This window comes from Clostridium fessum, assembly GCF_027698965.1.
Taxonomy (GTDB): Bacteria; Bacillota; Clostridia; order Lachnospirales; family Lachnospiraceae; genus Otoolea; species Otoolea fessa.
On sequence record NZ_JAQEQF010000002.1, the window covers coordinates 173014 to 230684 of the forward strand.

The window sequence follows — 57671 nt, forward strand, 5'->3', positions numbered from 1 at the left end:
ATACTTAATCGCTTTCACAATACGAAGCATCGGATGATCGGTCTCGCGGATCTCTTTCACCCATTTCTCACGCTTTTCCTCAAATTCTTCCATGGATATATCCATAAATTTGCCATCCTTAATGTCAGTGATGATATCCGGATACTTCTTGCTTCCCCAGATATCCAGATATGAGCAGCGGGCTTCTACCGGAGTGAACAGCACCTCCAGCAGATACTCCAAATCGGGATCCGAGTCCACTCTTGAACCGAGCCCCAACCCGATATCATAGCTTTCTTTGGAGATCAGTTCTTCCAATGTGTCGTGCAAATCAAACATCTCATGAGTGTCCGGATAAACATAATTTTCCATCATATGAATTTCTCCTTTCTTCCAAAACAACGGTTTTTCTTCCGTCTTCGTTGTTACGGTTTCGTTTTCCAGTTCAATTTTTTCGTTGCAACTATATCATCATCGAATTCGAATTTCCAATTAGCGGTTTCTGCGGATAACGTTTTGAGTCAAATTTTCGCTCAGACGTTCCTGCCTGAAATCATAAAGCGCTTTATCATAATTCCGGTACCGGTATTCCGTTCATTTCAGCATTCGCCAAACCGTTGCCGCCACTATATCATCAAGTTTTTTAAATTGCAAGAGGGTATTTTTCAGATAATCAGATGTTTCAGAAGTAAAAAGAAACTACATATATTTAAGATATAAAGGGAAAAATTGACTTGGCGTCGTCCTTATTTAAGATATAACGGGAAACGTGCTTTCCGGTTTCATACCTCTTATTTAAGGTATGACAGAAAACACGTTTTTCATTTTTAACACTCTTATTTAAGATATAAAGGGAAAATAACAAAAATCTATTACAATTCCTCCACATTCTCAACTACTTTTCCGTCTCTCCAGATGCGCTCCAGATCATAAAACAGTCTGTCATCGCGGGAGAAAATGTGTACGATCAGATCGCCGTAATCCATCAGGATCCATCCGGCAGTCTGATAGCCCTCGATCTGACGGCACTCATGACCGGCTTTGCCGAGTTCTTCCTCTACATTATCTGCCATTGCCTTTACCTGGCTGGCGTTGCTTCCGTCTGCGATGACAAAGTAATCAGCCAGTACAGATACTCCATGAATATCAATGACGCGAATATCTTCGCCTTTTTTATCTTCCAGCGCCTTTACGGCAAGTTTGGTCAGCTCTTTTGCTTCCACGGGGATTATCCTCCTCATTATTTTATTTAAATCCTGTTAATGTGTCTATTGATGAACATGACGTTCATGATAGTATTCCCAGGTCTGTTCGGTTGTATCATCCTCTGCCGTGCCCGTTTCCTTTAAATAATTGCGGGTGCTGTCCAGAATCTGATACAGCGCTTCGTCCAGATCTTCAAATGCAAGACGGCGGAGCTTCGGCAGATTTGGCGCCTTATCACGGCGCGGTTCGATGTAATCGGCTACGTACAGGATCTTGTCTAACAGGGACATCGCCGGTTTTCCGGTCGTATGGCAGGCGATTGCAGATAAGACCTCTGGATCGGTAATACCATACTTGTGTTCTGCCATCCATGCGCCTAATTTTGCATGAATCACAGCCGGAGCCCGCAGTTCACCTTCAGTCAGTTCAATGCCATGCTCCTGGCATTTGCAGATGATAGTCGCATCATCATAGCGCTTTGCACAGTCATGGAGAAGTCCAGCCATCTCCGCCTGATCCAGATTGGCACTGTAACGCATTGCCAGAGCCATACATGTGTATGAAACACCCAGCGTATGTTCATAGCGCATCGGGTTCAATTTCTTTTTCAAATGCTTCCGTATCTCTGTAATTCTTTCGTCCATTACACATTTACCTCCTGATACAAGCCGTGCTGTTCGATATATTGACAGACTTCCTTCGGCACCAGGGAACGAACGTCTGCTGCGTGTCCTGCCCGGAAAGCCGCGCGGATCTCCGCCGAAGCGACATCCATTTCACGGCAGTGAAGACGCAGAATATGCGCCTGATATTTCTGGTTTAAATAGGAAATCTGCTCATCCAGCGAACGATCTGCCTCCTCATGCTCTCTTGCTGCCGCCAAAAATGTGACGGCTGGAAGAACATATTCGGGATGATACCATTTTTCAATGTCCATAATTGAGTCTGCGCCCGCGATAAAGAAAAATTCAACATCCGGATATTCTTCTTTCAATAAGCGAAGCGTGTCTGCTGTGTAGGTATTTCCGCCGATTCTGCGAAGTTCAAAATCAGACAGCTTAAAATAAGGATACGGCGCGATCGCAGCTGCAGTCATTGCCAAACGGTCCTTTGCCGCTGTGATCGTATGATCCTTTTTATGCGGCGGGATCCTGGAGGGCATATACCAGATGCAGTCAAGATCATATTCTTCATACGCCTGTCTTCCCAACATGATATGTCCATTATGGATCGGGTCAAATGTTCCCCCCATAATACCGATCTTTTTCATCGTCATCCGTATCCTTTCTGTCAGAGATTCATTCGCAGAATGCAGCCCCTTTATTTTGGCAGAACGATCTTACGTTTCTTCTCGTCCTTTGCCTCTTTATAAAGAACAATTTTCTTGCCGATTACCTGTACTACCTGTGCGTGGGTACGCTCAGCCAGAACGGCTGCCAGCTCATTGCCGTCATCGACGCAGTTCTTCAGAATATTCAGTTTAATTAACTCGCGGGCCTCCAGCGCCTCTGCCACAGCAGCGGTCAGTTCTGGCGTCAGGCTGGATTTGCCGATCTGGAAGATCGGATCCATGGTCATCGCGAGACCTTTTAAATAAGCTCTCTGTTTGCTTGTCATAAAATCTATCTCCTGTTAAAATTCAAACTCAGATCCAGTGTGGATTTCTGAGTTTGAAATATTGTAAATGTCAATTATTTATAGTAATCAAATTCAAGACCATACATACGAACTGTATCGCCCTCTTCGATGCCAGCCTCTTCCAGCTCAGCCAGAATACCGCTGTCCTTTAAGAATTTCTGGAAGAACTGGAAGCCCTTCTCAGAATCAAGGTTTGTGTAACCAAGCATCTTCTCGATCTTCGGTCCTTCTACCACATAAATACCATCTTCATTGCGTTCCACGGTATACGGAAGATTCTCGCCCTGATACTGGTACTCAAATTCTTTTTCGAAAATAACTGGCTTGCGGTCAACCGTTTTCAGCAGATCATTTACATGGTAAAGGAGCTCTTTTACACCCTGTCCGGTAACTGCAGAAATGGCAAATACCTGGATGCCTTCCGGCTCAAATTCGCGTTTTAAGCGCTCTACCGGGTCTTCCCAGTCCTCTTCTCCGGTATTGTAAATCGAATCTACCTTGTTGGCAGCAATCACCTGCGGACGCTCTAAAAGCGACGGATTATATGCTTTTAACTCCGCATTGATGGTACGGATATCTTCAACCGGATCACGTCCCTCGACGGATGCCGCATCCACAACATGAACGAGAACCTTGGTTCTCTCGATATGGCGCAGGAAATCATGTCCCAGACCGATTCCCTGGGAAGCACCCTCGATAAGCCCCGGAATATCTGCCATGACAAAGCCTTGTCCATCCTGCAGATCAACCACTCCAAGATGCGGGTTCAGCGTCGTGAAATGATAATTGGCAATCTTCGGACGTGCATTGGAAACGCGTGAAAGCAAGGTCGATTTACCGACGTTCGGGAAACCAACCAGACCAACATCTGCGATTACCTTTAATTCCAGCTGTACCCAGAGTTCCTGTGCCGGCTGTCCCGGCTGTGCATATTTCGGAACCTGCATCGTCGAGGTCGCAAAGTGCATATTTCCAAGACCGCCCTTGCCACCTTTTAAAATCACTTCTCGGCGGTTCTCGCCGGACATATCCGCGATTACCTTACCGGATTCAAAATCCTTGATAACGGTTCCTTCTGGAACCTTGACAATCAGATCCTCGCCGTCTGCTCCGTGACAGCGGCGCTTTCCGCCCTGCTCTCCGTCGCCAGCCACATATTTGCGGACATGACGGAAATCGGTCAGGGTATTCAGTCCGTCGTCCACTTCAAAAATGACATCGCCGCCGCGACCGCCATCGCCGCCGTCCGGACCGCCAGCAGCTACGAAAAGTTCCCGGCGGAAGCTGACATGACCATCGCCGCCTTTTCCGGATCTGATATAAATTTTTGCACTGTCGGCAAACATAAATACCTCCTTCTGATCTGAAAGAAGCTCCATACAATCCGTATGGAGCTTCTTTATAATTATTCGTTAATTGTTCTCGGGTAAACAGAAACCTGCTTTTTGTCTCTGCCCTTTCTTTCAAACTTTACGACGCCGTCAACCATAGCGAATAATGTATCATCTCCACCGCGTCCTACGTTCACACCTGGATGAATCTTGGTTCCGCGCTGTCTGTAAAGAATGTTGCCAGCTAATACGAACTGTCCGTCTGCTCTCTTCGCACCAAGTCTCTTAGACTCAGAATCACGACCGTTCTTTGTGGAACCAACACCTTTTTTATGAGCGAATAACTGAAGGTTCATTTTAAACATGCGTTACACCTCCCTGAATCGAATTTTAATGTATTTATCTCCATAACTCTCCGCGATATCGGTAAGTCCAAGTATCAGCGAATCCATCAGGAGTTTTGATTCCGCACTTACAGTACCGGTAAAATGAAAAATAAACTGACCTGTCTTTTCATCCACACTGCCCTTAAAACCGTCATCGGTAAATTTTTCCACCGAATTAGCCATATTGACAGTCAGAACGGATACAGCCGCACAGACAATATCTTTGCCGTACTCATCATATCCAGCATGTCCCTTTACTTCCACTCCCGTGGTACATCCTTTGGAATCGGAGTATACGTCTACTTGAATCATTTCAATTAAGCGTTGATCTTTTCGATCTTAACTTCTGTAAAGAGCTGTCTGTGACCATTTTTCTTATGGTAGCCAGTTTTTCTCTTATACTTGTAAACGATAACTTTTTTGCCTTTGCCTTCTTTAACAACTGTTGCGGATACAGTAGCACCCTCTACAGTCGGGCATCCGATCTTCATCTCACCGTTGTTAACAGCCAGAACCTGATCGAAAGTAACAGCTTCACCTGCAGCAGCACCGAGTCTCTCAACTTTGATTACATCGCCCTCGGCAACCTTATACTGCTTACCACCTGTTGCAATAATCGCGTACATCTGATGGCACCTCCTATTATCATTACTCGCCAGCTATGGCGGCTTGCGCACTTTTAGCCTCGCTGTGCGGCACACTTAGATATTCTAGCATCGGAATATGGATCTGTCAATGGTTTTTTCTTGAATTTGGGAGAAAATTTCAAACCAGTGTTACGGATAAAGCTGCTTTTTCCAAGTCCTCATAAGTACCACCAAATTGTTCAAGGGCTTGTTCCTTTGTTAGTATGCCTTTTTCAATCAGGTTTAAAAGTATTTTAGCCTCACCAACCTTCTCCCCTTCTGCAAACTCCGCCTTCCGTATCAATTCCGTTTCCCTCTTCTCGTCATACTCAAAAATACACACCTCTATCGCCTCCGCTCGATTCTTCCTCAGAAACTCTGCCAATATATTTTCATCGATACATTCCGTCACAGCCTTTTCAACCGCTTGATTGATATCTTTGTATTCAATCGCATACTGCCGTATTTTATGAACCAACAGCATATATTCTTTCAATAACCGGCAGGTTTCCAGGATCTCCAGATTTTTATCCAAATTGATATTTAAAACCTTCACAAGCAATTCCAGCTCAGGATGTTCTGTCTTCTGCATGAACGAATGTGACAATTTAAGCAGTCCCTCCGCCTCCCGCTCTTTTTCTCCATTGTAGAATACTACAAAATGCGGTGTCGGCAGTTCCACCAATGCCGATGCGTACAAGGTCTGGTTCCGGACCAGCATCTGGTACTCTTTTGCCACATAGAACAGAAAACGCAGTGGCATATTCGGATTCCATGTCGATTGATGTTCATATAAGTTTAACTGCATATCCAGCAAAAATGCCTGATCGTTTTTCATATTCATATATACAGCATTTTTCAGCGTCACAATCTCCAATTCTTTCGGATCTGTATAATGCGAATGATTCACTGCATTGTACAGACTCAGCAGATTCTCCCTTGTGCTGAACAGCATCCGGAACAGCGTGTCCTTGTGATTTCTCCGCACCCTCATTAAATTCCCCATAATTCTCCCCTTTCTGACAGGAGAATCTGGCTTTTCTGAGAATCTCCTGCCCTTTCGTATTGCCAAGTTGGATAAGCATAAGATTTCTCAGATTAATAATTAGAATATAAGATTGCTTGAATTGCAGATAAAGAAATATATATGCTTGATGAGTTAAATGTAACATATCTGGTTCGGATATGCAAGTAAGAATTTTGCAACCATTTATTCTGTAAATACGCACAAACATATAACGGGTGTATTTCCTGTATGTGAAATGATACATACAATATGGCTAAAAGCGATTCTATATATTTGTGCAAAAATATAGAACCACATAGTACAAAAAGAGCAGAGGGATATATTTTTATATTTTACAACACATAAAACCATATCGCTCTGCCCTCATTATAAAAATTTATAACATGTTTGGATTCAATCTCTTTATATCCAACTACTCTCTCAACCCATACAAAATTTCTCCAATCACATTCTTATTCTGCTCATAGATCGCAGGAAGCTGACTCATTTCCAGAGGATTTGTACCTCTGCCTACCTCTATTGTCAGGCTGGGAATGTTTTTCTTCTGGATCGCCCAGTCTTTATATCCGGCGGGATCGAGTTTGGTGTAGTCCGCATCTAATGGATATCCTGTGACGGCGGATGCCGACTCCGCAAACGCCTTGCTTTCGTTCAACAAATCGCCGGTCTGTGCGAAATACCAATAGATTACTTCGCCCTGTGTATGATAGCTTACCGTTCGTTTGAAAGGGTACTGCTCAGTCAGTTTTATCAGCGCCTTTGCTTCTTCCGTAGATGCCGGAGACGTCCCCTTATAGTGATCGGAGGAAGGATGTCCCAGATGATCGTTGTAAGAATCCCACATTGCATCAAAATTTCGATTCAGATCCACACCTTGTGCATTTGATTTCCAGATTCTCAGATAGCTTCCTATTTCAACCGCTTGATCCAATTCGTAAATTTTGTAAATTTCCTGTCGGACCGTGGCGCTTCGGATTCCATCCATGCCAAACTGGCTGATGGAGACACCATCCGGATTTATCATTGGAACAATGTGAATTGCGATATTCTTCATTAAATCCTGATAGGAACATCCGCGATAGGATGCTGTCTGATCCGACAGGTTCTGCAGCAATGCTGCCGTCTGTCTCATAAGCAACGGCGTTGTGATATATTCCCGCGCATGAATGGAAGCAAACAGAAGAATCTGTTTCTCTGCATTTTCATTTCCGATTACCAAATGGTACAGATAACGCCCGTCGGGCGTCTTCCCGAGACTGTCGCCATGTAAAAGAGAAGGATATTTTATAATCAAGGTATGAATATCGTGCTCCATTGATTCATATGAATAAAGCGCGCTTTGCTCACATGATAAAGAGGCTGTGTCCGACGCACAGGTATGGAGCCTGTGTCCGGCGGATAAGGTTAAAAGCAGAGAAAACAAACACAGCCATTTGATTTTCCAGCATAAAGTTCGTTTTATCATCGCATTAATAACTCAGATAAGATGCCAGAGCGTACCCCGTTTTTCCGAGATATGTAATCTTATAGAACCCATTTGATGCAGATTCAATATAGGAAACAGTTGCACCCAGCGGAATCTGGCAGATTTCTGTTGCTTTTGTCGATGGGCTGGTGCGAAGCGTAATGCTCTCGTTGCAGTTCACAACCCACATCGTTGTATAGGTGTTCGTTTTCGGCGGAGCTGGCTGGTAAGACAAATATGAAGCCAATGCATAACCCGTATCACCATGGTAAGAAACTTTATAAAACCCATTCTCGGAGGTTCCGATATAGCTGACTGCCTCCCCGTACGGGATCTGACGGACAGCGGCGGCACTTGTGGACGGGCTGGTACGGAGCGAAATGCTTTCATTACAGTTCACCACATACATTGTTTCATATGTCTGAGAAGAAAGCGCCTCTGGTGTAGGTGCTGCAGCGGCAGCGGTTGTTTCATACGCCTGTGTGACGAATGCTTCTGTTTCCTCTGCTGCCTCGGTTGCTTCTACCGGACGTTCTTCTTCCGTCTCGTCTTCCCAGTTATCCCAGAGATCGCCACTCTCCTGTGTCTCTTCCGGCACCTGCTCCGCTTTCTTGCTTCCCAGGATAAACGCTACACCGCAAGCGGCTAACAGCAAGATAACTCCTGCGAGTACAGCGATAATCGGAAATCCCTTTTTAGGAGGTTTCGGCGTAGGTGCTGTTGCAGGCTTTTGCATTTTTGAGGGAGCCGATGCTTGTTCCGGCTGTCCCGCCGAAAGCATGGAAGCCCCACATTTCGGGCAGAATTTTGTTTGCTCACTGATTTGATTTCCACATTTTGGACAAAACATTTCTTTGATTCTCCTTTTATATTTTTATACTGGGCATCCGGTTCAGCCCGAAAGCCCTCCTTCTTCATGCCAGGCAGCGCCATCCTCGATCAATGCTTTTAAGAAGAAATTAATTTCTACATTGCTGGTAATTGCCTCTGGCGCAACTCGGCGGATGACTTTTCCGTTCTGGATGTAATACTGATAGTGTTTTCCATCTGCGATCAGATAAATATAAATCGGCTCTGAATAGCTATTAGGTGCCGCCGATGGATCATAAAAATATGCGATAGTAGCATTTTGATACCCCGCTTTACGGAATGCCGCATCTAAATTCAGACGCTCATCTGTAAATGGCTTGTACGTCTGTTCGTATAAACGATCCGTTTCAATACAGCGGATTTTTTCAAGGCATTTTGCAAGAGATACTCTTTCTCCGTCAACTGCAAATGCATTGGAATTAATAATATTCTGAACTGTTGCATTGATCCCGGCAACCGCCTGATCGCCGTTTGGCTCGGATAGAACGATGGAGCCGGCTGACTGGGAAGAAGCTTCTGCTGATGCCTGCTGTTCTGCTTCCTGAGCCTGAACCTCTTCAAGCGCCTCCTGAAGGACGGAAGAGAATAATTCGGCATCTGTCTTATACCCGGTGCTTTTTCCACTTCCAGATACATATTCATCTAAGTTTTGTTCAGTTATGTCTACCATTGTGTCTAGGTCCATCTGGTTGGCGCCGGTAGTCTGATCGATTTCCTGCATTACTTGTTTGATTTCTGCACTTGTATTAGATTCAAGACGATCTTGTACAGACCACTCTCCAATTTTACTTAGTTGTTTTCCGTCAAATTGGTATGTACAAAGATCCGTTTCTCCTGTATGAATACAGAAAGCACCTACTTTACCAGTAGAAAAATCATAAATATTATATGGTTCATTAAGCTCCTCTTCATGAAGTGCTCCATCTGAATACCAGATAATTAGGGAAGGCGCCAAATACGAGGCATCTGGTAAATTTGCTGCAGTTGCTGACATTTCCCAAATTCCGTCTCCATTAATATCGAGAATAGAAAATGCACCTAATCCCCCTTCGTTTGCAGCCAAATCCTTTTTACTCAACAGATAATTCCGATATTCCGCAATCGCCTTCCTGTTGATCTCGTCCACATTTTCCCCAAGATCCGCCGCATTCGTTTCTTCTACCAGAGTTGCATCTTCACCAGACACCTCATCGGATGTATCAGAAGCCTTCCCTGCCTCTAAAATCGCATCCACCGACGCATCGTTTTTATTTCCCGCGTTTAAGTAATATCCAGCTCCTGCTGCCCCACCAACGGCTGCCACGCCCAGAATACCCAGTGCGATTTTGACACCCAGCATAGAAGATTTTACAGTGGTTCCCGTCTGAACCGTTTTTTCTGCGGCATGAATTGAGGCAGTCGGCTTCTTGTCAGATGCTTTTACCTTATTAGCTGTTTGGGTAGGCTTCTGTACTGGTTTCGGCTCTGGCTTTTTAGCCGTGGCACTGTTTAAAGCAGCGCCGCAGCCCGGACAAAACTTAGGAGTTCCTTTTAGTTCTTTTCCACATTTTGGGCAAAACATCTTAAATTCTTCCTTCCTAAATTTATACTTAAAACAGACTTTTTATGATATTCCAAGTTGAGCTTCTCTTTGTGCTAAATAATCCGCGGTTACTTCCATGATATGGTTTCCGTTCGCATCATCTAAATAATATGCATCTCTTCCAATACCATTGTAGGCGCCATTGGTCCAGCTTGATCCATATACAAATTCAGCTTCACCCTGGGCGTTAAGGCGATAGCAATCCGTACTCTCACCAGAAGAATGCCCGGATGTATAGCTTACAAATAAATTTCCTTTTCGCTCTTGATAACTTCCAGAGAGTGGCAGATTCACTTCCGTTGCTGTATTATTTTTCCATACCCATACACGAATTACTCCATGAGTATTCCAGCTTTCTTCAATACAAAGTTCTGGCACTCCGTCTCCATTTAAATCCACTATATTCCAATCTTCAAATTCATAAAGATCGTCCGCTGCCGCTTCTTTCTGGAGTCTCTGAACAACCTGCTCATACTGTCGCTGAATGGCTGTTTCATTTACTTCAGGAATCCATGCACCATCTGCACCTACCAGATAACCGTCCGGTGTGCGTGTGTTTGCCAGCATGGCTCCGTCAGACCCTACATAATAATTGCCAATCCATATGTTAGATGCCATATAGCCATTTCCATAAAAATAATACCATTTTCCATTGAGCATCTTCCATGTATTAACCGGGTAAGTGCCATTGTCTTCCTGCCACCACCAGCCGATGTTATCTTTTTTCCAATCTGCCGCATATGCCTGCGTAAATGCAGCAAGTGACAATACGCCCGCTGTTATAAGTGTAATCATTTTTTTCGTTGTTTTTTTCATTTGTCCATACCGTCCTCTTTCTTTCATTTTATTTTTTAGGAAATTATTACCACACAAAATTTTTCATTTCTTCCATATCGCGTTCATTAAACTCGTAGGATTGATACCAAAATGGAGAAATGGTTCTCAAAACTTCCCCGATCTGCTCTTTATATACATAACTTTGAAGTTCTGGATTTGGATACAGAGAACTGCGAACAAATTCTCCATATATTAATCCACGCGGAAAATCATGTACCACTTTATCTGGTCCGATGCAGCGGATCACTTCCGCGTCTTTCAGATAAACACGGTATTCATTTCCAGCTTTATCATACGCAAATGCAAAAATTGCAGTTGTTTCTGGCTGAATATAATCTGTAGAAGCGCTACGTCCTAATGCCGGATTTAAGTGGTAAATTTCGACCGTCATAGTATCTAACCGTGCGATCTGTTTTACCAGGGTTCCGCTCTGTGTATAATAAAATATATTGCTTCCATCGGTGCTGTAACCATTAAAAAGGTCTGTTGGCTGACTTTTAGCCTGATACTCCCCTATGTGGGCATTTGTATATGCATAAGTACTACGAATAAAGTTGATCTCATCAGACAATGTTTTTGTCTGAACCACTCCATTCACGACCCATGCGCCGTCTCCGTTGACCTGGTAACCATCTGGTGTAATGACATTCATCAGCGGGTGACTGTTTTTGTCAAAATAATAGCATTCGTAAATACCATCATTGTTGCCATCCAGCCATTTCCAGATATTTGTGGTAGAAACTTCTCCATACCAATACCATTTGTTCTGTTCGTCTAGTTTCCATTTTCCAGCGAATGCGGGCATGGATGCCATTATGGAAAGCATGGCTGAGACGCCTGCAATTTTTAAAAATGTACTTTTTTTCATATCGTTTCCTCCTTTTTGTATGTGAATATTTTATGGTTCCGTTGCAGCATTTTCTTCATCCATATATTTTTTTGCTTCATACCAGCTCTCTTTTAGTGGTGCCAATATATCTTCATTCAAGTGCTCCATTTTTCCGTTTCCTGTTGCAATACCATCAGAGGATAAATATTTTTTCAAGTTTTCTTCTGTCAGCGATACAAAGTTTCCCGTATACCCAGCATCATTTCCAGATACGCGTATTGCGTCGTTGATTGTTTCTAATAACTCGCTTTCTGTCATTTGCCATGGACTGTCTATGAGAGACCATTCTCCAAGTTCTGTTAAGGCATTCCCTGAATACTGGTATGTATTCACAAAAAGTCCTTGCTTGGAATACCAGGATATAATCTTTGAGGTTTTCGGATCATATATTAAAAACGGTAGAAGTCCTTCTTCTTTTATTGAATTGTTTTGATAATACAAAAAATTCATGTATTGTCCTGCAGAGCAGGACTCTGTGTTGAGATTATCTGCAAATAATTCAAATACACCATCCTGATTTAAATCTACCAAACAAAACTCCCCAATTCTCCCTTCTTCACCAGGTTCTGGGTTATCAGGTAAATACATTCTATCGGATAAGTATTTCCGGTATGCAGCAACTGCCTGTTGATTCGTCTCCTTAATTCGAACACTTTCTGGATTTTCTGTTGACTCGGCAATTATTTCTTCTGTTTGCTGAATTTCCGCTGTTTCGCCTGTCACCTCCGTTGTAGTTTCCGCCAGCATATTTTCTTCAAGCGTTTCCGTGGTTTCCGTGCTATCTTCTGTAGCAACGATTGTTCCTGTAGAATTTCGTCGATGCGCCATATGCGATCCGAACATTGCTGAGCCAGCTATCAGACAAATTGCGGTAGCACCAATGCCGATCTTTGTAGGGATTCCTAATGTTACTGTTTTGGCAGAGCCTATACGTGCTGAAGATTCTGTTCTACTGTGGGAAGAATGTCTCTGATGCTGTGTTTCTTCAAATGCATCTTTATCAGTTTCTTCCACAATCGGAGTACCACAGTAAGTACAAAATTTTGGAGTACCTTTTAATTCTTTTCCACACTTCGGACAAAACATAGATATCCCTCCTTTCTTTAATTCATCCGCGTTCCGCACTTACGGCAGAACCGCGACGGCTGTTCGTACACCTGACCACAGTTCGGGCAGATGAGCACCGGATTTTCCGGCATTGACGGATTGTTGTACACCGGTGCCGCAGGCTGTGCGGTTTCGCCGAGAATCTGCTTTTCCTGTTCCAGAAGTGCTGCTTCGGCGCGCTTCTGTTCGGCAATCTGTACCTCTTTTTCACGAATCAGGTTCAGTTTTTCTTCCATTGCTTCGGAAACAGGCGTTTCCGAAGCCGCCCAGTTCTGATATAATTCTCCGCCCAGCTCCATTTTCAGGGTGTCGATTTCCGTCTGAAGCGTGGTAATATACGTTTTGATCTTATTGATTTCCAAAAAATTTGCAGTTTTTACGTTTAAAATGGTAAGCCCCTTTGAAAATGTATTCTTGATGTCTGCCATATCTCATTCTCCTTTTTATCAATCAATATAGTAATAATTATCTTCGAGAATCCGAACATCCTCGTCCAGTTTTTCGGTTTTTCCATTCTTCCATAGATACAGGTCTCCTTCATACCGGCGGTCACTGTAATCCTGAAGAAGTGCCATCCGTCCATCGCTTAATGGAAAATATTCGTGAATGTCAGAACCGTATTCAGTCACTTTTGTACCAGAGATTTCCCAGAGATCGGTATCCTTTCCCATCTCAGCTCCAACTCCCCGCGCAAACAGGCGGTTATTGTTTTTCTCTAAATATCCTACATCATCCAAAAGTTCGGTTCCATCGCAGCGAAGGCTTCCGCGATAACGATCGTAGTTGTAATCTGTAATATAGTAGAGGTGGGAATCATCTACATAAAATGCGTATGAGCGATCACCGTTACTATCACTGAATGCACCATCATAATCATCATCGATGACAACAGCCTCTTTAAGACCATTTTGCGTGTAGGGAATTTTTTCAAGGCGTTCAACCTGGTAGGAGGAGGAACCATCCTTTGTCCGTTCTTCCAACACATCCCGGTAAATAACATGATTGACAGTGTCAATATGATAGTTATATTTACTTCCATATATAACATCCAACGAAGCACCCGGTGTCACGATGCGTGCAGGAACTTCTCCGTTGTAAAAATTGCTATGCAATTTGAAAAATTCCGCAGTTACCGATGAATCGCGTGAAACCTGTGAAAATGAGATGCGCGGCAACTGGTCATAGATAGCAGACACAGCTATATACGCTTTTTCCTGGGTTCTGCTGCTTTCTTCATCGATATAAATACAAGGATCGACGCGGTAAACATAATCGACATTGTCCATAATCCGCTTGCTTTCTTTTCCATCAAACAAGTATAGCTCATAGGTTTCCAGCGGGCTTGCGTTATTCAAGTCTTCTCTCTGCTGCTCTGCCCAGTAATCGTAGTATGATACGCTGTCATCAATCACAAAGTCTCTTATCTCGTAGCTTTTTCCTTTTACCGTGTAATAAACGCATTTGTTCTGACTGCATGGAAATACTTCTTCTACATCGGAATCAACACGCTTTGTCTCCATGCCTGTCGCACAGTACAGGTCGGTGTCACTCGTTTTGTAGTAAACCGTGTTTAAATCATCCGTTGTGGATAAAATGTCCGTCACATCGGAATCCAGCTTTTCTTTTTCCCCTTTTCCGCCAATTGCGCTGCGGTAAAGGCGCTGTTCATCGTCCAGCCAGAGAAGGGAAGTTCCATCTTTGCTGACATAGTAGCTGGAAGCACCGGAACATAATTTTTCACTGTCTTCCTTTGTACATAAATATATATCCGACTGATACCCGTTGGAAACGGAATATCCCTTGGTATAGATAATATTATCTCCATATAGCCCTACATGAGTAACGTCGCTGGCGATCTTCTCTTCGGTATCATTCTTTTCGCTGTCCTTTTTCAGGTCTCTGCGATAAAGAGTCCCCTCACTTCCTGAACCATACTTACCCGTGTAAAAAACATATCTTCCATCCGATGAATATGCAATCTGGGAAGTCGGATAAGTGCTGGAACTGTCGCTTCGGATCCGATCGGTCAGTTCTAATGTTTTCTTTCCGTCGGTATAGTACAGTACATTGTCTTTTTCATAGGTAAAACCCTTTTGTGGGCTGCCACCGGAAGTACTGCCGCCCAATATTTTGGGAACCGCAAAAGCTGCGCCTGCCACTATCACGACGGCTGCCCCCGCTGCAATCCATTTTCCGGTGCCGCCGGAGCTTTTTCGCGGATTCTTTCCGTCAGAGACGGGAGCTTTTCCTGGCGCGTTTGTATGAACCGGTGCCTGTCCGTTCAAAGGCGCGCCGCATTCCTGACAAAACTGGTCATCCCCTGCGTTTTTGGCACCACATTCCGGGCAGAACACTGCTTCCACTGTATTGCCTGCTGATTCTGCTGCCTGTTTCATCCCTACCGCCATTCCACACTCCGGACAATGCGCTGCATCATCCGGGAGTGGAGAACCGCAATTTTCACAAAATGCCATATATCTTCTCCCCTTTATCTGTTTTAGTAAGACCGAATCATATCAAAATTGCGATCCAGTTCACGTTCCATGTCAGTCCAGTCATCCTCATCTGCATCCAGAATATCAATCTGTTTTCCCTTTGGAATTTCCACCTTCTCAGAGAGTGGTTTCAGGAACATGCTGAAACTATCCTGATCGTTCAGCCACGTTTCAGTCCATCCTGTGTTCAGCCGCGCTGTATCGACCGCGATTTCGATCGATTTGCCCTTGCTGTAATCAAGAATTTCTCCCCCTAACTCCAGTTTCGCATCATCTATATTTGCTTCCAGCTGAAATTCATCGTCTCTCTTATCATGTTCCAGGGTTAGCGATATACGTGTATCCGACGAATCCTCCGATAAGATAATATCCCAGTCTGACTGCCAGAGCTCCTTTGTATTTTTTTCTGCCTTATCTAATTTAAGGCCAAGACGGCTGGATCCGGAATCAGCGGTTATCGTACCATTCATCTCACGGGTTGGAATGGAACCGCCTTCAAAATCAAAAGCAGCTTCAACATCATAGAGATTACCCATATCAATACTGGTTGTAACTTCCAGATGCGCGGCATTTCCTTTTTTATCGACATACAGGATCATGTCAAGATCATCTACGTTGTCGTCAAAGAACGCTTCGATTTCATCGCTACCGGACTGGATTGCATCTTTTAATTTATCCATCTGCTCCTCGGCCTGGGAATCCGCTGAATCATAATGATTTCCTTCGAGCATACGGATAATTGTTAATACATCCTTGAGCCGAGCCATCTCGTTATTCTGAAGTTCATCATCGGATACCAGATATTTTCCGGCAGTTTTAACAAAATCAGCCAGATCCTTATGGGAAACAACCACGTGATAGCCCCGGCATTTCTGTGATTTTCCGTCTACGGTAAAACGTTTGGAATCTAATTTTTCAACTTCCATCGCATTTTTCAGTGTGTCAGCTGCTTTGGTTGTCTCTTTATAACGGTCATACAATTCGCTGAAATCAAAATACCGTTTTTTCCCCATAACTGCATCATGGAAGATTCCAGTTACTTCTGCTGCATATTTGAAATCCTCAGACTCGATATTCAGCTGTTCCCCCATAAAGGAAGATTCGACGCGCTTGTCTGGGCGGTTTTGATAGTCTAATGTGAGAACCGGTGAGATAAGCTCCGGGGCAGCAGCGGCTAACATCTGGTTATCCGCATACAGGGAAAATGTCCCCAGATCCATACCGCCCGCTTTCACAGCTGCATTCAGAAGAGCGGCATCCTTTTTGGTATTTTTCGACAGATTCACATCGACGGCGAGGGAATCTGGAAGACCAAGGCGTGAAAGTCCGTCGAAATCGAGAGAAACACCCATCGTAGAATCTCCGCCCGCTGCCAGCTCCTGCAAATCTTTCAGTCCAAACGTCTGCTCCAGGTATCCGTCATCCATCGTCTCCACGATTCCGGTCAGGGCATCAGAGACAATATCTTTTTTGTTTTTCATCAGATGTCCGCCGCCAGCGATGGCAGTGCCGCCCGCTGCCAGCACAATAATTCCAGCGCCTGCGGCCGCCAGTGTCTTGCCGTGCATAAAACCTTTTCCGGCTGCACCTGCTACGCATGCAGCACCTCTGCCGATCGGAAGCCCTGTGTCTGGATCAAAGCGATCGGGGGCAACAGAACCGATCGGAAGACCCGTGTCCGGGTCGAAACGGTCCGGGCTGGCTGCGCCCTGTCCAAGGGGAAGCCCTGTGTCCGGATCGAAGAGATCCGGGGCAGCGTCCGTTGGCTGACTCTGTCCGAGCGGAAGTCCCGTCTCCGGATCAAAGCGATCGGGAATTGCGTTGCTTGGTGAAGCTTGTCCAACTGGAAGCCCCGTCTCCGGATCGAAAAGATCCGGTGCGGCATCGGTTGGCTGATTGTTCCCAAGTGGACGACCTGTCTCCGGGTCAAAACGCGGTGCGTCCTCTGGTTGTGGGTAAATCGGTTCACCCGTTTCCGGGTCATATAAGAAGTTTTCGTTTTGTTCGTTTTTCATACCATTCTCCTTTTATTTTCTGCCTCCTACCACGTACTTCCCGTTATCTCAGCACTATACAACTGCCGTTTTTCATCCAGCGTCAGACTTCCGGCATACTCCGAAAACTTCCACTTGCCATCGTTTCCTTTTCGAAGGATATACTCCGGCTTCTGGTTGACTTTCGCCCATGCGCGCACGGTGGTGGAATCGTCCAGATTGGAATAGCCGCGTGCATTCAGGTAGCTGATGATATCGGCTGCCATCGTCCGCTGGCTCTTTCTAAGATCTCCCAGCACCTCATCGTAAACTACGTCATAGTTTTCGTTTGCTTTTAAATGAATCGTATTTTCATCTTCCACCGTCACACTGGTTACCTCATAGTCCATCAGCGTCTCTTCGGCTACGTTGGAAAATCCGCCGGTTACCTGTTTCTTCATCTGCCACTGGATTGACCATGTGTTGTCGGCTGCTACTGTATTGTCTACATATTGTTCGAGCTGCTCATAGTGATGATTGTTCATATCTGTGATATAGCTTCTCAGATAACTTCCGAGCAGCGACTCGAAAAATTCATCGCCTGCTTTAATGTTCATCTCGCTTTCGCCGCCCTTGCTGCCGTCCTGTACATAGACGGAGACATCCCGGGTGTCAAGAATCGTTTTTGAGTCGTCCACTTCATACTCTACGACGTAGTACTCTTTGATCTGACGGTAAATCTGGCTGTAAAATGCGTTCATATCTGCATTGAACTGCGCCATGTTTTTAAAGCTTCCGCCGGATGCCTCGGCAATCTGGCGGAGTTCTGCGTCTGCGCCGGAGGTGGATGTATCACCGATTCGCACGATGAAGACCGGAATCCGGTATCTCGATACGACGTTTACGACATCCTGTGCCGTATTGTAGCTGTGTTCATCTATTCCGTCGGTAAATGCAATGACGCATTTTGCCCCTTCCTGACCGGAAACATCCTGTACGCCATAGATGATCGCATCATAGAGCTTCGTTCCTCCGTCTGCCACGTAGCTGCTGATCTCAGAATTTAACTGTCCGGCATCGGAGGTGAAATAGCGAGTTTTATCGATATCACTGTTAAACGGCGTCAGTTTGACGCGGTCGCCTGCGCCAAACTGTACGGTGTCGATGAAGTGATGCATGACATCCTTCGCTGCTTCCATATTTCCATTCTGCATACTTCCGCTGGTGTCCGCGAGAAGATCCATGTTTAAGCCTTCGTTCTCGTTCATCAGAACGGCTTTCTCCACGGAACGGCGCAGGAAATCGCCTGTGGCTGCATCGCGCTCCGATACATAAAACATATTCGGAGCCAGATTTTTAACACTTTCTCCGCTGCCTGAATCGCGGACATCCAGATACAGGCGGATCTTTGGAAATTCCGAAAAATCGTACTGAACGACAGATACATCCAATCCCGTTTTCTTTGCTGCTGCCTGTGCGGCGTATTCCTTCCACTCAGCTGCAAGAGCTTCGAATTGTTTGTATTTTCCATTCTGAATCAATTCTTTTGCCTGTTCTGAATACTGCGACATCTGGGAAAGCTGTTCATCCGTCGCATAGCCCGGGTCCTGTGCGGTCAGCTCCTCCAGTTTTGATGTCTCTTCGCTGTCCAGCCGGGTCTTGACGGCTGCCTCAAAATCTGCCATCTGCTGGACAAATGCGATCTGTCCCTTATAGTCGGATTCCTGCATCTGTTTTCCCTGATCCAGAAATGCATTCAGTTTTTCTTTTTCTTCCTCCGTCAGCGGGCATTCCTGAAGGACGGCTTTTTGTTCGGACAGCCATCCATAGAGTCCGCCGCTGGCTTCCACCAGACTTGCCAGTTCTTTCTGCTGGCGGACAATGGTTGTATGATGCTGATACCAGGCAAATCCGCCGCCCGCACCCGCCAGGACGAGGACAGCTGCGGCTGCCGCCCAGATTTTCTTTTTAAAGGATGAGGATTTTCTCCGTCTGTGGGGAAGATTTCTTGATTCTCTGTCATAGGCTTCCTCGTCTTCATAGTCGCCGCCTGTATCTTCGCTATCTGGACTGAGATGTTCCATCTGTTCCTCGTCCGAAATAAAACCGAGCTTCTTTTCTATCTCCGCCAGGGCAAGGGCGCTGATGTATTCCGGATATTCCGTATTTTCATAGAGTGCCAGAAGCCCCCGCTGAATCGTCGCTGTATTTAGGATTTCCGGAAATGTCTGTTCTGGAACACTGCTTCTAAGCCGCGTCAGAAGTCCCTTTTGTGCATAATAAAGCCGTGTCTCGACAGTCTGGCGCTGGCATCCAAAACAGTCTGCCAGTTCATCGAACGACAATCCGTCCATATAGAAGCCCCAGACTGCCGTCTTCTGAAGCGGCGGCAGCTGATTCAATGCTTCCGCCAATACCGGGATCAGGCTGTCATCGAGGATCGCGCTTTTATCTTCCTCCGGAAGGGTCGGGGCATTGCCTGCATGAACCGAAGATACCGTTCCCTGTCTGGCTGCCAGAAGCTTTTGTCCTTCTTTCAGAATCCAGCTGGCAAGCCATCCATCAACCTTTTCTTCCGATGTGGGTATTGCCTGTGCTTTATATAAATCCGTATAAAATGTCTCAACAAATTTCCATGCTTCTTCGTCCTGCCGGACCATCGTCCGGGCATGAAAAAAGGCGAATTTACCGGTCAACCGATAAAGCTCTTCCAAAGCCTTCTGGTCTCCCGCGTAAAATCGCCTTAATAATCCCGTAATCTGCTGCTCGTCCATCCCTTTGTCCTCCGTAAAACAAGTAGAAAAAGAGCTGGGAGTCCTGATCAACTTCCAGCTCTTCCCCTGTCGGATATACAAAAAGCAAGGTGTCCCGCGCATCACGTCACACCTTGCCTAAATGTACAGCAAATAAACCACAGCCCGTTTTTTGTCTTGCCTAAATGCCTTGCTTGCATTATAATAGACTACGAGCGTAGTAGGGTAGCTTCCTTGTGATCTGTGTTCGCCAAAACACTTATCACACCTGTCAGTGTGTTCCCGCACATTGACAGGTGCTATGCTTTTTATTTTTCCTATATATAATCTTATCACACACTGATTGTTTCTTCAACATTTTTCAGTATTTAACGGAAAAAATGGTTAGATTCTCCTACTACTATTTATTCCAATCGGCCAGGGCTGCAAACCGCTTTCCAATCTCCACTAATATCTCCGCCGTCTTCTGAAGCGAATCCACCGGAATAAATTCATATTTTCCATGATAGTTATACCCGCCGGTGCAGAGGTTCGGGCACGGGAGCCCCATGTAGGAGAGGCGGGCGCCATCGGTGCCGCCGCGGATCGGAACGACCTCCGGCTCGATGCCGCAGGCTGTCATCGCCTCTTTGGCGATATCGATCAGGTACATACACGGCTCAATTTTTTCTTTCATGTTGTAGTAGCTGTCCGTTACTTCGGCGATCACGGTGCCCTTACCGTATTTGCGGCTCAGAAAATCGGCGGCTTCGGCGAAAAATTGCTTTTTCTGTTCAAATTTTTCATGGTCGTGATCGCGGATGATGTAATTTAACTGCGCCTCTTCTACATTTCCGCTCATTTCATCCAGGTGATAGAATCCCTCGTAACCTTCTGTGTACATCGGATTTTCGAAGACCGGCAGCAGGCTCTGAAATTCCATGCCGATGAGAAGGGCATTTTTCATCTTGAGCTTCGCATCACCCGGATGGATGCTGGCTCCCTGAATCCGGACTTTGCCGGAAGCGGCGTTGAAATTTTCATATTCGATCTCGCCGATCGGACCGCCGTCTACCGTATAAGCAACCGCTGCACCGAAGTCTTTCACATCGAAACGATCCGCGCCGCGTCCGATCTCCTCGTCCGGCGTAAATCCAATGCAGATCTCGCCGTGCGGGATCTCCGGGTGGCTCAGGAAATATTCTGCCATCGTCATGATCTCCGCCACGCCTGCCTTATCGTCGGCGCCCAGAAGCGTGGTTCCGTCGGTTACGATCAGATCCTGACCTTTTAAGTCGGCTAAAAACGGAAATTCTGAAACTTTCATGACAATTTGTTTTTCTGCATTTAATATGATATCTTTGCCGTCATATGCCTGGACGATGCGCGGCTTTACGTTTGTTCCGGTTAAGGACGGCGCGGTGTCCATGTGGGAAATGAAGCCAAGTGCCGGGATGGTGTTTTTTTGTCCAACGCCGGATGCACCGTGAGCAGACGCAGTGCTGAAAGAAGCTTCCGCTTCTTGCGGTGCAGAGGTACTGCCTGTATTATCCGGAATGCGTGCAAACAGGTATCCGTACTCGCTCATCCGCACATCGGATGCACCCATTTCTTCCAGCTCGCGTTTCAGCTCATTGGCTAACAGAAGCTGTTTTTCCGTGCTCGGGCAGGTGTCATATGCCTCGTCTGACTGCGTATCATATGATACATATTTCAAAAAACGTTCTACAGCTGTTGTCATGAAAAATCATCCTCTCTTTCTCCTAAATCCCGGCTCAGCGGTTCCAGATAATGGACTAATATATCCCGGTGGCTTTTGATGCGCCACGTTTTATCCATTTCCTCATATGTAAAACTCTTCCGTCCGCCCTGCTGCATCCGCTCCCAGTATGCGTCCAGATGGAAAAATGGCAGGTAGTAAAGTTCATCCCTCTGTGAAAAATATATAATTAAGAAAGCAATCCCGCCCTGCTCTTCAAATTCCCGCATAAATGCGACCTGATGCGGATGGACGTTCTGCAGTGGAAATGTATCTGCCGCGCATTCTTTCGCATCAAAGCAGACCGGGACGCCCTGAATCGCGCCGATGTAATCGACGGTACTCTTCTGGTCGAAATACGCCAGCGTGATATGGCGGCTGGTTTTATCGATCGAGACGGGCGTGATCGGCGTCGGGATTTTCTGGATCAATGCCAGCTTTTTCTCACGGTAAAGATCGTTTGTGTGGTTTATCATATCCTCCAGGGTTGAACCACGAAGTCCCCGGCTGTTCCAAGTCCCCATGTTGTTGCTCCTCCACTTATTTTTTTGATTTTTCGCACAATTTAAAATTTACAGGCGATGATTGGCTGGGCGTTTTGGAGCTGATTTCATCATCTCTTCCATCCGCTTCATCTCCGCTGGCATAGGCGCGGTAAATTCTTTGCCCGCCAGATATGAAAGCGGCTCGGAGATCGTTTCCGGCATTACCAGCCGCCACGCATGAAGCATCTGTGAGCGGACGCCGAAGCGTTTCTTCACTTCCTCATTGACCCGGGGATCGCCGTACTTTGGATCCCCGGCGATCGGGTGTCCGATGGAAGCCAGGTGGGCGCGGATCTGGTGGGATCGTCCGGTGATCAGATGAACCTCCAGAAGGGTATATCCATTTCCAGATACCAGCGGTCTGTATGCAGTCCGGATCGGCAGACTTCCAGGGGTCTCCTCTTTTCGGATCGACACCTGATTCGTCTTTTCATTTTTCGTCAGCCATCCCTCGATGCGGGCTTCGCCTTTTACGATTCCCCGCACGACGCAGACATAATATTTTCCCAGACTCCGGTCCTTGATGACCTCGGACATGATCTGCAGTCCCGGCAGGGAACGTCCAGCTGCCACGATGCCGCTTGTGTTGCGGTCGAGGCGGTTGCAGACGGACGGACGGAAGCACGCCAGGTCCTCTTTCTTTAATTTGCCGGAATCCAGCAGATAGTCAATCAGGTATTCAACCAACGATTCATCCGTCTCTTTCGCTTTCTGGGACAGCATTCCAGATGGCTTATTGATCAGTAAAATATGTTCGTCCTCGTAGACAATATCGAGTTTTTTCTTTTGTACTTTCTGAATCTTCACTTCCGAAAACTTCTCAATCGTCTCTTCTGCCAGAAACAGCTTGATCTCATCGCCCTCGGTCAGATGTTCGGAACCGTCGCATTTTTTTCCGTTCAGGGTAATATTTTTCTTCCGCATCATTTTATAAATGAAGCTTTTTCCCGCCAGATTCAGATATTTTGCCAGCAGCTTGTCCAGGCGCTGCCCCGCCTCATTTTTAGATACTGTCAGCATCCGCATGGCTGCCGCCTCCCTTTTTTACATCGATAATCCTTTTATTACGCGCACACCGTACTCTACAGTTCCATCGTCCTCATACTCTGACGCCGGTTTCAGGCTGTGAATCCGCTTGTCAAAGGTGCTGCGTGAGGTCACGATTTTCAGGTTCGGATCCAGTTTGTTAGCCTTTAACAGTTCATTTAAACCTGCCTCCGCGCGCTTTACATTCAGCTTTGGATTAATGCAGTACACATAGATGCCGGTCGGGTGAACGACGGTCACATCGGACGGAATCACATCTTCCGGTGTCGTCAGAACCAGATCATAGAGAACTTCAAATTTTTCCTCATACGGCATATATGCCTCATGAAACGCCTGCTCCGGTGTATGGTATTTGAAAATGGCAATCAGCGGGGAAGCGAGATTCGCCGCCGGAAGTACCGTGACGATCGCCATGACCGTCAGAATTTTTTTGATGGAATCATTGTCTGTAAAAGATCGCCCAACCAGCTGTGCGATGATAAATAACGCCAGAAGTGCGATGATAAAAAGCTGTTTCCGCTTGAAATGATTGCGGTAGCCGTAATCGCCTTTTTTTATCTTTTTCACGGTGTAAAAATCCTTTCTATCATGTTTTTATTGAATGATACTAGCTTTTTGTCTGATTTAATGGTTTAACGCCTGCATCGCGCGCAGAATCCACTCATGCGGAACTATCTTGCAGAGCACAAAGAATGCCTTCATCCATACGCCGTAAATCGACACGCTTTTTCCCGCCATACAGTCGCGGATGGCAAGTTTTACAACTTTGTGCGGATCTGCCATCACCAGACGCTTATAAAGAGGAATCTCCCCGGTTGTCTCGGCAATGTCGAAAAATTCGGTTTTGACCGGTCCGGGGCAGACCGCCGTCACGCCGATTCTGCGCGGGCGGAGTTCTTCCCGCAGGGCGCGGCTGTAGCTTAAGACAAATGCCTTGGTTGCCGCATAGATGGCAAATCCCGGCTGCGGCAGAAAGGAGGCTGCTGACGCGAACTGGAGAATCCGGCTGTTTTCGCTCATATAGGGAAGCACCATATGCGTGACCGCGCACAGCGCCTCGCAGTTGAGCTCTACCATTCCCGTTTCATCGTCAAGCGGCAGGTTCCCGACCGTTCCGATTTTACCAAAGCCGGAAGCATTTACCAAAAGCTTTACGTTGGGCTTGCGCGCCGCCAGCTCGTTTTCCAGCGTCTCCCGCTGGGATGCATCCGTCAGATCGATGGCGAAACACCGCGCCGGGATGGGCAGCGTCCGTTCCAGCTCCTGCATCCGGTCCATCCGGCGGGCAATCAGCCAGACTTCCTGAAGTCCCGAAAAGCGATCCGCCAGCTGTCTGGCTGCCTCGCGCCCCATGCCGGAAGAGGCACCTGTAATTATCGCAATTTTCATGAGAAATTCCTCCCGTCTCAAGTATGTACGCTCGGAGTCGTTCCTGCATTCCGAGCGTACATACGTTTTATTTCTTCTTGTGCACGTTCCGGATGGTTTTTTTCTTTCCGCTTCCGCTGCTCTTTCCACCTACAGCGCCGCCAAATCCCCCCGCATTTCGTCCATTTTCATTTACGCCGGTCTGTTTGTGCCCGGTCATACCGCCCACAGCCGGTCTTTTGGCGTCTTTTGCACGATTGGCAGCAGCCGGTTTTGTCGTCTGGCTGCCATGATGCGTCCCTTTATATCCGCCAGCCGCGAAATCGCGTCCTTTGATCTGCCGCGGACGGATCAGGCATTTCTTATCAAAACCGATCAGATCCGTTCTGCCTGCCAGACGGAGTGCTTCCAGCACCAGATCATAGTTTTTCGGGTTGCGGTACTGGATCAGCGCACGCTGCATCGCTTTCTCATGCGGGTTGGTCGGCACGTACACCTTTTCCATCGTGCGCGGATCATATCCCGTGTAATACATACACGTAGACAGTGTGGATGGTGTCGGATAGAAATCCTGCACCTGCTCCGGCATGTAGCCGAGGTCCCGCAGATATTCTGCCAGTTCGATCGCCTCCTTGAGCGTGGAACCCGGATGGGAGGACATCAGGTACGGAACAAGGTACTGCTTCATTCCCAGCGAGTCATTCATTGCAGTATATTCCTTCATGAACTGGCGGTAGACCTTATTCTCCGGTTTTCCCATCCGTTTTAATACATTATCCGATATATGTTCCGGCGCTACCTTGAGCTGTCCACTGACATGGTACCGACAAAGTTCCCGCAAAAATGCCCGGTTTTTCTCCGCCAGCAGATAATCGAAACGGATGCCCGAACGGATAAAAACTTTCTTCACCTTCGGAATCGCCCGCAGTTTCTTTAACAGGGAAATATAATCGCTGTGATCGGCATTCATATTTTTGCACGGCTGCGGGAACAGGCACTGTTTGTGCGGACAGGCGCCGTAGGTCATCTGTTTTTCGCATGCCGGGTGACGGAAGTTTGCCGTCGGACCGCCGACATCGTGGATATACCCCTTGAAATCTGGTTCCTGGGTCAAAAGTTCTGCTTCCTGAATAATTGATTCATGGCTGCGGGTCTGCACGATGCGTCCCTGATGGAAGGTCAGCGCACAGAAGCTGCATCCGCCGAAACATCCACGGTTGCTGATCAGGCTGAATTTTACTTCCGTAATCGCCGGAATACCACCCGCTGCATCGTAACACGGATGCCAGGTTCTCATGTATGGAAGTGCGTAGACATCGTCCATCTCTTCCTGCGTCAACGGCTTCGCCGCCGGATTCTGGACCACATAGAGGCGGTCGCTGTACGGCTCAACGAGACGTTTTCCTGAAAATGGATCCGTATTGCTGTACTGGGTGTAAAAACTTTCCGCATACGTCTTTTTATCAGAGGAAACCTCGCGGTAAGACGGCAGACGGATTTCATCGTAAACGGAATTCAGATTGTCTGCCTTATAAACGGTTCCTTCAATGAAGGTGATATCCTTCGCCTCGATGCCGCTCGCCAGTGCATCCGCGATCTCCACGATCGAGCGCTCACCCATTCCGTAGGAAATCAGATCTGCCTGGGAATCCAGCAGAATGGACCGTTTCATTTTTCCGGACCAGTAATCATAATGTGCCAGACGCCGCAGGCTGGCTTCGATACCGCCGAGAATGATCGGCTTTTTCGACCAGGTGCGGATCAGGTTAGAATAGACTATCGTCGCATAATCCGGACGTTTTCCCATCTCGCCGCCCGGTGTGTAGGAATCCTTTGCGCGGCGCTTTTTGGAAACAGAGTAATGATTCACCATCGAATCCATATTTCCGGCACTGACCAGCCATCCTAGACGCGGCTCACCCAAAATCTGGATGGATTTCTGATTCTTCCAGTCCGGCTGGGCGATGATGCCTACTTTATAGCCGTGCGCTTCGAGCATACGGCTGATGATCGCGTGGCCGAATGACGGGTGATCGACATACGCATCCCCGCACACGTAGACAAAATCGCAGCTCTCCCAGCCGCGCTTGTCCATATCCGCCCGGCAGATCGGTAAAAAATCATGTATCATTTTATCTTGCCCCCTGTATCACTTCCCGGTAGTCCCGGATATAAAAATCAGCTAATTCTTTCTTTTCTTCGGTCATGGAAAGTGAAAATACGTCCTCGACCGCGCCAACGCGCATACCAGCCCGTTTTCCAGCCAGAATCCCCGCCGGGACGTCCTCAAATACCAGACATTTTTCCGGCTGTACGCCCAGATCCGCCGCTACTTTCAGATAGATATCCGGCGCCGGTTTTCCTGCTGCCACCTCACAGGCAGTTGCCACCACACCGAAATAGGAACGGATATCCAGAGAATCCAGCACGGCTGCTACCATATCCTGTGCATTGCTCGTTGCAATTCCCATGCGGATTCCTTTTTTCTTTAAAAATGAAAGAAATTCCGCAACACCTGATTTCAGCGGTACCTCATGGCGGTATTTATCGATCGACATTTCAATCCAGATCGCCTTGATCTCATCCAGGGTCATCGGCAGCTGGAAGCGATCTTTAAAATAGATTGCTGTCTCGGAAAAGCTCATGCCCTCGATCACCTTCTCAAGATCTTCCGGACAGTCATAGCCGTAACGCTTTAAAAAATCCACATCGATCGCTTTCCACATCCACATGGAATCGACCAGGGTGCCGTCGAGATCGAAGAGGACGGCGTCTACTGTGTTCCAGTTGATTTCAGGAGGTGTGTTATTTTGGGTGTCTGACAAATTTTCGTCATTCGATACACAATTTTGTGAGGTTAGCATTCTTTCTTTTAACGCTCTAATTTCATCTTCCGTCAGCGCCCGGTACTCTCCCGTCGCCAGTGCCTCATCCAGGGCAAGCAGTCCCATCGAAAGGCGTTTCAGGTAAATGACTTCGCCGCCCTCTGCCTCAAACATCCGCTTTACCTGATGAAATTTTCCTTCATGGATGGTCAGGCGCGCCTCGCAGAGGTCTTCTCCTGCGTCGTTCCATTTTTTCTCGATCACAAGCTCTGCCGGCCGTACCGGTGTGCCATCCTTCAGCGTCAGTCCTGCCTGAAAGCGCGCTTCGATTCCTTCTTTCAGTGTTCCCTTTACGCGTGCAAAATAGACCTTATCCACGTGTTTTTTCGGTGCCAGAAGCTCATGCGCCAGCGCACCGTCGTTTGTGATGAGAAGCAGTCCTTCCGTATCAATATCGAGGCGTCCGACCGGGAAGAGGTCTTTTCGCTTTGCTTCATCAATAAGGTCAATGACAGTCTGATAGCGCCCGTCTTCCGTTGCGGAAACGACGCCCTGCGGTTTATTTAACATATAATATTCCGTGTCTGCCCAGCCAACCGGCTGTCCATCCAGTGTAACCCGGGTTTCGTCCGGGAATATTTTTCGGTCAGACTCGCGGCAGACGGTTCCATCGACCAGAACCCGCCCTTTGCGGATCATCTCTTTTACCTGACTGCGTGTTCCCTGCTTCATCTCTGCCAGGAAACGGTCTAAACGTATACTTTTACCTTGTCCCATCACTGCCACCTCCATCCGGGATTGTATTTATTTTTAAGCTGACCGCCCCGTTTCTGCGCCCAGCCAAGCGGAAATCCATCCACACAGATTAGTACAAGACCATCTGCCGCCTCTTCCTCTGCGGCTGTCAATGTCTCGCCCTTTAAATAGCGGATCGTGCGCTCATCCGAGGCATTAAAATTTAAGTAATTTACAAATTCCTGCATCCGCAGGTTCATTGCCAGCGCCTGGGATGGTTCAAACCGCCCTTTTTTCAGTTCTCCGAGCAGAAGTCCGGTACGCAGACAGCGGAGCGGCTTAAAATAACGTGTATTGTCGCCTGCCAGCGCTGCCGGGAGGTAATAGATGCGCTCGCCGTCACGGTAGAATTGCTCCGGATTCCAGGTTCTTACCGGAAGCTGGCGCAGAAGCTCAAACAGGGGGGAAAAATCCTCGGCGGTCTGGTTTTGCGCCACGTTTTTTCCCTTTCCAAACATTTTCCCTTTCGCTTTTCCGGAAGCCATCTGTCTGGACTTACCGTCTTCCGCCACACGGCACAACCGCGCTTCTATTTTCTCTACCAAAAGTGGATCGCTCAATGCTTTCTCACCGGCATTTTCCAAATTCTTGACATTTGCGTCTGGTTTCTCCGCCCGCTTCTCCAACAGCGCAACAAAATGTCCTTCGCCCTCCAGACGGTGCGGAAACAATCTCAGACAGCCCTCAATGCCACGGCTTCCCTCAAAGCCATATTCCGGTTTCTGCGGCACGACCGCCATCTGCGGATATTTCTCCAGAATATACTCGATCGTTCCCTCGTCCTCGTCCCTGTCAAAGGTACAGGTCGAATAAACCAGTTTCCCGCCCGGCGCAAGCATCTGCACGGCACAGTCGAGAATCTGGCGCTGCAGCGGCGCATAATAATCGGGACCTTTTTCGTTCCAGCTCTTTACCATCGACGGATCGCGGCGGAACATACCTTCGCCGGAGCACGGCGCATCGACCAGAATCTTATCAAAAAACTCCGGCAGGATGCCAGCCATTTTTTCCGGTGCCTCGCTCGTTACACAGATATTTCCCGCTCCGAACATTTCCAGATTTTTAAGAAGCGCTTTTGCGCGCGAATTGCTGATATCATTGGAAAACAGGACACCTGTACCGGCTAATTTCGCCGCCAGTTCCGTACTTTTACCGCCCGGTGCCGCGCACAAATCCAGAACCCGGTCGCCCGGCTTGATCGGCAGCCATGCCGCTGGTGACATCGCACTCGGTTCCTGCAAATAGTAGAGTCCCGCGTAGTACCACGGATGCCTGGATGGGCGTTCGCCCTGATAATAAAAACCGTTCTTCGTCCACGGCACTGGTTTCAAATTCCAGTCCGCCGTCTGTGCCATCTCTAAAAACTGTTCCGGTGTCAGCCTGCCCGTGTTGACGCGCAGCCCTGAACGCGGCTCTTCCTCATACGAAGCCAGATACTCCGGGTATTCCTCCCCCAGAAATTGTTTCATTTTTTCAAGAAATTCTTCCGGCAGTTCTCGGTAATCCAATCGTTTTCCTCCTGTTTTTGTCTATTGCTCTGTATATCCATTTATAATCGTGATTCTAAAGACTTTTTCTTCGCGCTCATTCGTTCTTTCTTTGTTCGGTATGCCGGTTTTCAGGCTTCCAAAAGGAATGAGCCATTTTCTGTCTACATATATATAATCTATCTTTATATTACTTTTTAATGATAGAAAGGCGCTCCCATGCCATATATAAAAAAAATATTATCCGCCCTGTTCCCAGCACTTATCCTGTCGCTTCTGCTCTCGCATCCGCGTCTCTCTGCGGATGGGGCACAGAAAGGACTTCTTTTATGGTTCAATACGGTCTTTCCGACGTTATTTCCCTTTATGCTCTTCTCAAAGCTTTTAGCTGAACACGGCGGCGTCCGGCTGCTTCTAGCGCCATTTCACCCGGTTTTGAAACATCTTGGGATGTCTGTCTACAGCGGCTATGCCCTGCTTGCCGGGCTGCTCTGCGGTTACCCGATGGGAATGAAAACTGCCGCCGATTTTAACCGGAAATCGCTGCTTTCGGCACATGAAAAACGGCTTCTGACCGCCATCAGCGCTTCGCCAAGCCCCATGTTTATCGCCGGATATGCTGCACCTAGGCTGAACCCGGCAGTTCCGTCAAACTATCTGGTTCTGGCACTATATACGCCGCTTTTATTGGTTGGAAGTCTCCTATGCATTTATAATAAAGTAACTTCTTTTAGCCTTCAAAACCGATTTTTTTCGAAAGAAACCGGCTCTGTCAAGCCTGCCCGCACAAAATCCACATCTGTCTCCGTTCCCGCTTCCTTCGACACCATCCTGATGGACTGCATCGAACTGCAGGTCCGCATCGGCGGTTTGATCATGCTGTATTCGATCCTCGCTGCCTTTGTCGACGCCTTCTGTTCCGGCACGCTGCGTCTGGTTCTGATCGGGACGGCTGAAATGACAACCGGCATCGATGCGATCGCCCGTTCTGGTGCCATATTCAGTATCCCGGTTCAATCCGGCGCGATGGCGGCATGTGCTGCGTTCGGCGGGTTATCCGGGATCGCCCAGACAAATTCAGTCATACGGGACAGCCGAAAAGACAGAGAAAAAAATGCCGGACTTTCCATCCGGCATTATGTACTGTGGAAACTGGTTCACGCCAGTCTCTCGTTCGTTCTCTTTATTCTGCTGCTTCGCCGGATGCCGCCTGTGTAGCGGCCGCTGCTGCCTCGGCGCCTGTGTTCTCCTCCGGCTCGGTCACGACACTGCCAGCCAGCTCATTACGGTTGGAAGATACGACATCGTAGCTGGACTGCATCGAACTCATGTAAGACTCGAAACGGCTCTGCGCGCCCTCCATCGAATGCTTGATGATGGTCTGCAGGCTGCGGAGCATGTCGTCCGTGTACTGAACGGAACCCTGGCGGATATTGTTTGCCTCTGTGACAGCGTTGTCTACGATCTGCTGTGCCTGTGCATTTGCCTGCTCAATAATGCTGTTTGCTTCTGCATATGCACGCTGCATGATCTCATGCTCATTAACCAGCTCATTGGTCTGGGCGGTCGCCTCGGCTACCATCGCGTCTGCCTGGGAACGTGCCTCCTGCAGAATCGCATCCTGGTTGCTGATGATCTTCTGATATTTCTTGATCTCCTCCGGAATGCGAAGACGCAGTTCCACGAGCAGTTCTTCAATCTCTTCTTTATTTACTAAAATCTTCGTGTTGGACAGCGGCTGAAACTTGCAGCTGTCGATATAATCTTCAATTTCTGTGATGATCTGTTCAATTCTGCTCATAGCTTTTCTCCTTACTTACATTCCCTGTCTTCCTGAAGCGCCTGGTATTTCTCCTGTACTTGTTTTGCAATGACCGGATCGAGAAATTCGGAAATGTCTCCGCCGTACATCGCAACCTCTTTTGCCATACTGGAACTTAAATACGCGTATTTAAGGTTCGTTGTCAGAAACAGGGTATCTATTTCGGGTGCAATCACCCGGTTCATCTGCGCGAGCTGCAGCTCATATTCGAAATCCGTGATCGCACGCAGACCACGCACGATGACCTTTGCGTGATTCTGGCGCATGAAATCGACCAGAAGTCCGTCAAACGACTGCACCTCCACGTTAGGAATGTCTTTTGTCACTTCCTCTAACATCTTAACACGTTCTTCGACAGAAAACAACGGAGATTTTGCGTTATTACACAAAACTCCCACGATGACCTGATCAAAAATTTCGGAGGATCGCTTTATAATATCAAAATGTCCGAGCGTCACCGGATCAAAGCTGCCCGGATAAATGGCTGTTTTCATCTTTTTTTCTCCTTTGGTATTCAAGCTTTTCGGATAAACAGATGTTTATTCGTCTTATATATCTTCTCTTTTTCGAGATGGTATCCCAGTTCTGAAAGGTAGCCGCACCCGGTCTCTTTCGATGCCTCTGTGATGATCATCGTATGTTCATCTGCCAGGGACGAATGCGCCAGATAAGTAAGCACTTCTTTCTCCCAGAGATGGTTGTACGGAGGATCCATAAAAATGAAATCAAACGCACTCTTCCGGTTTTCTATCCGTTTCAATGCATCCGAAATATCACAGTTTAACAGCGTCGCCTTATCAGCTAGGCGGGCCGCTTTCAGATTGTCACGGATGCAGTCCGCCGCTTTCGGATTCTTCTCCACAAAAACAGCTTCTTTTGCCCCGCGGCTTAAAGCTTCGATCCCGATCGCCCCGCTTCCGCTGAATAAATCGAGAAATGTGCATCCATAGATATCATTCTGAATCATATTAAAAAGAGTTTCTTTGATACGGTCCGTCGTCGGTCTCGTATCCATTCCCTCGATCGTCTTTAAAGTAAGCCTTCTGGCACTTCCTGCTATTACCCGCATGGATTTTTCTCCATCTTACTAGAAATATTAATGTATTTTGAACTGCAACCGTAAAATTCACCAAACAGTTTGCGTATTTTTTAACACTACATCTGTTCTATTATAGTATGAGTTTTACTGATATACAAGCATAAAATCGGATCAATACTAACTTTTTTCCCTACATTGTGGGTGTTTTGCCCCAAAATGTCAATTTGCACAAAACCTTCTAGTGTATTTCACTTTTAAGATCCGCATACTGAGAATGTAACAAAAAGAGACACCCGGACAAACGAAAGTTTGAAGGGGCACACGCAAAAAAGGAGGCGTCTGTTATGTCTAGTTCCAACAACACTAACAAAACCAATGTACCGGAAGCCAAGGAAGCGATGAACCGCTTTAAGATGGAGGTTGCCAATGAGATTGGCGTTCCGTTAAGCGAGGGCTACAATGGTAACCTGACCTCCGCACAGGCTGGTTCCGTCGGCGGCTATATGGTCAAAAAGATGATTGAGGAACAGGAAAAAAAGATGGCTGGTAAATAAGGCATCGTAGGGCTCTTCTGAATCTTCGCTGAAACGGCGGAAAAAACGGCAGCAGCATGATTGACAAAACCGGACTTGAACGACCGATTTTCAATCATGCTGCTGTTCTTTTCTGCAAAACATTCATTCACTTGTTTGACAGACAGATTGTATACTTACTTTAGCGATAAAAATGCCGCCAGATTCCCCCTCTTATCTCCCATCACGCGGTGTGAATATAAAAGATCCGGATTGCATTTCGTACATACATTCGTCACAGCCAGATGCTCCGGCAAAATTCCGGCATCCAGGAGCACCAGGCGGTTCGCGCCCCAGAGGTCAAGCTGGTACTTGCCATTCCCCTTATTCATGAGAATCGATTTCCCATTCCAGGAATAACAGGATGTTGAATCATCCTGACTGATTTCTGCTCCAAATTCTTCTTTAAATGCGTCTGCCACATCCTCACTGACCTCATAACAGTCCCGGCAGATGCTCGGTCCGATGCAGACGCACAGATCCTTCGGCTTCGTGCCGAACGCCTCTCCCATCGCCTCGATCGTTTTCTGTCCCATCCGGTGAACGGTTCCCTTCCAGCCGGAATGCGACAGTCCGATGGCATGATGCACCGGATCTACAAAATATAATGGTACACAGTCCGCAAAAAATGTAACCAGCGTCATCCCCGGCACGTTTGTGATAAGCCCGTCGATGTTTTCATAATCGCGTTCCCGCCAGATTCCTTTTCCAGCGTCCGCTTCCGTAACAAGACGGATATTCGTCGTGTGCGTCTGATGGCTGAGCACCATCTTTGACACATCCGTTCCCAAAATCCGCGCCATTTTCCGGTAATTTTCAAGCACATCGTCCCGGTTGTCGCCACGCGTCAGCGAAAAGTTCATCGTCCCGAAATATCCCTTGCTCGCCCCGCCAAGCCGGGTAGAAAATGCGTGGCGCACCATCCTGGTCTGCTCTAAGAGCGGAAAGGTAAAATAAGCCACTCCCTTTGACTCATGAAGGGTAATTGGTGCCGGATGAACTGTTTTTTGTATATAGGTAAGCGCCATGATTGTCACATCCTTTTTCTGTCTCTTGCTCAAATCTCGTTGTGCAGTTTTTGAATTCTCTCATTTGTAATTATCCGCACCAGAACGCGTCCCGAATTAATCTCACGTTACTGCCAAGCACCGCCACCACATCAAACCGGCACGGCGTGTCCTCGGAAATATGATAACGCGTCATATAATACCGGGCGGTACGAAGAATCCTCGCCTGCTTGCGGGCATCCACTGCCTCCGCCGGATCGCCTTCGTGTTCATCGCGGCGGTATTTGACCTCGATAAAAACCAGGTAGTCTCTATCTCTTGCGATAATATCAATTTCACCCTGGCGACAGCGGAAATTCCGGCAGAGAATCTGATAACCGTGCCGGGTGAGATATTCACACGCCAGAGTTTCATATTCAGTTCCGATGGCACGGCGGTTGAATGAATTTCCATGAAGATGAAAGTTTCTTTCTCCCATTCAGCTCCCTTTCTGTTATTTCATCCCCTGCATCGCGGCTTTCTCGCCCAGCAGCTTCTTCAAAAAGGTTCTCCGGTGGATCGGGCATGGACCATAGGTTAAAATTGCCTCGTTATGCATCTTGGTTCCGTATCCTTTATGCTTCGCAAACCCGTATTCCGGATAGATTTTATCGTACTCCATCATCATATGATCCCTCGTCACTTTTGCCAGGATACTGGCTGCCGCGATCGAGACACTTTTTGCATCGCCCTTGATAATCTTAATCTGCTTTCCCTCCGAAATCCCCGGAATGATGACCGCGTCATTTAAAAAGATATCCGGCTCCTGCGGAAGCTGTGCGACTGCCTGACGCATTGCTTCATAGGTCGCCTGCAAAATATTGATGGAATCGATCACCTCCGGGCTTACAATTCCAATTCCGTAGGCAGCTGCCTTTTCTTTGATTTCCAGAAATAATTCTTCCCGGCATTTTTCCGACAATTTTTTGGAATCGTTCAGCCGCAGAATCGTACAGTCTTTCGGAAGTACCGCGACCGCCGCCACCACCGGACCGGCTAATGGACCTCTGCCCGCCTCATCAATGCCGCAGACGATCCCTGCACTTTCGTACTGATGTTCATAGGCGCGCATTCCTTCGAGACGCGCCAGTTCTGCTTCCAGTTTTTCTCCTGTTAGTTTTCTCATGTTTTCCTATACCTCCGGCACTTCCAGCGTCACGCGCCCCAGTTTGCCGCTGCGGAAGTCATCTAATAGGAAGCCAGCCGCTTTTTTCGTATCCAGCTCGCTGCCCTTTAAAAGACAGGAACGTGCCCTTGCGATTTCACGCAGAATTTCCCAGGCTTTTTTTGTATCTTCGCCGTCCCCAGCCGTATTCTCAACCAGCGTCACACCATACCGCTCTTCCAGGCGCTTTCCGTAACGTCCGGACATATTTTTGATCAGCTCGGCTGCCAGCTCTTCCTTATCCAGAATCTCATCGTTGATCGAGCCGATAAATGCAAGGCACAGTCCCACATTCGGATCTTCAAATTTCGGCCAGAGGATTCCCGGCGTATCGAGAAGTTCCAGTGTCTTATTTAAGCGGATCCACTGGTTTCCCTTGGTAACACCCGGTTTATTTCCAGTCTTGGCGCAGGCTTTTCCGGCAAAGGAATTGATAAAGGTCGATTTTCCGACATTCGGAATGCCGACTACCATCGTCCGCACCGGGCGGTTTTTGATACCGCGGCGGCGGTCACGCTCAATTTTCTCCTTGCATGCCTCCTGCACCAGCGGCTGGATCTGCTTCATTCCCATGCCGCTGCGCGCGTTGATGCGGAGTGCATGGATGCCCTGCTCCTTAAACCATGCGATCCAGCGCTCTGTACAGCCGTCGTCCGCCAGATCCGCCTTATTTAAAAGGACAATCCGTCCCTTTCCCTTCGCAAGCTCATCAATATCCGGGTTGCGGCTGCCGAGCGGCACGCGCGCATCCACCAGCTCAATCACCAGATCGATCAGCTTGATATCTTCCTTCATGGCTCTTTTTGCCTTTGTCATATGTCCAGGGTACCATTGTATCTGCATGAAATTTTCTTCCTTTCTTAGAACCTATCTCGACGAAATCAACCCAAACCGGCTAACCGGCTGGATCCGCAGCCAGACCTTTCCTTTGATCTGCCGGAACTTCACATTTCCCACATTGGAAAAGCGGCTGTCCTCACTGCCGGAGCGGTTGTCACCCAGCAGAAAATATTCGTTTTTATCCAGACTAATCGGATATTCCGCCAGTCCAGCCAGAGCCGCCTTACCCAAGTCGTTCGGGGCGTCTAATTTTTCATTATTAATGTAAATATAACCGTCCTTGATCTGCACCGTCTCACCTGGCAGTCCAATGACGCGTTTTATATTGTAATTTCCCGTTTCTTTTTCAAATACAATAATGTCATAGCGCTTTGGGCGCATCACGCGGTAACTCAGGCGGTTCATCAGAACCTTTTCGTTCTGCGACAACACCGGTTCCATTGATTGACCGCTCACCCGTATCTGTGTCCCCATCGCAAACACGGCGAACCACGCGATCGAAATTACCACCGCGATATCCACGATCCATCCAACCACCAGACGGATGCGGTTTTTATCCTCTTTCAGCTCCATATGTCACTCCCTCTCTATCCATTCCCCATGAATCATCGCTCATGTCGCAAGCGACCGCGCTCGGCGCGAGAATGTGCCAGGGCACATTCTTTTTTATAATAGGGAATCACAAGGAATTTCCTATTACACGAAAAAAAGCTGCTGCACAGCTCCTCCCGCCGCGCCGGACACACATAACCGCATATCCGGATGCACAGCGGGCTGACCTGTACAGCAGCCCCATCCGCTTCAGAAATTATTTTACTAACTCTTTTACCTTCGCTGCCTTGCCGATTCTGGATCTCAGGTAGTTCAGTTTTGCTCTTCTTACTTTACCTCTTCTTACTACTTCAACGTTCTCTACAGACGGAGAATGTAACGGCCAGGTCTTCTCTACACCAACACCGTTGGAGCTCTTTCTAACAGTGAAAGTCTCGCGAACGCCGCCGTTCTGTCTCTTAATAACAGTTCCCTCGAAAACCTGAATTCTCTCGCGGTTTCCCTCTTTGATCTTAGCAGATACACGTACTGTATCGCCTACGTTGAAACTCGGAACGATTTCCTTTAACTGAGCTGCTTCAATGTTCTTAATAATCTCGTTCATCTTTGTGAACCTCCTTTAAAATCTTTGATGTTCTTAATACGATCTTTTATCCCGTAAAAACGTGCTTCCTGTAACAGCGGAACATCTCTTTATTTCACAGAATATGATTTTATCATAGAAATCCTTGATTTGCAAGGACTTTCTGCTCTCTTTTTTAGAGTTTTTTTGTTTCTTTTTCCTCTTTCTGACGAATCAGCTCTTCCAGATATTTCTTCTCTTTCTTATCCAGAACCGCATCCTTTAAAAGGTCCGGTCGGCGTTCCAGCGTCCGTTCGATCGATTTCTGACGGCGCCAGGTCTCGATATTTTTGTGATGCCCGGTCAGAAGTATGTCCGGGACCGCCTTATCCATGAATACAACCGGGCGGGTGTACTGTGGATATTCCAGCAAATTGTCGTGAAATGACTCAAATTCCGCGGATACGTCATTATTTAACACACCAGGCACCAGACGGGAAATGCAGTCGATCATAACCATCGCCGGAAGCTCACCGCCCGTCAGGACATAATCGCCGATGGAGAGATAGTCGGTCACAACCAGCTCTAACGCGCGCTCATCGATCCCCTCATAATGCCCGCAGAGGAACACCAGATCCTCTTCTTTCGCCAGTTCTTCCGCGATTTTCTGGTTGAAAACCTGCCCCTGCGGAGTCAGATAGATCACGCGCGGACGTTTTCCGGTGCGCGCCGCCAGGTCTTCATATGCATCGTAAATCGGTTCCGGCTGCATCACCATACCGGCGCCGCCGCCATAGGGCGCATCATCTACATGATGGTGTTTGTCCTTCGAGTAATCGCGGATATTGATCGCCTCAACCGAGATCAGCCCTTTGTCAATCGCACGCCCCGTAATACTTGTGTTCAGTCCCCCCATTACCATCTCCGGGAACAGGGTCAGAATATGAAAATTCATCCGTTTCTCCTATATTTATACAGCACTTTCACAACGGTACTTTTATTTTAGGATTGTCATTCCATTTACAGATCCAGAAGCCCGTCCATGATATGTACCGTTACGGTGCCAGCCTCCAGATCGACATTCAGGATGCATTCCTTGATGGACGGGAAGAGGTATTCTTTGCCCTCAGGTCCTTCGATCAGATACACGTCATTAGCTGCTGTCTGAAGGATATCTTTCACCGTACCGAACTCCTCGCCCTCGTCCGTCAGCACTTTCAGACCAATCAGATCGGCAATGAAATTCTCATCCGGATTCAGTTTCACCGCCTGATCGCGGGTGATCAGAATATCCTTATTACGGAACGGCTCGCAGTCCTCAATCCGGTTCATCTCTTTAAATTTAAGAATGACCATATTTTTGAAAAAACGCGCCTGTTCCACGGTTACCGGCATTTTTTCTTTTCCAGTGTCGATATACGCTTTTTTTAATTTTTTAAAGCGATTCACATCATCGGTGGTAGGGAATACTTTCACATCTCCGCGCAGACCATGCGGGGACGTAATTACACCAACTCTCAGATAATCAACCATTCTGTAATCCTCCTGTATAAAATACATTTTTTTATTTCATAGGACGCAATTTCCTATGAAATAAAAAAGCCGGACACCCTTTCAGGCAGCCGGCTTTTCAGCTTCGTCTGTATTACTGAATCTCTACAATAACTTTCTTGTCTTCCTTGGATGAAGCCGCCTTGACAACCGAGCGAATCGCTTTCGCGATACGACCCTGTTTTCCAATTACCTTACCCATATCGGCCGGTGCAACGGAAAGCTCGATTACAGTCTCATCGTCTTTGACCGATTCTGTAACCACTACCTCGTCCGGGTTCTCAACCAGTGCTTTCGCGATAACTTCTACTAATTCTTTCATACCTTTGCACCTCACAGGTCAGTATGCTTGATTTACTGGATACCAGCGATCTTTAAGAGTTTACCAACAGTCTCTGTCGGCTGAGCGCCTGTTGCTAACCATTTCTTAGCAGCTTCCTCGTCGAATTTCAGAGTGCTCGGCTCTGTGTTCGGATCGTAGATACCGATCTCCTCGATGAATCTGCCATCTCTCGGGGATCTGGAATCTGCAACAATAATTCTATAGAAAGGAGCTTTCTTCTGACCCATTCTTCTTAATCTCATCTTTACCATTTTAAATTACCTCCTGAAATTTTCCTTATTTCCTTAAATTATAAAATATAGCTAATGCACACTGCATCTACTAACACTTGTTTAAAACGGCAGCTTCATCTTTCCAAGCATACCGCCGAGTCCGCCAAGACCCTTGCGTTTTCCGCCGCCTGCCATACCCGGAAGCTGTTTCATCAGCTTTTTCATATCTCCGAACTGTTTTACCAGGCGGTTGACTTCTGCGATGTCCACGCCTGCGCCCTGTGCGATTCGTTTCTTGCGGGACGGATTCATCAGATCCGGGTTGCGCCGCTCTTCGGCTGTCATCGAAAGGATGATCGCCTCCACGCGTCCCATCGTCTTCTCATTTTCATCTAAATCCAGACCTTTAAGCTGTCCCATACCCGGCATCATGCTCATGATGCTCGCCATACCGCCCATTTTCTTGATCTGGTTCATCTGATCGAGGAAGTCGTTGTAATCAAATTCTGCCTTCTTAATCTTGCGACCGAGTTCTTTTGCCTTCTCCTCGTCGATCACAGCAGATGCTTTGTCGATGATGGAAAGGACATCGCCCATGCCTAAGATTCGGGAAGCCATACGGTCCGGGTAAAACTGTTCCAAATCGGAAAGCTTCTCACCCATACCGACATAGAGAATCGGTTTTCCGGTTACCGCCTTGATAGAAAGAGCCGCACCGCCTCGCGTATCGCCATCCATCTTTGTCAGAACTACACCGTCAATGCCGATTTTGTCATTAAACATGCTCGCTACATTGACTGCATCCTGACCAGTCATGGCATCTACAACGAGAAGTGTCTGATAGACGTCCACATTCTCTTTGATCTCAACCAGCTCATCCATCATCGCTTCATCGATGTGGAGACGACCGGCTGTATCGATGATAACCACATTGTTGCCATTTTTCGCTGCGTGCTCAACCGCCGCCTTTGCGATATTGACCGGTTTGTGGTTCGTTCCCATCGCAAATACGGGAACACCCTGTTTTTCACCATTTTTCTGCAGCTGTTCGATTGCCGCCGGTCGGTAGACATCACATGCTACCAGCAATGGGTTTCTTCCCTTTGCCTTGAGCTTTCCGGCAATCTTTGCCGTCGTGGTCGTCTTACCAGCACCCTGGAGACCTGCCATCATGATGACGGTAATCTCATTGCCCGGTTTTAACGCAATCTCTGTCATCTCGGAGCCCATCAGCTTGACCAGCTCGTCGTTGACAATCTTTATTACCATCTGTCCAGGATTCAGGCCATTTAAAACGTCTGTTCCAATCGCCCGTTCCTGTACAGAACTGATAAACTGTTTTACTACCTTGAAGCTTACATCCGCTTCCAGAAGGGCCATCTTGACTTCTTTGAGCCCGGCTTTTACGTCGCTCTCGCTGAGTCGTCCCTTGCCTGTCAGGTTTTTAAACACATTCTGCAGTTTGTCTGCCAAGCTTTCAAATGCCATCAAAAACCTCCCGCATTATAAATCCAATATCTCGTTTGAGATTCGCCCGATTGCCTCAATCAGCGCCTGATTCCGAGTCCGGCTGAATTCTTCCGTCAACCGATGAATCTCAGTTACTTTTTCCTTGGTTTTCTGGAACTTGGCAATCAGCCCAAGCTTTTCCTCATAACCAAGAAGTGTACGGTCACAGCGCCGGATCAGATCATGCACACCCTGACGGGTAATGCCCTGTTCATCTGCAATCTCACTGAGGGATAGATCGTTAAATACCACATCCTCATATACACTTTGCTGATGCTTTGTCAGGAGTTCTCCGTAGAAATCATACAAAAGACCCTGTTCAACAATTTTTTCCATTCCTCATCACCTGTGTTATCATACACGATAATCTAATTGGTGTCAAGTATTTTTTCTTTACACGAATCAGATTATCAAACGAATTATTTTTTATGCTGCTCTGTCTGTGTTTTCTTTCAAAAACAAGCAGATTAATGATCGCATTGCATCGTTTCAAATTCTATCCCCGCACCGGATGACCGTCTTCCTTCGGCAGTTTCTTCGCCGCCCGCCAGAAGCAGATCATATGTGCCGTCGCTGTGACCGCCCAGGAGATCGGGTACGACAGATACAGGATCGCCAGCGACCGCTGCGCTGCAAATATGGTAAAGATCCAAATCACCCGCAGTCCGCAGGCGCCGGTCAGAGAGACAAGCGTCGGCAGGATCGAATACCCAAGTCCGCGGATGCTTCCGACCATCGTATCCATCATGCCGCACAGGAAATACGTCGTACAGATAATCGACATCCGGAGCAGTCCATAGGAAATAACGTCGGCATCTTCTGAATATACCTGCAGCAGCCACGGACCGCCGAGGTATGCTGCAAATCCAAGCACCAGTCCTACTGTCACAACGACACCCTGGCAGGTGGCAAGAATCTTTTTGATCCGCGTATATTTCTCCGCTCCGATATTCTGGCTCGTAAAGCTTAAATTGGTCTGATACAGTGCATTCATCGAGGTATACACAAATCCCTCGATATTCTGCGATGCCGTGTTGCCTGCCATCGCGATCGAACCGAAGGAATTGACGGACGACTGAATCAGTACGTTGGAGATCGCAAAAATCGCACCCTGGATACCAGCCGGAAGACCTACCTTTATAATAAGAAGAAGTTTTCTCCGGTTGACTCCCAGCCTGGAAAGCGACAGCTTCATCGCGCCCTCTGAATGCATCAGGCAGCGGATAACCAGAAATGCGGAAATACACTGGGAAATCACGGTTGCCAGCGCGACACCCGCTACGTCCATCTGGAGCTGGGTAACAAAGAATATGTTCAGTGCTGCATTGATAACTCCTGCCACGGTCAGGAAATACAGCGGACGTTTCGTATCGCCGATCGCGCGCAGGATCGCACTTCCGAAATTGTACACCATCGTTGCCGGCATACCGGCAAAATAAATCCGCATGTAGATCGTCGATTTATCGATGACATCGTCCGGCGTCCCCATCAGTTCCAGCCAGAAACGTGAGGTAAACAAACCCAAAAAGACCAGAAACAGCCCGCTCATCAGGCTGACCGTGATCGCCGTATGGATTGTCTCGCTCATGTCGCGGTCATTCTTCGCACCATAATAGCGCGCTACCAGGACATTCGCGCCGATCGACAGACCAATAAAGACGTTAATGAGAAGATTAATAAGGGAACTGGTCGAGCCGACTGCTGCCAGAGACTGGCTGCCTGCAAAACGTCCCACCACAATCACATCCGCCGCATTAAAAAGAAGCTGAAGCACGCCAGAAAGCATCAACGGAATGGAGTATGTAAGTACCTTTCTGAGAATCGGGCCATTGCACATATCCATTTCATAGGATTTCGCCATGTTTTTTTCCTTTCGTATCCAAAAAAAGTCCTTTCATTTTTCAAAGGCTGGTCAGTTGATACTATTCTACCCCCTTTCCATACACTTTTCAAGCGTTCTTTTATCGTTGACTTTTTCTCAGCGCGTCTTATAATAAAAGCAGCTAAATTGTGACTGTGAAGGTACTGAACAGTTACGATAAATTTATGGCGTAAACTGTCCGGCATCTTCACAGTTACAGCCACTCTATTTATAAGGAGGACATCATGATGAACACACAGCGACTTGATAAAATTTTGAAAAAAATGGAGACAGAGGGACTCGATCAGATGATTATTTCCGATCCATATGCGATCTATTATCTGACGGGTCGCTTTATTGATCCGGGTGAACGTCTGCTGGCACTTTACATTAACCAGTCCGGCAAGAATAAGATCTTTATCAATAACCTCTTTACCGTTCCGGAAGATCTGGGCGTAGAAAAATTCCGCTTCTCGGATACAGACGATTACCTGACTCCTCTGTGCGACTGTGTTGAGGCAGGCAAACCGCTCGGTATTGATAAAACATTTGCTGCCCGTTTCCTGATTCCGGTCATCGATCATTCGGGCGCTTCCTCCTACAAGGTCAGCTCCATCTGCATCGATGAAGTCCGTGCGTGCAAGGATGACGAAGAACGTGAAAAAATGCGTGCGGTTTCCGCAATCAATGATAAGGCGATGGCACAGTTCCGAGGTCTGATCCATGAGGGCGTGACTGAGGAAGAGATCGCTTCCAAGATGTTAGATATTTATAAGAGTCTCGGTGCAGACGGATATTCCTTTGAACCACTGGTTGGCTTCGGTGCAAACTGCGCGCTTGGACACCACGGTCCGGACAACACGGTTCTGAAAGAGGGCGACACCGTCCTGTTTGATGTTGGATGCAGGAAGGATGGCTATTGTGCCGATATGACACGTACTTTCTTCTATAAAAAAGTACCGTCTGAGAAGCACCGCGCTATTTATGAGACCGTCCGCCGTGCAAATGCTGCCGCAGAAGCAATTCTGAAACCGGGCGTTCCGCTCTGCGAAGTCGATAAAGCTGCCCGCCAGATCATCGAGGATGCCGGATATGGTCCGAACTTTACCCATCGGCTGGGACATTTCATCGGTCTGGAAGTACATGAGTACGGCGATGTTTCTTCTGCGAACACCAAGGTCGCTGAAGTTGGCAATATCTTCTCCATCGAACCAGGTATTTATGTAGAAGGCGAAGTTGGCGTGAGAATCGAGGATCTGGTGCTGATTACTGAGGATGGATGCGAAATTCTAAACTCCTTCAGCAAGGAGCTGGATATTGTAGAGTAATCACATCGCATCATTTATAACACGATTATAAAAAAGAAACTGTTACAGATGTATTTCTGGTAATTCCGATTACAAATCACGAGTCATCCAGAAAGCCAGCATCTGTAGACAGTTTCTTTTTAGTTTTCTTTAAAAGCTAATTATAATTTTCATTTATAAAAAGGCGTTTTTACGCGTTCAGCTTCTCCGTCATCATTTCATTCACTTTACCCGGATTTGCCTTGCCCTTCATCGCTTTCATCACCTGACCAACCAGAAATCCAAGTACCTTTGTCTTTCCACTCTTATACTCTTCCACCGTCTTCGGGTTTGCGGCGAGTACATCGGAAACTGCCTGTTCCAGGGCACTGTCGTCATTGACCATGCCAAGTCCGTGTGCATCGACATAGGCGGACGGATCGACATCTTGCTCGAAAACAGCTGTAAATACTTCTTTTGCCGTGTTGTTATTGATCGTTCCGGTATCGACCAGATCGATGAGCTGTGCCAGATGCATCGGGGAGAACCACAGGCTTTCAGCGTCCTGTCCTTTTTCCTTGAGCAGGCGGCTTGCCTCGCCGATCAGCCAGTTTGCCGCTTTCTTCGGTTTCTGGCAGATGGTAGTGGTCTTTTCAAACATATCCGCCATTTTCTTAGACTCAGTCAGGATGCGGCTGTCATATTCAGACAGACCATATTCGCTCTGGTAACGTGCCATTTTTTCTGGCTGCAATTCCGGCAGGGCGGCGCGGACAGATTCCAGCCACTCATCGCTGATGCAGACCGGCGGAAGATCCGGATCCGGGAAATAACGGTAATCTTTCGCATCCTCTTTGGAACGCATCGCATAGGAGTATTCCTTGTTGTCATCCCAGCGTCTCGTCTCCTGGATGACCTTCCTGCCCTCTTCCAGCAGCTCAATCTGGCGGGTGCGCTCACCGTCGATCGCACGGGCAATCGCCTTGAAAGAGTTCAAGTTCTTCATCTCGGTTCTCGTACCAAATGTCTCACTTCCCACCTCACGGACCGATAAGTTGACATCGGCACGCATCGAACCTTCCTGTAACTTACAATCGGATGCGCCCAGATACTGTACCAGCAGGCGCAGGCGTTCGAGGTAGGCAATAACCTCATCAGCACTCCGCATATCCGGCTCAGAAACGATCTCGATCAACGGCACGCCGCTTCGGTTGTAATCAACCAGCGAGCAGTCTTCCCACTCGTCGTGGATCAGCTTTCCGGCATCTTCCTCCATGTGAATTTCATGAATACGAATTTTCTTTTCACCGGCAGGCGTATCGATCGGGATATAACCGTCGTGGCAGATCGGGAGATACAGCTGGGAAATCTGATAGTTTTGCGGGTTGTCCGGGTAAAAATAGTTTTTCCGGTCAAATTTACAGAACTGGTTGATACCACAGTTTGCCGCCAGACCGACAGACATCGCGTATTCAACGACCTTCTTATTTAAAACCGGCAGAGAACCCGGCATACCGGTACAAACCGGGCAGGTATGAGTATTTGGTTTTGCTCCAAATTCGGTGGAGCAGCCGCAGAAAATCTTGGTTTTCGTCGCCAGCTCTACGTGTACCTCCAAGCCGATGACTGTCTCATATTCTTTCTTCATCTTATCTGCCCTCCTTGTCTGTTATAACCGGAAGCTTCCATGCACCTCTCGCCTTTTCGTATGCAGATGCCGCGCCAAACAGCTTCTTTTCCTGGAAGCAGTCTGCGATCATCTGAAGCCCGATCGGAAGTCCTTTCGAATCCAGCCCGCACGGAACTGAAATGCCCGGAAGACCTGCCAGGTTGACCGAAACAGTATAAATATCGCCCAGATACATCTTCATCGGATCGGAAAGGCTGTCGCCCAGCAGCGGTGCCGTGGACGGCGCTGCCGGTCCCAGAATGACATCGTATTTCTCAAACGCCTTGTCAAATGCCTGTTTAATCAATGCTTTTGTGCGGAGTGCTTTCAGATAATATGCATCGTAGTAGCCGGAACTCAAAACGAACGAACCAAGCATGATACGGCGTTTTACCTCTGGTCCAAAGCCCTCGGAACGGCTCTTTTTATACATTTCATGTAAATCTTCATATTCCGGTGTGCGGTAACCGTACTTCACACCGTCAAACCGGGACAGGTTGGAGCTTGCCTCCGCCGATGCAATGACGTAATATGCTGGAATCGCATACTCAACCATGCCTAAATCAAAAAACTCTACTTCTGCCCCGCGTTCTTTTAACGCCTCAGCTGCCGCCAGAACAGCTTTTTTTACATCTTCATCGAGTCCTTCGCCCAGATAATCGGACGGGATTCCAATCTTCATCCCTTTTACCTCTCCGGTCAGGGCAGCGGTAAAATTGTACGCCTCCCGCTTGACAGAGGTGCTGTCCTTTTTATCATAGGAAGCGATCGTTTCCAGAATTGCCGCGCAGTCTGCGGTATCTTTCGCAATCGGTCCAATCTGATCCAGCGAGGAACCATAGGCGATCAGACCATACCGGGAAACCGTTCCATAGGTCGGTTTGATGCCGGTCACGCCGCAGAAGGAACTTGGCTGGCGGATGGAACCGCCCGTATCTGAACCAAGAGCAAAAAAGGTCTCTCCCGCTGCGACAGCCGCACACGAGCCACCGGAAGATCCGCCCGGTACATGCTCTGTATTCCACGGGTTTTTCGTCGGTCCAAACCAGGATGTCTCGGTCGTACTTCCCATCGCAAATTCATCCATATTTGTCTTGCCAAGCAGAATCGCACCGGCTTTTTTGAGGTTCAGTGCTGCCTCCGCTGAGTACGGAGGTACAAATCCCCTTAAAATTTTGGAACTGCACGTTGTCTCAATTCCCTCTGTACAAATATTATCCTTGATCGCCATTGGAACGCCCGCCAGCGGTCCGGTCAGGGTGCCATCGTCAATCTGTTTCTGGATCTCATCCGCCTGTGCCAGTGCTGCCTCCTCGGTCAGCGTTACATAAGCATGAACTGTATCTTCATATTTATGAATCCGTTCCAGAGATGCCTGTACCGCCTCCCGGACGGAGATTCGTTTTTCTTTAATTTCTTTTCCCAGCTCCAGCGCTGTTAATTCTGAAATTCCCATCCTGATTTCCTCCATATCGCTGCTTATATCTCTAATTCTTTTTACTCCACTGTCCTCGGCACCTTGTACTGTTTTTCTTTCTGCTCTGGTGCATTCGAAAGCATCGCATCTGATTCATCTCCATTTTCCACGACATCTTCGCGGAACACATTGTGAATGTCAAAGACATGCGACATCGGTTCTACCTCCGAAGTATCAAGCTGATTCAGCATATCGATATACTCAAGCATCCGGCTCATGTCGCTTTTCGCTGCCTCTTTTTCCTCTGGGGAAAGGGAAAGCTTTGCTAAAATACCAACATAATCAATCATTTCATCGTCTATTTTCACTGCCATAAGTTCTGTTCCTTCCTATTATAATATGTGTTATGGACAAGCTCTTTGTTTCATAGGAAATTGCGTCCTGTCACGTTACGGTACCAGACGGCTCATATCTCTCGGGAAGAGCGAAACCTCACGGACATTCTCCTCTTCAAGCAGCTGCATCGTCATACGTTCCAGACCGATACCGAGTCCGCCGTGAGGCGGCATACCGTGTTTGAAGGTGCTTAAATACTGTTCCATTCCCTCGGTATCCATACCGCGTTTTTCAATCTTCTCCATCAACTCGGTGTAGCTGTGGATACGCTGTCCGCCGGTTGTGACTTCCAGTCCACGGAATAAAAGGTCAAAGCTGAGTGTTACTTTCGGATCTGTCGGGTCATCCATCGCATAGAATGGACGCTTCTTGGATGGATAATGGGTGACAAACACGAAATCGGCACCGTACTCTTCTTTAAAGTAGCGTCCAATCAGGTGTTCTTCCTCCGGCTCCAGATCGTATGGGTTTTTGATCTGGGTTCCATATTTTTCGGAGGCAAGGCGTTTCGCCTCGGTAAAGGTCACTGCCGGAATCTTCTCTACTTCCGGAAGTTTGACTTTAAGGATTTCCAGCTCCGTGGAATATTCCTTCTTTAAAATTTCCACCATATGCTGAAGAAATCCGGTTTCCATCGCCATGATATCGGTAAAATCATCGATATATCCCATCTCAAAATCCAGTCCGGTATATTCGTTTAAATGACGTTTCGTGTTATGCTTCTCCGCACGGAACACCGGACCAACCTCCATCACACGGTCAAACACGCCGACCATCATCTGTTTGTAAAACTGCGGACTCTGCGCTAACACCGCCGGGCGGTGAAAATAATCGAGTTTAAAGACGTTTGCTCCGCCCTCGGCTCCTTTTGCTCCGATCTTCGGAGAATGAATTTCCGTAAATCCTTCTCCATGCAGGTACTCCCGGAATGCCCGTGCGACTCCTTCCTGGATTCTGAAACGTGCGCGCTCCCGCAGGTTGCGGAGTGTCAGAGAACGCATATCCAGTTTGGCTTCCAAGGATGCGCTCATTTTCCATTTTGATACGGCAATCGGCATCGGTTCTTCCGGTTTCGAGAGGATCCGAACACTCTTTAAACGAAGTTCCATGCCTCTCGGCGCCCGCTCTTCTTTTCGGAGGACACCGGAAACTTCTACGAATGTTTCTTCTCTTAATTCAGCAAAATCCGCGTCGGTCACACCTTTTTCATAGACAGTCTGCAGCACGCCGTCACGTTTCCGGAGAATCACAAATGCGATATCGCCCATGTTGCGGACACTCATGATCGCGCCGTTTACCTTTACTTCCCGTCCTTCCATACCGTCTGCAAACACGGCTGCCAGATCCAGCACTTCTTTTTCCTTTTTACCTGTCATAAATTCCATCGCTGTTTCCTCTCTTTCTCTGCTTTTTGATATGTCCGGGACGGGAATAATGAAAAAGAATGTGCCTTGGCACATTCTCGCGCCGAGCGCGGTCGCTTGCGACAAACTACATCTTCGCGCGAGTGCGCATCATTGGCACGTTAGTGCCTTTTTTGTAATAGGGGATTCCAAGGAATTTCCTATTACAAAAAAAGTCCCGGAATGACGTTCACTCACATCATTCCGGGACGGGATATTCCCGCGGTACCACCCGCATTTAAAAAGAAACGATTGTTTTTCTTTTTACTCTTTTGCTGCTTAACGCGCAGTCACGTGATGACCTACCTGCGGCGGCTGGCGGGGTGTCCAGTGTCACTCTCAGTCATCCGGCTCCGGAGTGTTCCCTATTGTCCCGCTCCCTCCTGACACGGCTCTCAGCCGGTGACCGCGTCTTTCTGTCGGATTCTTCGAAACAGAGTCTCCATCTTTGCCTTTTAAAAAAGTGGGCACGAATACCATGATTATCATGGCATCCTTGCCCACCCCGTTGGATTCAATTTTTTATGTTCAAACTATAAACTATTTTTCTGAGTTTGTAAAGAGGTTTTTTAATTTTTTTCACGCAGTAATTCTGTATGGAATATGTCGGCTTCGCTGACCAGTATCACGCGCCAAGTCTCACAGATGTTCGACTTGAATAGAAGAAATCTTGTACAATATTCTCCCTTGAAACATTTTTTCAAAATTCGTGTGCAAATTGTATTGACATTCAGAATTTTTCGTGTATACTACTACACATAAAAGCAAGGGCGCTTCGAGATGATCGAGGTGCCCTTTTCTTTATGTAAAATGTGTCAGAGCACATTCATCTTACGTAGATTTAATCATCACAAAATCGCAGACATAAAACCTGAAAGGAGACATGAGTTATGAAAAAAAACATCCCTGAACTGTATGGAAGTCTTGTATTCAACGACAAAGTCATGAAAAGCAAATTGCCGCGAGATGTTTATAAGGCACTCCGCAAAACGATTGAAAATGGCAGCCATCTGGATCTCGATATTGCAAATGCAGTCGCAGTTGCAATGAAGGAATGGGCAGTTGAAAATGGTGCAACTCACTTCACACACTGGTTCCAGCCGATGACCGGCATCACTGCTGAGAAGCACGACAGTTTCATCAATCCGGTTGGCAATGGCGAAGTTATCATGGATTTCTCCGGCAAAGAGCTGGTAAAGGGCGAACCGGATGCATCCAGTTTCCCATCCGGCGGACTTCGTGCCACCTTTGAGGCAAGAGGTTATACAGCCTGGGATCCAACCTCCCCGGCATTTATTAAAGATGATACACTCTGCATTCCGACCGCATTCTGTTCCTACAGCGGCGAGGCACTTGATACCAAAACCCCTCTTTTGCGTTCGATGGAAACCATCAACCGCGAGGCGCTGCGTGTCCTGAAGCTCTTCGGAAATGAAGATGTGACCCGCGTTGTCTCCACCGTTGGTCCGGAACAGGAGTATTTCCTGGTTGATAAAGAACTGTTTAATAAGAGAAGCGATTTGAAGTTCTGCGGAAGAACTCTGTTTGGCGCACCAGCTCCGAAAGGTCAGGAAATGGATGACCACTATTTCGGCGCTCTCCGTCCGAGAGTTTCCGCTTTCATGAAAGAACTGGATGAAGAGCTCTGGAAGCTCGGTATTCCGGCAAAAACCAAACACAACGAGGTAGCTCCGGCGCAGCATGAACTTGCCACCATCTACACAACTACCAATGTGGCAGTTGACAATAACCAGCTCACTATGGAAATCATGAAACGTGTGGCAGAAAAACATGGTCTTGTATGCCTGCTCCATGAGAAACCATTTGAGGGCATCAACGGAAGCGGCAAACACAACAACTGGTCTTTATCGACCAACACCGGCGAAAACCTACTTGATCCGGACCGTGATCCGGCAAAGAACTTACAGTTTCTTCTCTTCCTGTTCGCAACGATCAAGGCAGTCGATGTCTACGGCGATCTGCTCCGCGTATCAGTTGCAACTGCCGGAAATGACCACCGTCTGGGCGGCAACGAGGCGCCGCCAGCTATCGTGTCTATGTTTATCGGCGATGATCTGAAAGCAGTTCTCAATATCGTGGAAAAAGATCTGGAGTCTGAGGCAAAAGAAATCCAGACGATGAAGCCGGGCGCAAAGGTTCTGCCACACTTTATCAAAGATACGACCGACCGCAACCGCACTTCTCCGTTTGCCTTTACCGGCAATAAATTCGAGTTCCGTATGCCAGGTTCCGCTCTCTCTGTATCGGAACCGAACATTGTCATCAATACAGCCGTAGCTGAAGTTTTAGGCGAATTTGCAGACCGTCTGGAAGGTCTTTCAGGCAAGGCTCTGGAGGCAGAAATCCATCTGCTCTTAAAGGAAGTGCTGCGTGATCACCGCCACATCGTATTCAACGGCAACGGTTACACCAGCGAATGGGTAGAGGAAGCTCACAAACGCGGACTCTTCGACCTGCCGAGCTGCGCAGAGGCATTTCCGCGCCTGATTGCTGAGAAAAACGTAGAACTGTTCCTGAAACACGGCATCTACACCAAGGAGGAACTCTTCTCCCGCTACGAAATCAAGGAAGAGAACTACATCAAGACCATCAACATCGAGGCAAAGACGATGCTTTCGATGATGAAGAAGACCTTCCTGCCGTCCGTCCTCTCCTACTGCAAGGAGCTGGCTGAAACCGCCGCAAAGACAAAAGCAATCCTGCCGGACGCACCGATCAGCGCCGAGAGCAAACTGCTTGAGAAGCTGTCCGGTCTCTACACCGAGATTTCCGAGAAAACCGAAGCACTGGCAGAGGCTGAAAAAGCGGCAGAATCCATGGAAGATAATATCGAGAAGGTTACATATTTCCACTATACGATTCTTGCCAAGATGGATGACTTGAGAAGCAGCGTTGATACCGCAGAAGCCCTGATTCCGGATTCCTTCCTGCCGTATCCGACTTACGATGAACTGCTGTTCTCCGTATAATCTGACATGTCAATATTATGACTTGATTGAAAAATCGAGAAAAATGTGTTATGATTTGGCTGCAAAATATTGGTATATTGTCTTTTATACTGATATTTTGCAGTCAATTTTGGGTTCTTATCCCTGTTATTTTCTTATCATTCAGGTATCTTGAATACAAAGGAGGTTTATATCATGAGGGAGTCACTCACATACGAAACCGGGCTTCGTGAGGAATGCGGCGTATTTGGAATGTTTGACCTGGAGGGCGGCGATGTTGCCAGAGATATGTACTACGGACTCAGCGCACTCCAGCACCGCGGTCAGGAGTCATGCGGCATCGCAGTCTGTGACACGAACGGCCCAAAGGGCGTTGTCAACTGCTACAAAGGGCTGGGACTTGTCAATGAGGTATTTCATGAGGAGACGTTAAAACGCCTCGGCGGCAATCTGGGAGTTGGTCATGTCCGCTACTCCACAACCGGTTCTTCTACCATCGAAAACACACAGCCACTGGTACTTAAGTATTTTAAGGGAACACTCTGTCTGGCGCACAACGGAAACCTGGTAAATGCGTTTGAGATGCGCCGCCAGCTTGAAGAAACCGGCGCAATCTTCCAGACGACGATGGATTCAGAGGTAATCGCGTTCCACATCGCCAGAGAACGTCTGGCTGCCCCGACCGCTGAAGAGGCAATCAAACGGACCGCGGCAAAAACACGTGGCGCTTATGCCCTGATTATCTCCAGCCCGCGCAAGCTGATCGGTGTTCGTGACCCATTTGGTCTGCGTCCTCTCTGCCTCGGCAAAAAGGGAAATGTCTGGATCATGGCATCGGAAAGCTGTGCCATCACCTCGGTCGGCGGCGAATTTATCCGTGATATCGAACCGGGTGAGATCGTGACCATCACCCGCGACGGCGTTTTTTCTGATAAAAGCCTGCAGCAGGAAAAACGGGCGCACTGCGTTTTCGAATACATCTATTTTGCCCGCCTCGACAGCCACATCGATGATGTGAGCGTCTATGAGGCTAGGCTGCGCGGCGGCGCTGCTCTCGCACGTTCCTTCCCTGCCGATGCCGACCTCGTCGCCGGTGTACCGGATTCCGGTCTGACCGCCGCGATGGGATATGCGAAGGCATCCGGCATTCCATATGAGATTATTTTCCATAAAAACAGCTATGTCGGCAGAACTTTCATCAAACCGACCCAGGAAGAACGCGAAAATAGCGTCCGGATCAAGCTTAATATTCTGGAACCGGCTGTCAGGGGAAAACGCATTGTCCTCGTCGATGACTCCATCGTGCGCGGTACGACGATGAAAAACCTGATCCGCATGCTCAAAAAAGCCGGGGCGAAGGAGGTTCATGTGCGCGTCAGCTCCCCGCCATTCCTCTTCCCCTGCTATTTCGGCACCGATGTCCCCTCCAATAAACAGCTCATCGCCAGCAGTCATTCCGTCGAAGAAATCTGCCGGGAGATCGGTGCGGATTCGCTTGGATATATGCCGGTTGAAGATCTCGAGGAGATGGCAGGCGGACTGCCGCTCTGTACGGCATGCTTCACCGGAAACTATCCGATGGATGTGCCGGATGGGGAGATTAAGGATGCATTAGAATAAATATTTCGCAAATGAAAAAGAATGTGCCTTGGCACATTCTCGCGCTGAGCGCGGTCGCTTGCGACATGTTTCTGCTTCGCGCGAGTGCGCATCATTGGCACGTTAGTGCCTTTTTGTGTAATAGGGAATTCCAAGGAATTTCCTATTACATAAAAAAGGGCTCTCACCGAGTCCTTTTTTATCCCTCACACTTTTTCACGTTTTGTCAAAACTTTTGTTTTTGTTTAAAATGTCTTATATGTTTTTATACATTGGATGACGGACGGTTGTTCTGCGCTTTTAACGCTTTCAACTCGTCAAATACAACATCGTTCAGAACCTTAATGTAGGTTCCCTTCATACCGGACGAACGGGACTCAATAACGCCTGCACTTTCAAACTTGCGGAGTGCATTGACGATAACGGAACGGGTAATGCCGACTCTGTCTGCAATCTTGCTGGCTACCAGAATGCCCTCGTTGCCTTCCAGCTCATCGAAGATGTGGGTAATTGCTTCCAGTTCGGAGAAGGACAAGGTGCTGATCGCTGATTTAACGATCTGGATCTTTCTTGTCTCCTCTGCATTCTCCTCGTTGACAGAACGCATCATCTCAAGTCCGACAACAGTGGTTCCGTACTCACTCAGGATGATATCGTCGATGTCGTACTGTGCATCTGATTTGTAGATGAACAGAGTACCCAGTCTCTCACCGGATATATCAATAGGCGTGATGATCGCCTGATACTTCTTCACGTTCTCCTCGGCGAATCCCAATGTGGCAAGGTTGACATTTTCCTTCGTTGACAAAACGCTTAAAAGGCGTTCATTCAACATACGGTCAACAAAACCGCCGACCTGATCCTTGATCAACTCTTCGATCTCATCCACACCCTCATGAATCGCAACTCCGAGTACTTTACCTTTCTTGCTGATTACGAGAATATTGGATTCCAGTATGTCACTGAGGACTTCACAAATGTCATTGAACACAACCTTATGAGAATGGTTGTTGTGCAATAACTTATTAATTTTTCTAGTTTTGTCCAGTAATTGAACGCTCATTTTACCAGTTACCTCCTTTGCCTTTATCGTAAATTAGAATTCGATCCTAACCTGTAAGAATTGTAACACGATTTTCGTATAATAGCAAGAGTTTTTCTGTATTTTTCATTTTTTTTAATAATTAATATCTATTTCAAGAGTTTTTATGAGTTTTTTACAAAACCGCAGGCTTCGTTAGAACAAAGAAGCTTATTTCCCTTTTCGAGCATAATATGTCCACATTTCGGACACATTTCTTTTGACGGTTTCTGCCAGGTCATAAAATCGCAGTCCGGATTATTTTCGCAGCCGTAATATCTTCTGCCCTTTTTCGATTTACGGATGACAATCTCACCACCGCATTTCGGGCACTTCACGCCGATCTTTTCCAGGTACGGCTTCGTGTTTTTACAGTCTGGGAATCCCGGGCAGGCAAGGAATTTGCCGTGCGGGCCATACTTAATTACCATGTTGCGCCCGCACTGGTCACAGATCACATCCGTCACCTCGTCAGCAATCTTGACGCTCTCAAGCGTCTTCTCCGCTTCTTTAACCGCCTTGTCAAGATCCGGATAAAAGTTTTCGATAACAGTCTTCCAGCCGATCGTGCCGTCCCCGATGCTGTCGAGCAGGTACTCCATATTTGCCGTAAACTGCAAATCGACGATGGATGGGAACGCCTTCTTCATCATCCGGTTGACTACCTCGCCAAGCTCTGTCACATAGAGGTTCTTATTTTCCTTCGCTACATAGCGGCGCGCGATGATTGTCGTGATGGTCGGTGCATAGGTACTTGGCCGTCCGATGCCCTGCTCTTCCAGCGCCTTGACGAGCGACGCCTCTGTATAATGTGCCGGTGGCTGTGTAAAATGCTGTGCCGGTTCTAACTGGTTTAAATCCAGCTTCATGCCTGCTTTCAGCGACTCGTTCAGAACGCCGTCGGTCTCTTTATCCTCGTCCTGTGAATAGACGGACATGAAGCCGTCAAATTTGATTTTGGACGCCGACAGGGTGAAAAGCTCCTCTCCGGCTGCTACCTTGACGGAGGTTGTCTCGTAAACCGCCGGGCGCATCCGGCTCGCCGTGAAGCGCTTCCAGATAAGCTGGTACAGACGGAACTGGTCTCTGGAAAGCTGTTCTTTTACCTGTACCGGCGTCAGTGTAATGTCGGTCGGACGGATCGCCTCGTGTGCGTCCTGGATCTTGGCATCTGATTTTGCCGCCGCCGGCGCCTCGGACACGTAACTTGCCCCAAACTGGTCGCCGATATAGCTTCTCGCCGCCGCATCTGCCTCTGCCGCGATGCGGGTGGAATCGGTACGCAGGTAGGTGATCAGACCGATTGTGCCGCGTCCCTTGATATCCACGCCCTCATAGAGCTGCTGGGCAAGGCGCATCGTCTTCTGCGTTGAGAAATTCAGCGTCTTGGATGCCTCCTGCTGCAGCGTACTGGTCGTAAACGGGATCGGCGCCTTCTTCACGCGCTCGCCCAGCTTCACATCTCGCACTTCGTACTCACAGCCCTCCAGACGCTTCATAAGCGCCTCCACTTCCTCTTTGCTGTGAATTGCCTTCCTGCCGTCCTTATCGCCGTAATAATGGGCGGTCAGCTTCTTTCTGGAGCCATGTACGTGGAGCTGTGCATCCAGCGTCCAGTATTCTTCCGGTATAAACGCATTGATCTCTTCCTCACGGTCGCAGATCATACGCAGCGCGACCGACTGCACACGACCGGCGCTGAGTCCTCTCTTGACCTTCGCCCAGAGAAGCGGGCTGATGAGGTAACCCACCATACGGTCGAGCATACGTCTCGCCTGCTGTGCATCCACCAGATTTTCATCGATGGCACGCGGCTCTTTTAAAGATGCCTTGACGGCGTTTTTTGTAATCTCATTGAAACTGATACGGTAAACCTTTTTATCTTTCTGTTCATCCAGCTTTAATGCTTTCATCAGGTGCCAGGAGATCGCCTCTCCCTCGCGGTCCGGGTCAGTTGCGAGATAAATCTTATCCGCTTTTTTAACCTCTTTACGAAGACGCGCCAACACATCGCCCTTTCCCCGGATGGTGATATACTTCGGCTCATATCCATGCTCTACGTCCACTCCCAGCGTGCTCTTAGGGAGGTCGCGCACATGACCGCCGGAGGCGTCCACCTCATAGTTGGAACCCAAAAATTTTTTAATTGTCTTGACTTTCGCCGGAGACTCTACAATAACCAGATTTTTTGCCATAACAGACCTCTATACAATCTTCCTAACGTAATATTGATTCATTGGCTGCAGGATCAATCCCTGCATTTCCAGATTTAAAAGCGCAGTCATGCATTCCCCTGCTGTCACCCCACAGCTTTTCATGACCGCTTCCAGATGTTTCGGTTGTGAATCTAGGCAACTATACACCATTTTTTCCGACTTGGCAAGTGCATTTACTGATTTTATTGTTTTTTTACAAGAATTTTTACATTTTATATGGAAGAAATCCAACACATCCTCCGGTTTCGTCACGATCCCCGCTCCCTGTGCAATCAGCCGGTTGCAGCCCTCACTGAGCGGATCGATGCGCCGTCCCGGCAGCGCAAATACCTCTTTTCCCTGCTCCAGCGCCAGATCCGCCGTAATCAGGGAGCCGCTTCTTTTTCGTGCTTCCACGACCAGCACCAGGTCGGAAAGTCCGCTGATGATCCGGTTCCGGATTGGAAAATGGGATGCCGTCGGCGGTACACCCGGTCCATATTCTGACAATATGCCGCCTTGTTCACGGATGCGCGCATGCAGTCGGATGCCGGATGGCGGATAACAGGTGTCAATCCCACAGCCCATCACGGCATACGTCAGTCCGCCGCCA

Annotated in this window: 56 protein-coding genes (2 of these 56 only partly in view); 5 read left to right on the top strand and 51 right to left on the bottom strand. The window is 47.8% G+C overall.

The window, feature by feature from the left end:
- The 28 genes from PG862_RS03505 to PG862_RS03645 form a co-directional block, all read right to left on the bottom strand.
- Positions 1–354 carry the 5' portion of a hypothetical protein gene (locus PG862_RS03505; RefSeq protein ID WP_118650801.1) on the bottom strand. The gene continues 291 nt to the left of window position 1, outside the view, so the window shows 354 of its 645 coding nt (coding positions 1–354); the start codon lies at positions 352–354; its stop codon lies off the left edge, out of view.
- A 497-nt stretch (positions 355–851) separates the two neighbouring features.
- The gene (rsfS, locus tag PG862_RS03510) at positions 852–1202 is read right to left on the bottom strand and encodes a ribosome silencing factor (protein WP_022359428.1); all 351 of its coding nucleotides are present in this window, start codon (positions 1200–1202) and stop codon (positions 852–854) included.
- 45 nt (positions 1203–1247) lie between these two features.
- Positions 1248–1829 (bottom strand): bis(5'-nucleosyl)-tetraphosphatase (symmetrical) YqeK, encoded by a 582-nt coding sequence (gene yqeK / locus PG862_RS03515; RefSeq protein WP_022359429.1) that lies wholly within the window; start codon positions 1827–1829, stop codon positions 1248–1250.
- Entirely contained in the window at positions 1829–2461 is a 633-nt protein-coding gene (gene nadD, locus PG862_RS03520) for a nicotinate-nucleotide adenylyltransferase (RefSeq protein WP_333549079.1), read from the bottom strand. The genes yqeK and nadD overlap by 1 nt, the downstream gene beginning before the upstream one ends.
- A 44-nt stretch (positions 2462–2505) precedes the next feature.
- Positions 2506–2802: a ribosome assembly RNA-binding protein YhbY gene (gene yhbY, locus PG862_RS03525; protein WP_022359431.1), complete on the bottom strand. Its 297-nt coding sequence runs from the start codon at positions 2800–2802 to the stop codon at positions 2506–2508.
- A 74-nt stretch (positions 2803–2876) separates the two neighbouring features.
- Positions 2877–4169 carry a GTPase ObgE gene (gene obgE / locus PG862_RS03530; protein ID WP_106999904.1) on the bottom strand — a complete coding sequence of 431 codons (1293 nt, stop codon included), beginning with the start codon at positions 4167–4169 and terminating at the stop codon, positions 2877–2879.
- A gap of 59 nt (positions 4170–4228) precedes the next feature.
- Positions 4229–4519: a 50S ribosomal protein L27 gene (rpmA, locus tag PG862_RS03535; RefSeq protein WP_022359433.1), complete on the bottom strand. Its 291-nt coding sequence runs from the start codon at positions 4517–4519 to the stop codon at positions 4229–4231.
- Positions 4520–4522: 3 nt separating this feature from the next.
- Entirely contained in the window at positions 4523–4852 is a 330-nt protein-coding gene (locus tag PG862_RS03540; RefSeq protein WP_022359434.1) for a ribosomal-processing cysteine protease Prp, read from the bottom strand.
- Between the two features lie 5 nt (positions 4853–4857).
- Positions 4858–5166 carry a 50S ribosomal protein L21 gene (gene rplU, locus PG862_RS03545; RefSeq protein ID WP_106999905.1) on the bottom strand — a complete coding sequence of 103 codons (309 nt, stop codon included), beginning with the start codon at positions 5164–5166 and terminating at the stop codon, positions 4858–4860.
- A gap of 139 nt (positions 5167–5305) precedes the next feature.
- Positions 5306–6172, bottom strand: coding sequence for a transposase (locus PG862_RS03550; RefSeq protein ID WP_118570829.1), 867 nt, complete (start codon positions 6170–6172; stop codon positions 5306–5308).
- A 433-nt stretch (positions 6173–6605) separates the two neighbouring features.
- On the bottom strand, positions 6606–7658 hold the full coding sequence (locus PG862_RS03555) for a M14 family zinc carboxypeptidase (RefSeq protein ID WP_333563185.1): 1053 nt from the start codon (positions 7656–7658) through the stop codon (positions 6606–6608).
- A 4-nt stretch (positions 7659–7662) separates the two neighbouring features.
- Positions 7663–8508 (bottom strand): SH3 domain-containing protein, encoded by an 846-nt coding sequence (locus PG862_RS03560; RefSeq protein WP_270706513.1) that lies wholly within the window; start codon positions 8506–8508, stop codon positions 7663–7665.
- 42 nt (positions 8509–8550) lie between these two features.
- A complete protein-coding gene (locus PG862_RS03565; protein WP_270706515.1) occupies positions 8551–10089 on the bottom strand; it encodes a zinc ribbon domain-containing protein in 1539 nt (512 codons plus the stop codon).
- 42 nt (positions 10090–10131) lie between these two features.
- A complete protein-coding gene (locus PG862_RS03570; protein WP_270706516.1) occupies positions 10132–10926 on the bottom strand; it encodes a hypothetical protein in 795 nt (264 codons plus the stop codon).
- Positions 10927–10972: 46 nt separating this feature from the next.
- Positions 10973–11815 carry a hypothetical protein gene (locus PG862_RS03575; RefSeq protein WP_270706517.1) on the bottom strand — a complete coding sequence of 281 codons (843 nt, stop codon included), beginning with the start codon at positions 11813–11815 and terminating at the stop codon, positions 10973–10975.
- Positions 11816–11845: 30 nt separating this feature from the next.
- Entirely contained in the window at positions 11846–12922 is a 1077-nt protein-coding gene (locus PG862_RS03580) for a zinc ribbon domain-containing protein (RefSeq protein WP_270706518.1), read from the bottom strand.
- Between the two features lie 17 nt (positions 12923–12939).
- Entirely contained in the window at positions 12940–13371 is a 432-nt protein-coding gene (locus tag PG862_RS03585; RefSeq protein WP_270706520.1) for a zinc ribbon domain-containing protein, read from the bottom strand.
- Between the two features lie 18 nt (positions 13372–13389).
- Positions 13390–15417, bottom strand: coding sequence for a zinc ribbon domain-containing protein (locus PG862_RS03590; RefSeq protein WP_270706522.1), 2028 nt, complete (start codon positions 15415–15417; stop codon positions 13390–13392).
- A gap of 23 nt (positions 15418–15440) precedes the next feature.
- Complete coding sequence (locus PG862_RS03595) at positions 15441–17453, bottom strand: hypothetical protein (protein ID WP_270706524.1); 2013 nt, start codon at positions 17451–17453, stop codon at positions 15441–15443.
- Positions 17454–17479: 26 nt separating this feature from the next.
- Positions 17480–20185 carry a VWA domain-containing protein gene (locus tag PG862_RS03600; RefSeq protein ID WP_270706526.1) on the bottom strand — a complete coding sequence of 902 codons (2706 nt, stop codon included), beginning with the start codon at positions 20183–20185 and terminating at the stop codon, positions 17480–17482.
- A gap of 379 nt (positions 20186–20564) precedes the next feature.
- A complete protein-coding gene (gene pepT, locus PG862_RS03605; protein ID WP_270706528.1) occupies positions 20565–21884 on the bottom strand; it encodes a peptidase T in 1320 nt (439 codons plus the stop codon).
- Positions 21881–22426, bottom strand: coding sequence for a Holliday junction resolvase RecU (locus PG862_RS03610; RefSeq protein ID WP_022358599.1), 546 nt, complete (start codon positions 22424–22426; stop codon positions 21881–21883). Before PG862_RS03610 ends, pepT begins: the two co-directional genes overlap by 4 nt.
- Before the next feature lie 48 nt (positions 22427–22474).
- On the bottom strand, positions 22475–23473 hold the full coding sequence (locus PG862_RS03615) for an RluA family pseudouridine synthase (RefSeq protein ID WP_118637278.1): 999 nt from the start codon (positions 23471–23473) through the stop codon (positions 22475–22477).
- A gap of 18 nt (positions 23474–23491) precedes the next feature.
- Positions 23492–24061: an O-linked GlcNAc transferase-like protein gene (locus PG862_RS03620; protein ID WP_118472363.1), complete on the bottom strand. Its 570-nt coding sequence runs from the start codon at positions 24059–24061 to the stop codon at positions 23492–23494.
- A gap of 57 nt (positions 24062–24118) precedes the next feature.
- On the bottom strand, positions 24119–24883 hold the full coding sequence (locus tag PG862_RS03625) for an SDR family NAD(P)-dependent oxidoreductase (RefSeq protein ID WP_118293503.1): 765 nt from the start codon (positions 24881–24883) through the stop codon (positions 24119–24121).
- A 67-nt stretch (positions 24884–24950) separates the two neighbouring features.
- Complete coding sequence (locus tag PG862_RS03630) at positions 24951–26993, bottom strand: YgiQ family radical SAM protein (protein WP_118472364.1); 2043 nt, start codon at positions 26991–26993, stop codon at positions 24951–24953.
- A gap of 1 nt (position 26994) precedes the next feature.
- Positions 26995–28464 carry a pseudouridine synthase gene (locus tag PG862_RS14355; RefSeq protein WP_118472365.1) on the bottom strand — a complete coding sequence of 490 codons (1470 nt, stop codon included), beginning with the start codon at positions 28462–28464 and terminating at the stop codon, positions 26995–26997.
- Positions 28464–29990 (bottom strand): RsmB/NOP family class I SAM-dependent RNA methyltransferase, encoded by a 1527-nt coding sequence (locus PG862_RS03645; protein WP_270706530.1) that lies wholly within the window; start codon positions 29988–29990, stop codon positions 28464–28466. Before PG862_RS03645 ends, PG862_RS14355 begins: the two co-directional genes overlap by 1 nt.
- 198 nt (positions 29991–30188) lie before the next feature.
- On the opposite strand from PG862_RS03645, the gene PG862_RS03650 reads away from it, so the two are divergent.
- On the top strand, positions 30189–31187 hold the full coding sequence (locus PG862_RS03650) for a nucleoside recognition protein (protein ID WP_243017793.1): 999 nt from the start codon (positions 30189–30191) through the stop codon (positions 31185–31187).
- On the opposite strand, the gene PG862_RS03655 is transcribed toward PG862_RS03650, so the two are convergent.
- From PG862_RS03655 to rsmD, 3 genes are read right to left on the bottom strand one after another with little or no spacing between them, the layout of a single operon-like run.
- A complete protein-coding gene (locus PG862_RS03655) occupies positions 31153–31770 on the bottom strand; it encodes a hypothetical protein (protein ID WP_022358776.1) in 618 nt (205 codons plus the stop codon). The genes PG862_RS03650 and PG862_RS03655 overlap by 35 nt on opposite strands.
- An 11-nt stretch (positions 31771–31781) precedes the next feature.
- Positions 31782–32285: a pantetheine-phosphate adenylyltransferase gene (coaD, locus tag PG862_RS03660; protein ID WP_022358775.1), complete on the bottom strand. Its 504-nt coding sequence runs from the start codon at positions 32283–32285 to the stop codon at positions 31782–31784.
- A 20-nt stretch (positions 32286–32305) separates the two neighbouring features.
- Positions 32306–32860, bottom strand: coding sequence for a 16S rRNA (guanine(966)-N(2))-methyltransferase RsmD (gene rsmD, locus PG862_RS03665; protein ID WP_118467715.1), 555 nt, complete (start codon positions 32858–32860; stop codon positions 32306–32308).
- A gap of 314 nt (positions 32861–33174) precedes the next feature.
- On the opposite strand from rsmD, the gene PG862_RS03670 reads away from it, so the two are divergent.
- Entirely contained in the window at positions 33175–33384 is a 210-nt protein-coding gene (locus PG862_RS03670) for an alpha/beta-type small acid-soluble spore protein (RefSeq protein ID WP_022358773.1), read from the top strand.
- A 155-nt stretch (positions 33385–33539) separates the two neighbouring features.
- On the opposite strand, the gene pgeF is transcribed toward PG862_RS03670, so the two are convergent.
- The 13 genes from pgeF to PG862_RS03735 all read right to left on the bottom strand — a co-directional run bounded on the left by pgeF (position 33540) and on the right by PG862_RS03735 (position 43043).
- A complete protein-coding gene (pgeF, locus tag PG862_RS03675) occupies positions 33540–34430 on the bottom strand; it encodes a peptidoglycan editing factor PgeF (protein WP_118472366.1) in 891 nt (296 codons plus the stop codon).
- A gap of 70 nt (positions 34431–34500) precedes the next feature.
- Positions 34501–34887, bottom strand: a complete 387-nt coding sequence (locus tag PG862_RS03680) for a YraN family protein (protein ID WP_106999914.1) — start codon at positions 34885–34887, stop codon at positions 34501–34503.
- Between the two features lie 15 nt (positions 34888–34902).
- Positions 34903–35574, bottom strand: coding sequence for a ribonuclease HII (locus PG862_RS03685; RefSeq protein WP_270706533.1), 672 nt, complete (start codon positions 35572–35574; stop codon positions 34903–34905).
- A 6-nt stretch (positions 35575–35580) separates the two neighbouring features.
- Entirely contained in the window at positions 35581–36456 is an 876-nt protein-coding gene (gene ylqF, locus PG862_RS03690) for a ribosome biogenesis GTPase YlqF (RefSeq protein ID WP_022358769.1), read from the bottom strand.
- A gap of 24 nt (positions 36457–36480) precedes the next feature.
- On the bottom strand, positions 36481–37026 hold the full coding sequence (gene lepB / locus PG862_RS03695; protein ID WP_106999916.1) for a signal peptidase I: 546 nt from the start codon (positions 37024–37026) through the stop codon (positions 36481–36483).
- 235 nt (positions 37027–37261) lie between these two features.
- On the bottom strand, positions 37262–37609 hold the full coding sequence (gene rplS / locus PG862_RS03700) for a 50S ribosomal protein L19 (protein WP_118467723.1): 348 nt from the start codon (positions 37607–37609) through the stop codon (positions 37262–37264).
- Between the two features lie 154 nt (positions 37610–37763).
- Complete coding sequence (gene trmD / locus PG862_RS03705; protein ID WP_270706536.1) at positions 37764–38522, bottom strand: tRNA (guanosine(37)-N1)-methyltransferase TrmD; 759 nt, start codon at positions 38520–38522, stop codon at positions 37764–37766.
- A gap of 65 nt (positions 38523–38587) precedes the next feature.
- A complete protein-coding gene (gene rimM, locus PG862_RS03710) occupies positions 38588–39100 on the bottom strand; it encodes a ribosome maturation factor RimM (RefSeq protein ID WP_022360234.1) in 513 nt (170 codons plus the stop codon).
- A 112-nt stretch (positions 39101–39212) separates the two neighbouring features.
- Positions 39213–39440, bottom strand: coding sequence for a KH domain-containing protein (locus tag PG862_RS03715; protein WP_022360235.1), 228 nt, complete (start codon positions 39438–39440; stop codon positions 39213–39215).
- A gap of 32 nt (positions 39441–39472) precedes the next feature.
- Positions 39473–39712 carry a 30S ribosomal protein S16 gene (rpsP, locus tag PG862_RS03720; protein ID WP_022360236.1) on the bottom strand — a complete coding sequence of 80 codons (240 nt, stop codon included), beginning with the start codon at positions 39710–39712 and terminating at the stop codon, positions 39473–39475.
- Positions 39713–39793: 81 nt separating this feature from the next.
- A complete protein-coding gene (ffh, locus tag PG862_RS03725; protein WP_270487088.1) occupies positions 39794–41161 on the bottom strand; it encodes a signal recognition particle protein in 1368 nt (455 codons plus the stop codon).
- Positions 41162–41176: 15 nt separating this feature from the next.
- Positions 41177–41518, bottom strand: a complete 342-nt coding sequence (ylxM, locus tag PG862_RS03730; RefSeq protein ID WP_118472371.1) for a YlxM family DNA-binding protein — start codon at positions 41516–41518, stop codon at positions 41177–41179.
- 160 nt (positions 41519–41678) lie between these two features.
- Positions 41679–43043, bottom strand: coding sequence for an MATE family efflux transporter (locus PG862_RS03735; protein ID WP_118672867.1), 1365 nt, complete (start codon positions 43041–43043; stop codon positions 41679–41681).
- A gap of 245 nt (positions 43044–43288) precedes the next feature.
- Between PG862_RS03735 and PG862_RS03740 the strand changes: the two genes are divergently transcribed.
- Complete coding sequence (locus tag PG862_RS03740) at positions 43289–44371, top strand: M24 family metallopeptidase (RefSeq protein WP_368044207.1); 1083 nt, start codon at positions 43289–43291, stop codon at positions 44369–44371.
- A gap of 169 nt (positions 44372–44540) precedes the next feature.
- On the opposite strand, the gene gatB is transcribed toward PG862_RS03740, so the two are convergent.
- The 4 genes from gatB to aspS form a co-directional block, all read right to left on the bottom strand.
- Entirely contained in the window at positions 44541–45977 is a 1437-nt protein-coding gene (gatB, locus tag PG862_RS03745) for an Asp-tRNA(Asn)/Glu-tRNA(Gln) amidotransferase subunit GatB (RefSeq protein WP_270706540.1), read from the bottom strand.
- 1 nt (position 45978) lies between these two features.
- Entirely contained in the window at positions 45979–47454 is a 1476-nt protein-coding gene (gene gatA / locus PG862_RS03750; protein WP_270706542.1) for an Asp-tRNA(Asn)/Glu-tRNA(Gln) amidotransferase subunit GatA, read from the bottom strand.
- Positions 47455–47495: 41 nt separating this feature from the next.
- Positions 47496–47789, bottom strand: a complete 294-nt coding sequence (gene gatC / locus PG862_RS03755) for an Asp-tRNA(Asn)/Glu-tRNA(Gln) amidotransferase subunit GatC (RefSeq protein WP_106999925.1) — start codon at positions 47787–47789, stop codon at positions 47496–47498.
- Positions 47790–47864: 75 nt separating this feature from the next.
- Positions 47865–49196, bottom strand: coding sequence for an aspartate--tRNA(Asn) ligase (gene aspS, locus PG862_RS03760; protein ID WP_270706544.1), 1332 nt, complete (start codon positions 49194–49196; stop codon positions 47865–47867).
- 908 nt (positions 49197–50104) lie between these two features.
- On the opposite strand from aspS, the gene PG862_RS03765 reads away from it, so the two are divergent.
- Positions 50105–52204 carry a glutamine synthetase III family protein gene (locus PG862_RS03765; RefSeq protein ID WP_270706546.1) on the top strand — a complete coding sequence of 700 codons (2100 nt, stop codon included), beginning with the start codon at positions 50105–50107 and terminating at the stop codon, positions 52202–52204.
- Between the two features lie 174 nt (positions 52205–52378).
- The gene (gene purF, locus PG862_RS03770; protein ID WP_118293519.1) at positions 52379–53803 is read left to right on the top strand and encodes an amidophosphoribosyltransferase; all 1425 of its coding nucleotides are present in this window, start codon (positions 52379–52381) and stop codon (positions 53801–53803) included.
- A gap of 244 nt (positions 53804–54047) precedes the next feature.
- Here purF and codY read toward each other — a convergent pair whose 3' ends face one another.
- The 3 genes from codY to dprA all read right to left on the bottom strand — a co-directional run.
- Entirely contained in the window at positions 54048–54845 is a 798-nt protein-coding gene (gene codY / locus PG862_RS03775) for a GTP-sensing pleiotropic transcriptional regulator CodY (protein ID WP_022360247.1), read from the bottom strand.
- Positions 54846–54988: 143 nt separating this feature from the next.
- Positions 54989–57058: a type I DNA topoisomerase gene (gene topA / locus PG862_RS03780; protein ID WP_270706549.1), complete on the bottom strand. Its 2070-nt coding sequence runs from the start codon at positions 57056–57058 to the stop codon at positions 54989–54991.
- 9 nt (positions 57059–57067) lie between these two features.
- Positions 57068–57671: the 3' portion of a DNA-processing protein DprA gene (dprA, locus tag PG862_RS03785; RefSeq protein ID WP_243101256.1), read on the bottom strand. It continues 629 nt past the right edge of the window; only the last 604 of its 1233 coding nucleotides appear in the window; its start codon lies beyond the right edge, outside the window — the gene reads right to left on this strand; its stop codon occupies positions 57068–57070.

Excerpts from the sequence above, each read along its gene's own strand:
- codY (WP_022360247.1), bottom strand. The coding sequence starts at position 54,845 with ATGAGCGTTCAATTACTGGACAAAACTAGAAAAATTAATAAGTTATTG.
- gatA (WP_270706542.1), bottom strand. The coding sequence starts at position 47,454 with ATGGGAATTTCAGAATTAACAGCGCTGGAGCTGGGAAAAGAAATTAAA.
- topA (WP_270706549.1), bottom strand. The coding sequence starts at position 57,058 with ATGGCAAAAAATCTGGTTATTGTAGAGTCTCCGGCGAAAGTCAAGACA.
- PG862_RS03715 (WP_022360235.1), bottom strand. The coding sequence starts at position 39,440 with ATGAAAGAATTAGTAGAAGTTATCGCGAAAGCACTGGTTGAGAACCCG.
- rplS (WP_118467723.1), bottom strand. The coding sequence starts at position 37,609 with ATGAACGAGATTATTAAGAACATTGAAGCAGCTCAGTTAAAGGAAATC.
- rsmD (WP_118467715.1), bottom strand. The coding sequence starts at position 32,860 with ATGCGGGTAATAGCAGGAAGTGCCAGAAGGCTTACTTTAAAGACGATC.
- yqeK (WP_022359429.1), bottom strand. The coding sequence starts at position 1,829 with ATGGACGAAAGAATTACAGAGATACGGAAGCATTTGAAAAAGAAATTG.
- coaD (WP_022358775.1), bottom strand. The coding sequence starts at position 32,285 with ATGAAAACAGCCATTTATCCGGGCAGCTTTGATCCGGTGACGCTCGGA.
- PG862_RS14355 (WP_118472365.1), bottom strand. The coding sequence starts at position 28,464 with ATGGGACAAGGTAAAAGTATACGTTTAGACCGTTTCCTGGCAGAGATG.
- PG862_RS03625 (WP_118293503.1), bottom strand. The coding sequence starts at position 24,883 with ATGAAAATTGCGATAATTACAGGTGCCTCTTCCGGCATGGGGCGCGAG.
- PG862_RS03565 (WP_270706515.1), bottom strand. The coding sequence starts at position 10,089 with ATGTTTTGCCCAAAATGTGGAAAAGAACTAAAAGGAACTCCTAAGTTT.
- PG862_RS03570 (WP_270706516.1), bottom strand. The coding sequence starts at position 10,926 with ATGAAAAAAACAACGAAAAAAATGATTACACTTATAACAGCGGGCGTA.
- pgeF (WP_118472366.1), bottom strand. The coding sequence starts at position 34,430 with ATGGCGCTTACCTATATACAAAAAACAGTTCATCCGGCACCAATTACC.
- PG862_RS03630 (WP_118472364.1), bottom strand. The coding sequence starts at position 26,993 with ATGATACATGATTTTTTACCGATCTGCCGGGCGGATATGGACAAGCGC.
- PG862_RS03680 (WP_106999914.1), bottom strand. The coding sequence starts at position 34,887 with ATGGGAGAAAGAAACTTTCATCTTCATGGAAATTCATTCAACCGCCGT.
- ylxM (WP_118472371.1), bottom strand. The coding sequence starts at position 41,518 with ATGGAAAAAATTGTTGAACAGGGTCTTTTGTATGATTTCTACGGAGAA.
- yhbY (WP_022359431.1), bottom strand. The coding sequence starts at position 2,802 with ATGACAAGCAAACAGAGAGCTTATTTAAAAGGTCTCGCGATGACCATG.
- PG862_RS03540 (WP_022359434.1), bottom strand. The coding sequence starts at position 4,852 with ATGATTCAAGTAGACGTATACTCCGATTCCAAAGGATGTACCACGGGA.
- nadD (WP_333549079.1), bottom strand. The coding sequence starts at position 2,461 with ATGACGATGAAAAAGATCGGTATTATGGGGGGAACATTTGACCCGATC.
- purF (WP_118293519.1), top strand. The coding sequence starts at position 52,379 with ATGAGGGAGTCACTCACATACGAAACCGGGCTTCGTGAGGAATGCGGC.
- gatC (WP_106999925.1), bottom strand. The coding sequence starts at position 47,789 with ATGGCAGTGAAAATAGACGATGAAATGATTGATTATGTTGGTATTTTA.
- PG862_RS03555 (WP_333563185.1), bottom strand. The coding sequence starts at position 7,658 with ATGATAAAACGAACTTTATGCTGGAAAATCAAATGGCTGTGTTTGTTT.
- PG862_RS03740 (WP_368044207.1), top strand. The coding sequence starts at position 43,289 with ATGATGAACACACAGCGACTTGATAAAATTTTGAAAAAAATGGAGACA.
- obgE (WP_106999904.1), bottom strand. The coding sequence starts at position 4,169 with ATGTTTGCCGACAGTGCAAAAATTTATATCAGATCCGGAAAAGGCGGC.
- PG862_RS03655 (WP_022358776.1), bottom strand. The coding sequence starts at position 31,770 with ATGAGCAGAATTGAACAGATCATCACAGAAATTGAAGATTATATCGAC.
- PG862_RS03685 (WP_270706533.1), bottom strand. The coding sequence starts at position 35,574 with ATGAGAAAACTAACAGGAGAAAAACTGGAAGCAGAACTGGCGCGTCTC.
- PG862_RS03670 (WP_022358773.1), top strand. The coding sequence starts at position 33,175 with ATGTCTAGTTCCAACAACACTAACAAAACCAATGTACCGGAAGCCAAG.
- ffh (WP_270487088.1), bottom strand. The coding sequence starts at position 41,161 with ATGGCATTTGAAAGCTTGGCAGACAAACTGCAGAATGTGTTTAAAAAC.
- PG862_RS03765 (WP_270706546.1), top strand. The coding sequence starts at position 50,105 with ATGAAAAAAAACATCCCTGAACTGTATGGAAGTCTTGTATTCAACGAC.
- aspS (WP_270706544.1), bottom strand. The coding sequence starts at position 49,196 with ATGGAATTTATGACAGGTAAAAAGGAAAAAGAAGTGCTGGATCTGGCA.
- rpmA (WP_022359433.1), bottom strand. The coding sequence starts at position 4,519 with ATGTTTAAAATGAACCTTCAGTTATTCGCTCATAAAAAAGGTGTTGGT.
- PG862_RS03550 (WP_118570829.1), bottom strand. The coding sequence starts at position 6,172 with ATGGGGAATTTAATGAGGGTGCGGAGAAATCACAAGGACACGCTGTTC.
- PG862_RS03585 (WP_270706520.1), bottom strand. The coding sequence starts at position 13,371 with ATGGCAGACATCAAGAATACATTTTCAAAGGGGCTTACCATTTTAAAC.
- lepB (WP_106999916.1), bottom strand. The coding sequence starts at position 37,026 with ATGGAGCTGAAAGAGGATAAAAACCGCATCCGTCTGGTGGTTGGATGG.
- PG862_RS03560 (WP_270706513.1), bottom strand. The coding sequence starts at position 8,508 with ATGTTTTGTCCAAAATGTGGAAATCAAATCAGTGAGCAAACAAAATTC.
- PG862_RS03650 (WP_243017793.1), top strand. The coding sequence starts at position 30,189 with ATGCCATATATAAAAAAAATATTATCCGCCCTGTTCCCAGCACTTATC.
- rpsP (WP_022360236.1), bottom strand. The coding sequence starts at position 39,712 with ATGGTAAAGATGAGATTAAGAAGAATGGGTCAGAAGAAAGCTCCTTTC.
- ylqF (WP_022358769.1), bottom strand. The coding sequence starts at position 36,456 with ATGCAGATACAATGGTACCCTGGACATATGACAAAGGCAAAAAGAGCC.
- PG862_RS03590 (WP_270706522.1), bottom strand. The coding sequence starts at position 15,417 with ATGGCATTTTGTGAAAATTGCGGTTCTCCACTCCCGGATGATGCAGCG.
- rimM (WP_022360234.1), bottom strand. The coding sequence starts at position 39,100 with ATGGTTGATTATCTGAGAGTTGGTGTAATTACGTCCCCGCATGGTCTG.
- PG862_RS03600 (WP_270706526.1), bottom strand. The coding sequence starts at position 20,185 with ATGGACGAGCAGCAGATTACGGGATTATTAAGGCGATTTTACGCGGGA.
- PG862_RS03615 (WP_118637278.1), bottom strand. The coding sequence starts at position 23,473 with ATGCGGATGCTGACAGTATCTAAAAATGAGGCGGGGCAGCGCCTGGAC.
- trmD (WP_270706536.1), bottom strand. The coding sequence starts at position 38,522 with ATGAATTTTCATATTCTGACCCTGTTCCCGGAGATGGTAATGGGGGGA.
- rplU (WP_106999905.1), bottom strand. The coding sequence starts at position 5,166 with ATGTACGCGATTATTGCAACAGGTGGTAAGCAGTATAAGGTTGCCGAG.
- PG862_RS03595 (WP_270706524.1), bottom strand. The coding sequence starts at position 17,453 with ATGAAAAACGAACAAAACGAAAACTTCTTATATGACCCGGAAACGGGT.
- PG862_RS03610 (WP_022358599.1), bottom strand. The coding sequence starts at position 22,426 with ATGGGGACTTGGAACAGCCGGGGACTTCGTGGTTCAACCCTGGAGGAT.
- PG862_RS03580 (WP_270706518.1), bottom strand. The coding sequence starts at position 12,922 with ATGTTTTGTCCGAAGTGTGGAAAAGAATTAAAAGGTACTCCAAAATTT.
- PG862_RS03575 (WP_270706517.1), bottom strand. The coding sequence starts at position 11,815 with ATGAAAAAAAGTACATTTTTAAAAATTGCAGGCGTCTCAGCCATGCTT.
- pepT (WP_270706528.1), bottom strand. The coding sequence starts at position 21,884 with ATGACAACAGCTGTAGAACGTTTTTTGAAATATGTATCATATGATACG.
- PG862_RS03735 (WP_118672867.1), bottom strand. The coding sequence starts at position 43,043 with ATGGCGAAATCCTATGAAATGGATATGTGCAATGGCCCGATTCTCAGA.
- gatB (WP_270706540.1), bottom strand. The coding sequence starts at position 45,977 with ATGAAGAAAGAATATGAGACAGTCATCGGCTTGGAGGTACACGTAGAG.